This is a genomic window from Corynebacterium argentoratense DSM 44202 (genome assembly GCF_000590555.1).
Lineage (GTDB): Bacteria > Actinomycetota > Actinomycetes > Mycobacteriales > Mycobacteriaceae > Corynebacterium > Corynebacterium argentoratense.
In genome coordinates, this window is record NC_022198.1 from 1,669,291 (window position 1) to 1,726,961 (window position 57,671).

The 57,671-nt window shown below is 58.2% G+C and carries 52 protein-coding genes, 1 tRNA gene, 2 rRNA genes and 2 pseudogenes (2 of these 57 only partly in view); 11 read left to right on the top strand and 46 right to left on the bottom strand.

The annotated features are described in order from the left end of the window. Window positions 1-595, bottom strand: partial view of an ATP-binding protein gene (locus CARG_RS07820; protein ID WP_021012107.1) — the 5' portion only. The gene continues 542 nt to the left of window position 1, outside the view; the window shows 595 of its 1,137 coding nt (coding positions 1-595); its start codon is at window positions 593-595; its stop codon lies off the left edge, out of view. Window positions 596-680: 85 nt separating this feature from the next. Between CARG_RS07820 and CARG_RS07825 the strand changes: the two genes are divergently transcribed. Beyond that, a complete protein-coding gene (locus CARG_RS07825) occupies window positions 681-2,300 on the top strand; it encodes a PspC domain-containing protein (protein WP_021012108.1) in 1,620 nt (539 codons plus the stop codon). A 229-nt stretch (window positions 2,301-2,529) separates the two neighbouring features. On the opposite strand, the gene guaA is transcribed toward CARG_RS07825, so the two are convergent. The 3 genes from guaA to guaB all read right to left on the bottom strand — a co-directional run bounded on the left by guaA (window position 2,530) and on the right by guaB (window position 6,917). Then, on the bottom strand, window positions 2,530-4,107 hold the full coding sequence (gene guaA / locus CARG_RS07830; RefSeq protein ID WP_021012109.1) for a glutamine-hydrolyzing GMP synthase: 1,578 nt from the start codon (window positions 4,105-4,107) through the stop codon (window positions 2,530-2,532). 83 nt (window positions 4,108-4,190) lie between these two features. Next, window positions 4,191-5,342, bottom strand: coding sequence for a GuaB3 family IMP dehydrogenase-related protein (locus CARG_RS07835; protein WP_021012110.1), 1,152 nt, complete (start codon window positions 5,340-5,342; stop codon window positions 4,191-4,193). Between the two features lie 48 nt (window positions 5,343-5,390). Continuing rightward, window positions 5,391-6,917, bottom strand: coding sequence for an IMP dehydrogenase (gene guaB, locus CARG_RS07840; RefSeq protein WP_021012111.1), 1,527 nt, complete (start codon window positions 6,915-6,917; stop codon window positions 5,391-5,393). Between the two features lie 85 nt (window positions 6,918-7,002). Here guaB and CARG_RS10555 point away from each other — a divergent pair. After that, window positions 7,003-7,344, top strand: a pseudogene (locus CARG_RS10555) (DUF5319 family protein); the annotation flags it as partial. Window positions 7,345-7,617: 273 nt separating this feature from the next. On the opposite strand, the gene CARG_RS07850 reads toward CARG_RS10555, so the two are convergent. From CARG_RS07850 to glmS, 12 genes and pseudogenes are all read right to left on the bottom strand, one after another. Continuing rightward, window positions 7,618-8,472 (bottom strand): hypothetical protein, encoded by an 855-nt coding sequence (locus CARG_RS07850; protein ID WP_021012113.1) that lies wholly within the window; start codon window positions 8,470-8,472, stop codon window positions 7,618-7,620. Next, window positions 8,469-9,041: a sigma-70 family RNA polymerase sigma factor gene (locus tag CARG_RS07855; protein ID WP_021012114.1), complete on the bottom strand. Its 573-nt coding sequence runs from the start codon at window positions 9,039-9,041 to the stop codon at window positions 8,469-8,471. The genes CARG_RS07850 and CARG_RS07855 overlap by 4 nt, the downstream gene beginning before the upstream one ends. Before the next feature lie 207 nt (window positions 9,042-9,248). Beyond that, window positions 9,249-10,865 (bottom strand): chaperonin GroEL, encoded by a 1,617-nt coding sequence (gene groL, locus CARG_RS07860; protein WP_021012115.1) that lies wholly within the window; start codon window positions 10,863-10,865, stop codon window positions 9,249-9,251. 12 nt (window positions 10,866-10,877) lie between these two features. Further along, window positions 10,878-11,177, bottom strand: coding sequence for a co-chaperone GroES (groES, locus tag CARG_RS07865; RefSeq protein ID WP_021012116.1), 300 nt, complete (start codon window positions 11,175-11,177; stop codon window positions 10,878-10,880). Window positions 11,178-11,325: 148 nt separating this feature from the next. Further along, window positions 11,326-12,372 carry a tRNA (adenosine(37)-N6)-threonylcarbamoyltransferase complex transferase subunit TsaD gene (gene tsaD, locus CARG_RS07870; protein WP_041747731.1) on the bottom strand — a complete coding sequence of 349 codons (1,047 nt, stop codon included), beginning with the start codon at window positions 12,370-12,372 and terminating at the stop codon, window positions 11,326-11,328. 136 nt (window positions 12,373-12,508) lie between these two features. After that, window positions 12,509-13,006 carry a ribosomal protein S18-alanine N-acetyltransferase gene (rimI, locus tag CARG_RS07875; protein WP_046203783.1) on the bottom strand — a complete coding sequence of 166 codons (498 nt, stop codon included), beginning with the start codon at window positions 13,004-13,006 and terminating at the stop codon, window positions 12,509-12,511. A gap of 2 nt (window positions 13,007-13,008) precedes the next feature. Beyond that, on the bottom strand, window positions 13,009-13,695 hold the full coding sequence (gene tsaB / locus CARG_RS07880) for a tRNA (adenosine(37)-N6)-threonylcarbamoyltransferase complex dimerization subunit type 1 TsaB (protein ID WP_407637017.1): 687 nt from the start codon (window positions 13,693-13,695) through the stop codon (window positions 13,009-13,011). Window position 13,696: 1 nt separating this feature from the next. Continuing rightward, window positions 13,697-14,164, bottom strand: coding sequence for a tRNA (adenosine(37)-N6)-threonylcarbamoyltransferase complex ATPase subunit type 1 TsaE (tsaE, locus tag CARG_RS10655; protein ID WP_315041119.1), 468 nt, complete (start codon window positions 14,162-14,164; stop codon window positions 13,697-13,699). A gap of 30 nt (window positions 14,165-14,194) precedes the next feature. Further along, window positions 14,195-15,310 (bottom strand): annotated as a pseudogene (gene alr / locus CARG_RS07885) (alanine racemase); the annotation flags it as partial. A gap of 11 nt (window positions 15,311-15,321) precedes the next feature. Beyond that, a complete protein-coding gene (locus CARG_RS07890; protein ID WP_144198608.1) occupies window positions 15,322-16,854 on the bottom strand; it encodes an NAD(P)H-hydrate epimerase in 1,533 nt (510 codons plus the stop codon). 9 nt (window positions 16,855-16,863) lie between these two features. Continuing rightward, window positions 16,864-17,421: a trypsin-like serine protease gene (locus CARG_RS07895; RefSeq protein WP_021012122.1), complete on the bottom strand. Its 558-nt coding sequence runs from the start codon at window positions 17,419-17,421 to the stop codon at window positions 16,864-16,866. Between the two features lie 21 nt (window positions 17,422-17,442). Continuing rightward, window positions 17,443-19,308 carry a glutamine--fructose-6-phosphate transaminase (isomerizing) gene (glmS, locus tag CARG_RS07900; protein ID WP_021012123.1) on the bottom strand — a complete coding sequence of 622 codons (1,866 nt, stop codon included), beginning with the start codon at window positions 19,306-19,308 and terminating at the stop codon, window positions 17,443-17,445. Window positions 19,309-19,346: 38 nt separating this feature from the next. Between glmS and CARG_RS07905 the strand changes: the two genes are divergently transcribed. Then, a complete protein-coding gene (locus tag CARG_RS07905; protein ID WP_041747737.1) occupies window positions 19,347-20,171 on the top strand; it encodes a poly(ethylene terephthalate) hydrolase family protein in 825 nt (274 codons plus the stop codon). 5 nt (window positions 20,172-20,176) lie between these two features. Here CARG_RS07905 and CARG_RS07910 read toward each other — a convergent pair whose 3' ends face one another. The 12 genes from CARG_RS07910 to eccCa form a co-directional block, all read right to left on the bottom strand. Further along, window positions 20,177-20,464 (bottom strand): hypothetical protein, encoded by a 288-nt coding sequence (locus CARG_RS07910; RefSeq protein WP_021012125.1) that lies wholly within the window; start codon window positions 20,462-20,464, stop codon window positions 20,177-20,179. Then, window positions 20,461-22,086 carry a hypothetical protein gene (locus tag CARG_RS07915; RefSeq protein WP_021012126.1) on the bottom strand — a complete coding sequence of 542 codons (1,626 nt, stop codon included), beginning with the start codon at window positions 22,084-22,086 and terminating at the stop codon, window positions 20,461-20,463. Before CARG_RS07915 ends, CARG_RS07910 begins: the two co-directional genes overlap by 4 nt. Beyond that, window positions 22,079-22,390, bottom strand: coding sequence for a hypothetical protein (locus tag CARG_RS07920; RefSeq protein ID WP_021012127.1), 312 nt, complete (start codon window positions 22,388-22,390; stop codon window positions 22,079-22,081). The genes CARG_RS07915 and CARG_RS07920 overlap by 8 nt, the downstream gene beginning before the upstream one ends. Before the next feature lie 147 nt (window positions 22,391-22,537). Beyond that, window positions 22,538-23,881, bottom strand: coding sequence for a phosphoglucosamine mutase (gene glmM, locus CARG_RS07925; RefSeq protein WP_021012128.1), 1,344 nt, complete (start codon window positions 23,879-23,881; stop codon window positions 22,538-22,540). A 69-nt stretch (window positions 23,882-23,950) separates the two neighbouring features. Next, complete coding sequence (locus tag CARG_RS07930) at window positions 23,951-25,879, bottom strand: acyltransferase family protein (RefSeq protein ID WP_021012129.1); 1,929 nt, start codon at window positions 25,877-25,879, stop codon at window positions 23,951-23,953. A gap of 195 nt (window positions 25,880-26,074) precedes the next feature. Then, a complete protein-coding gene (locus CARG_RS07935; protein ID WP_144198611.1) occupies window positions 26,075-26,584 on the bottom strand; it encodes a hypothetical protein in 510 nt (169 codons plus the stop codon). A gap of 165 nt (window positions 26,585-26,749) precedes the next feature. Then, complete coding sequence (gene rpsI / locus CARG_RS07940) at window positions 26,750-27,268, bottom strand: 30S ribosomal protein S9 (RefSeq protein ID WP_021012131.1); 519 nt, start codon at window positions 27,266-27,268, stop codon at window positions 26,750-26,752. Continuing rightward, a complete protein-coding gene (gene rplM / locus CARG_RS07945; protein WP_021012132.1) occupies window positions 27,265-27,708 on the bottom strand; it encodes a 50S ribosomal protein L13 in 444 nt (147 codons plus the stop codon). Before rplM ends, rpsI begins: the two co-directional genes overlap by 4 nt. Window positions 27,709-28,094: 386 nt before the next feature. After that, on the bottom strand, window positions 28,095-28,385 hold the full coding sequence (locus CARG_RS07950; RefSeq protein ID WP_021012133.1) for a WXG100 family type VII secretion target: 291 nt from the start codon (window positions 28,383-28,385) through the stop codon (window positions 28,095-28,097). A gap of 49 nt (window positions 28,386-28,434) precedes the next feature. After that, a complete protein-coding gene (locus tag CARG_RS07955; protein WP_021012134.1) occupies window positions 28,435-28,752 on the bottom strand; it encodes a WXG100 family type VII secretion target in 318 nt (105 codons plus the stop codon). 220 nt (window positions 28,753-28,972) lie between these two features. Beyond that, the gene (locus CARG_RS07960; RefSeq protein ID WP_021012135.1) at window positions 28,973-30,151 is read right to left on the bottom strand and encodes a type VII secretion-associated protein; all 1,179 of its coding nucleotides are present in this window, start codon (window positions 30,149-30,151) and stop codon (window positions 28,973-28,975) included. Beyond that, window positions 30,148-33,900, bottom strand: coding sequence for a type VII secretion protein EccCa (gene eccCa / locus CARG_RS07965; protein ID WP_021012136.1), 3,753 nt, complete (start codon window positions 33,898-33,900; stop codon window positions 30,148-30,150). Before eccCa ends, CARG_RS07960 begins: the two co-directional genes overlap by 4 nt. Before the next feature lie 229 nt (window positions 33,901-34,129). Between eccCa and eccD the strand changes: the two genes are divergently transcribed. Both eccD and CARG_RS07975 read left to right on the top strand, forming a co-directional pair. Further along, window positions 34,130-35,776: a type VII secretion integral membrane protein EccD gene (eccD, locus tag CARG_RS07970; RefSeq protein ID WP_081761660.1), complete on the top strand. Its 1,647-nt coding sequence runs from the start codon at window positions 34,130-34,132 to the stop codon at window positions 35,774-35,776. Then, on the top strand, window positions 35,776-37,062 hold the full coding sequence (locus tag CARG_RS07975; RefSeq protein WP_021012138.1) for a S8 family serine peptidase: 1,287 nt from the start codon (window positions 35,776-35,778) through the stop codon (window positions 37,060-37,062). The genes eccD and CARG_RS07975 overlap by 1 nt, the downstream gene beginning before the upstream one ends. On the opposite strand, the gene CARG_RS07980 is transcribed toward CARG_RS07975, so the two are convergent. From CARG_RS07980 to nrdF, 6 genes are all read right to left on the bottom strand, one after another. After that, window positions 37,059-37,283, bottom strand: coding sequence for a hypothetical protein (locus CARG_RS07980; protein ID WP_021012139.1), 225 nt, complete (start codon window positions 37,281-37,283; stop codon window positions 37,059-37,061). The two genes, CARG_RS07975 and CARG_RS07980, sit on opposite strands and share 4 nt — an antisense overlap. Window positions 37,284-37,437: 154 nt before the next feature. Beyond that, window positions 37,438-38,235: a YwiC-like family protein gene (locus tag CARG_RS07985; protein ID WP_021012140.1), complete on the bottom strand. Its 798-nt coding sequence runs from the start codon at window positions 38,233-38,235 to the stop codon at window positions 37,438-37,440. 13 nt (window positions 38,236-38,248) lie between these two features. Continuing rightward, the gene (locus tag CARG_RS07990) at window positions 38,249-39,247 is read right to left on the bottom strand and encodes a YciC family protein (RefSeq protein ID WP_021012141.1); all 999 of its coding nucleotides are present in this window, start codon (window positions 39,245-39,247) and stop codon (window positions 38,249-38,251) included. Between the two features lie 48 nt (window positions 39,248-39,295). Then, complete coding sequence (gene serB, locus CARG_RS07995) at window positions 39,296-40,585, bottom strand: phosphoserine phosphatase SerB (RefSeq protein ID WP_021012142.1); 1,290 nt, start codon at window positions 40,583-40,585, stop codon at window positions 39,296-39,298. Window positions 40,586-40,736: 151 nt separating this feature from the next. Beyond that, the gene (gene ctaD, locus CARG_RS08000) at window positions 40,737-42,497 is read right to left on the bottom strand and encodes an aa3-type cytochrome oxidase subunit I (protein ID WP_021012143.1); all 1,761 of its coding nucleotides are present in this window, start codon (window positions 42,495-42,497) and stop codon (window positions 40,737-40,739) included. Window positions 42,498-42,904: 407 nt separating this feature from the next. Continuing rightward, window positions 42,905-43,897 (bottom strand): class 1b ribonucleoside-diphosphate reductase subunit beta, encoded by a 993-nt coding sequence (gene nrdF / locus CARG_RS08005; RefSeq protein ID WP_041747745.1) that lies wholly within the window; start codon window positions 43,895-43,897, stop codon window positions 42,905-42,907. Window positions 43,898-44,102: 205 nt separating this feature from the next. On the opposite strand from nrdF, the gene CARG_RS08010 reads away from it, so the two are divergent. Further along, window positions 44,103-44,606 carry a ferritin gene (locus CARG_RS08010; RefSeq protein WP_041747747.1) on the top strand — a complete coding sequence of 168 codons (504 nt, stop codon included), beginning with the start codon at window positions 44,103-44,105 and terminating at the stop codon, window positions 44,604-44,606. Window positions 44,607-44,679: 73 nt separating this feature from the next. Here CARG_RS08010 and CARG_RS08015 read toward each other — a convergent pair whose 3' ends face one another. Continuing rightward, window positions 44,680-45,246, bottom strand: a complete 567-nt coding sequence (locus CARG_RS08015) for a gluconokinase (protein ID WP_021012146.1) — start codon at window positions 45,244-45,246, stop codon at window positions 44,680-44,682. A gap of 138 nt (window positions 45,247-45,384) precedes the next feature. Between CARG_RS08015 and CARG_RS10305 the strand changes: the two genes are divergently transcribed. Then, a complete protein-coding gene (locus tag CARG_RS10305) occupies window positions 45,385-45,522 on the top strand; it encodes a hypothetical protein (protein ID WP_160292022.1) in 138 nt (45 codons plus the stop codon). On the opposite strand, the gene nrdE is transcribed toward CARG_RS10305, so the two are convergent. From nrdE to ykgO, 4 genes are all read right to left on the bottom strand, one after another. Next, window positions 45,519-47,675 carry a class 1b ribonucleoside-diphosphate reductase subunit alpha gene (gene nrdE, locus CARG_RS08020; protein WP_021012147.1) on the bottom strand — a complete coding sequence of 719 codons (2,157 nt, stop codon included), beginning with the start codon at window positions 47,673-47,675 and terminating at the stop codon, window positions 45,519-45,521. The two genes, CARG_RS10305 and nrdE, sit on opposite strands and share 4 nt — an antisense overlap. Window positions 47,676-47,728: 53 nt before the next feature. After that, complete coding sequence (nrdI, locus tag CARG_RS08025) at window positions 47,729-48,166, bottom strand: class Ib ribonucleoside-diphosphate reductase assembly flavoprotein NrdI (RefSeq protein WP_021012148.1); 438 nt, start codon at window positions 48,164-48,166, stop codon at window positions 47,729-47,731. Between the two features lie 92 nt (window positions 48,167-48,258). Beyond that, window positions 48,259-48,492 carry a glutaredoxin-like protein NrdH gene (gene nrdH, locus CARG_RS08030; RefSeq protein WP_021012149.1) on the bottom strand — a complete coding sequence of 78 codons (234 nt, stop codon included), beginning with the start codon at window positions 48,490-48,492 and terminating at the stop codon, window positions 48,259-48,261. Between the two features lie 399 nt (window positions 48,493-48,891). Continuing rightward, window positions 48,892-49,014 carry a type B 50S ribosomal protein L36 gene (gene ykgO / locus CARG_RS08035; protein ID WP_005511141.1) on the bottom strand — a complete coding sequence of 41 codons (123 nt, stop codon included), beginning with the start codon at window positions 49,012-49,014 and terminating at the stop codon, window positions 48,892-48,894. 108 nt (window positions 49,015-49,122) lie between these two features. Between ykgO and nadE the strand changes: the two genes are divergently transcribed. Then, window positions 49,123-49,977, top strand: coding sequence for an ammonia-dependent NAD(+) synthetase (gene nadE, locus CARG_RS08040; protein ID WP_407637000.1), 855 nt, complete (start codon window positions 49,123-49,125; stop codon window positions 49,975-49,977). Window positions 49,978-49,980: 3 nt separating this feature from the next. Here nadE and CARG_RS08045 read toward each other — a convergent pair whose 3' ends face one another. The 5 genes from CARG_RS08045 to pgm form a co-directional block, all read right to left on the bottom strand. Further along, window positions 49,981-50,406 carry a pyridoxamine 5'-phosphate oxidase family protein gene (locus tag CARG_RS08045; RefSeq protein ID WP_021012151.1) on the bottom strand — a complete coding sequence of 142 codons (426 nt, stop codon included), beginning with the start codon at window positions 50,404-50,406 and terminating at the stop codon, window positions 49,981-49,983. A 166-nt stretch (window positions 50,407-50,572) separates the two neighbouring features. Further along, window positions 50,573-50,645, bottom strand: a tRNA-Ala gene (locus tag CARG_RS08050). Window positions 50,646-50,818: 173 nt separating this feature from the next. Further along, entirely contained in the window at window positions 50,819-51,541 is a 723-nt protein-coding gene (locus tag CARG_RS08055; RefSeq protein ID WP_021012152.1) for a DsbA family protein, read from the bottom strand. Between the two features lie 43 nt (window positions 51,542-51,584). After that, entirely contained in the window at window positions 51,585-52,049 is a 465-nt protein-coding gene (locus CARG_RS08060) for a MauE/DoxX family redox-associated membrane protein (protein WP_021012153.1), read from the bottom strand. 174 nt (window positions 52,050-52,223) lie between these two features. After that, window positions 52,224-53,882, bottom strand: a complete 1,659-nt coding sequence (gene pgm, locus CARG_RS08065; RefSeq protein ID WP_021012154.1) for a phosphoglucomutase (alpha-D-glucose-1,6-bisphosphate-dependent) — start codon at window positions 53,880-53,882, stop codon at window positions 52,224-52,226. A gap of 237 nt (window positions 53,883-54,119) precedes the next feature. On the opposite strand from pgm, the gene CARG_RS08070 reads away from it, so the two are divergent. The 3 genes from CARG_RS08070 to CARG_RS08080 all read left to right on the top strand — a co-directional run bounded on the left by CARG_RS08070 (window position 54,120) and on the right by CARG_RS08080 (window position 56,449). Then, window positions 54,120-55,532 (top strand): alanine/glycine:cation symporter family protein, encoded by a 1,413-nt coding sequence (locus CARG_RS08070; protein ID WP_021012155.1) that lies wholly within the window; start codon window positions 54,120-54,122, stop codon window positions 55,530-55,532. Window positions 55,533-55,602: 70 nt separating this feature from the next. Further along, window positions 55,603-56,007, top strand: a complete 405-nt coding sequence (locus CARG_RS09720) for a CrcB family protein (RefSeq protein WP_021012156.1) — start codon at window positions 55,603-55,605, stop codon at window positions 56,005-56,007. After that, window positions 55,994-56,449, top strand: coding sequence for a fluoride efflux transporter FluC (locus tag CARG_RS08080; RefSeq protein ID WP_169733216.1), 456 nt, complete (start codon window positions 55,994-55,996; stop codon window positions 56,447-56,449). The genes CARG_RS09720 and CARG_RS08080 overlap by 14 nt, the downstream gene beginning before the upstream one ends. A gap of 218 nt (window positions 56,450-56,667) precedes the next feature. On the opposite strand, the gene rrf is transcribed toward CARG_RS08080, so the two are convergent. Both rrf and CARG_RS08090 read right to left on the bottom strand, forming a co-directional pair. Next, window positions 56,668-56,785: ribosomal RNA gene (gene rrf / locus CARG_RS08085) — 5S ribosomal RNA — on the bottom strand. Window positions 56,786-56,909: 124 nt separating this feature from the next. Beyond that, window positions 56,910-57,671, bottom strand: a 23S ribosomal RNA gene (locus CARG_RS08090) (it continues 2,329 nt past the right edge of the window).

The following is a 57,671-nucleotide window of genomic DNA, read 5'->3' on the forward strand; positions in this document are numbered from 1 at the left end:
GCTCATCCTGCGCCGCACGCGCCGTACGCTCCTGCCACAACCGCACCCCCAACGGCAAACTCAACGCCACCATCCCAGCAAACGTCAACGCAGCAGCAACCATACTGCCCACAAACGCCGCGCGGTTCTCCCAATTCGCCAAAATCAACAACAACCCTGCAAACACCAACGCCATCCCAGCGCCCACAGGCACAACAAAACCGCGCTCCTGAAGCCCCCCAGCAGCATCCAAATTCTTATCCCACGCGCGCCACACCAACACAGCCCCCACCGCAATAGCCCCCAAAGGCAACAACGACACCGCGAAATACGTACTCGGAAACACCACAAACAACAGCACCGCCCACACAGCCACGCCAAACAACAACTGCACAGGTTGGGGAACCTTCGACCTCACACCCTGCACCTTCCCCACCGGACGCAATACCCACAAAGCGGCATACAGCAGCACGAACAGAGGCATCACGCCAGAAATCACCGCCACGCACAGGCGCATCAAAAACGCATTAACGCCAAACTGGGCGGCGATGCCTGCTGCCACGCCCCCAATAATCCGATCATCGGCGCTGCGCACGAACGCGGGATAAGAACTCATGCTCACAATCCAACCACACCCTGATCTTTAAAAAATCGGGGAAAACCCTGATGTTTTCCTGTCAACCCACGCCGATACTTAAAGCATGAACACCAACAACCCCCAACTGCCGCCCCCTCCCCCGCAGGAGCCGGCACAAAGTTCCCTCAGCGCAGCGTGGTCTACACGCCCCTTCCGCGCCAACAAGAAGGTCGTCGGCGGTGTCTGTGAAGGTATCGGCATCCGCTACCAGATCGACCCCATCCTTATCCGCATCATCTTCATACTCACCACGCTGGTGGGCATCGGCCTAGGGCTGTACGTCCTGTGCTGGTTGCTAATGCCGCGGGAGGGACTGACTGTCAGCCCCGCCGGCGCACTGATCAACTGGAACAAAGACCCGCGTGTCTCGCGTGACCGCGACCTTGCGATCGTCTTGATCGTACTGTCGGCACTGTTCGGGTTCTTCCCCTTCCGCTTCTTCGCCGGGGACACGCCACTGTTTTCCATCGGTGCGATGGTTGCCCTCGTCGGAGTGGCCCTGGTCGCATGGCTTTTGTACATGAAGCAGCCCCAGCCCCCTGCAGGTTTTCCCCCCACTACGGGGCCACGGGCAAACCCGAATCCGCAGGCTTACGGACCACAAACGGCGACTGAACAGTCTTTTTATCAACCTAGCTACGAAACGAGCCCCCTCATGAGCACTCCTCCCTCGAACGACCCTGGTCCTCAAGACCCAAACTTAAATGATCCGGACCAGCAGGCACAGATGCCGGAGCAAAGCGACGCACCAGAGTTCGACAGTGCTGCGCAGGATCCCGTCACCGGAGAAACCTCCGACACATCGTCTGAGCCATACGGCGAGATGTCTGAAGGGTTGCCTGGCACAGAGAGCATGCCTACCGCAACGCCTTACGCTCCCATCACCGCGCCTGTGACAGAGACGAATACTACCGCTCCAACCAGTGTGTTTTTGCGGGTCCTCGGATGGTTCTTCTTCGTCTTTGGCGTGGGTATTGCGCTGCTTGTCTTGGCTACCACGATGCTGCTCGGAGGGGGTGCGGCTGAAACGTTTACGGCTGTGATCTTCGCGATCTCCATCGTTGCGTTCTTCGCGATCTTCACTTTCGCGGCATACGCGCGAGGATGGGCTGCTTTGGGGGCGTTTGTTCTGGCAACGCTCACTGGTATCGCTGGCATGGTGATTGGTATTGGTTCCATCGATCGCGACACCACGATTGTCGCCCAGAGCCAAGAGATCTATGTTCCCGATACTGAATCCTTAGCGGACTACTACGACTTGGGCAATGGTGAAGCTGTGTTGGACCTAAGTGATCTGAAGCCTCTCGATGAACCCCGTCGTATCACGGTCGACGGTGGTGTGGGATCGTTTACCGTGATACTGCCCCACCACGTGCCTGTGACTGTTGAATGCTCCGTGAGAGTGGGTACCACCTTCTGCCAGGACAATCGATACTTGAATGACATGCTTTCTGGTGAGCGCTTGACCATCGACTTGCATGCACGTATTGGCGAAGTGAACACCAACAACAGCATCGATGGCCCGCCGCTGCAGCCCGGAGAGACCGGAGAGTTCGATGAGGAAGGCAACCCCATCATGGATTCTGACGATGCAGATGCAGCTACCGGTGGTAGTGCAACGCCTATCCCGACTGTGACTGTTACCAAGACGGTTGCTCCCGAGCCTGCGAGTGCTAACAACTAGCGGTTAGCTCTTTTTAGCGGGTGGGATGCAAAAGGTGCGCTGTGGAAAAATCCACAGCGCACCTTATCTTCTTCTCAGGGAGGCTAAGTAAGTCTTGAGCTTTATCGAAGCGGCGGGTCAGGGTTCTGACACGAACGATTCTGCAGCCTCGACCGCGAAGCAGTCGAGGCGAAGCCAAGTGAGTGGCTGAACCCTGACCCGCCGCTACAGCAACCAAGAATCTACTTGTTTACTCCCATTCGATGGTTCCTGGGGGCTTCGAGGTGCAGTCGAGTACGACGCGGTTGACGTCGGAGACTTCGTTGGTGATGCGGGTGGAGATTTTTTCGAGGACGTCGTAGGGGATGCGGGTCCAGTCGGCGGTCATGGCGTCTTCGGAGGAGACGGGGCGTAGGACGATAGGGTGTCCGTAGGTGCGGCCGTCGCCTTGGACGCCGACGGAGCGAACGTCTGCGAGGAGTACGACGGGGCATTGCCATATTTGGTCGTCGAGGCCTGCGTTGGTCAGTTCCGTGCGGGCGATGAGGTCGGCAGCGCGGAGGGTTTCGAGGCGTTCTTCAGTGACTTCGCCGATGATGCGGATACCGAGGCCCGGCCCGGGGAAGGGTTGGCGGTTGACGATTTCTTCGGGGAGGCCTAGTTCACGGCCGACTGCGCGGACTTCGTCTTTGAAGAGTAGGCGTAGGGGTTCGACGAGTTCGAATTCTACGTCGTCGGGGAGGCCGCCGACGTTGTGGTGGCTTTTGATGTTGGCGGTGCCGGTGCCACCGCCGGATTCGACGACGTCTGGGTAGAGGGTGCCTTGGACGAGGTAGTCGACGGTTGAGCCTTCGGGGGCGTCTTCTAGGACTCCGGCGACTGCGCGTTCGAAGGAGCGGATGAATTCTGCGCCGATGGCTTTGCGTTTGGCTTCTGGTTCGGTGACGCCGGCGAGTTTGTTGAGGAAGTTGGCGCGTTCGTCGACGGTGACGAGTTTTGCGCCGGTTGCTGCGACGAAGTCGTTTTCGACTTGTTCGCGTTCGCCTGCTCGGAGGAGGCCGTGGTCGACGAAGACGCAGGTGAGTCGGTCTCCGATGGCTCGTTGTACGAGGGCTGCTGCGACGGCGGAGTCGACGCCGCCGGAGAGTCCGCAGATGGCGCGGCCGGTGTCGCCTACCTGTGAGCGGACGGCGTCAATAAGTTCTTCGGCGATGTTGGCGGCGGTCCAGTTTTGTTCCAGGCCGGCGATGTCGGTGAGGAAGCGTACGAGAACCTGTTGGCCATGCGGGGAGTGCAGTACTTCTGGGTGGTATTGCACGCCTGCCATGCGGCGCTCTTTGCATTCGAAGGCTGCGACGGGGGCGCCTTCGGAGTGCGCGGTTGCGGTAAAGCCTTCTGGGGCTTGGTGGACGGCGTCGCCGTGGCTCATCCAGACTTTGTGGGTGGTGTCGAGGCCTTCGTGGAGGATTCCGCCGTCGACCATCATGTCTGTGCGGCCGTATTCGCGGATGCCGGTGTTGGCGACAACGCCGCCGAGGGCGTGGGTCATCGCTTGGAAGCCGTAGCAGATACCGAATACGGGAACCCCAAGTTCAAGGATTTCGGGATCGAGTTTGGGTGCGCCGTCTTCGTACACAGAGGAGGGTCCACCTGAGAGAATCAACGCTGCTGGATCTTTAGCGCGAATGTCTTCGGCTGTTGCGGTGTGCGGGACGACCTCGGAGTACATGTTGGCCTCGCGTACGCGGCGTGCGATGAGCTGCGCGTACTGGGCTCCGAAGTCGACAACCAGCACTGGGCGGTGGTTTACGGTCGCATTATCAGTCACGTCCACTACCCTACCGCACCCGTGGTTAGGCTACCTACGTGATACCTGCGAGTTGTGTGTTCGTGCTCGCTGCTTGTTTGCGCCTAGCGCTCTACTGCAAGATCAACCTTCTGGAAACTCTTAAGGTTGGTGTACCCGCACTTCGCGAGGGTACGGCGCAGCGCGCCTACAAAGTTAAGTTCACCGCCAGCCGAAGCCGAAGGGCCATGCAGTACGGTCTCAAGGGTAGGCTGGCCGCCAGCGAAGTTTTCGAGGAAGACCTCGTCAACTGCACCTCGTGGGAAACGCGGGTGTGCTGCGACGGAAGGCCAGTAGGTGTTGGGGGCGGGGGCTTCCTGTGCGATGCACAGCGGCATACCCAGCATCACTGCGTCAGCTCCGCAAGCGAAAGCCTTCACAGCCTGCCCGGAGCGGTACACTTCCCCGTCGGCGATGACGTGGACGTATCGACCTTCGGTTTCGTCCAGGTAGTCACGGCGAGCTGCTGCGACGTCAGCAATGGCGGTTGCCATATACGAGCTCACGCCCAAGGCAAGGTCGTTAGTGGACTGGCCAGAACCAACGATGACACCCGCAACACCGGAGCGCATCAAATGCAGTGCGGTTGTGTAGTCACCAACGCCACCTGCGATCACAGGAACATCGAGGGAACCCACAAACTCTTTGAGGTTGAGAGGCTCCCCACCGGCCTCCACATGTTCAGCGGAGATGATGGTGCCCTGGATGAACAGCAATTCGGCACCTGCCTTGATCACGACGGGCGCGAGTTCTCGAGCATTTTGCGGCGATACTCGCACAGCCACGGTGGCCCCAGAGGCACGAACCTGGGCGATGCGTTCGCTCAGCAATTCGGTGTCCAGGGGTGCTGCGTGAAGCTCCTGCAGTTTTGCGATGCCTTGCGTGTTGCCTTCATTGATGAAGTCGAACTCATCACGGGCGGCCTCCACGACCTGCTGGATGGCACCCTCCAGATCAGCGTGGCGCCCCCAGAGACCCTCAGCGTTAATGACACCGAGGCCGCCCTGGCGGTCCATCTCGATGACGAACTCTGGGGTCGCGAGCGCATCGGTGGGGTGAGAAACAAAGGGAATGTTGAATGTGTAGGCATCGATATGCCAGGTGGTGTCCACGTCCTTGGAGCTGCGGGTGCGGCGGGAGGGGACGATGGCAATGTCGTTCAAGCTGTAGTAGCGACGAGCCTCGCGGCCCATGCCAATTTCTACGTAGTCACGCATAGCGGTGTTGTCTTCTTTTCTTTAATACAGTTCCAGCACTTAAACGAACTAGCGCTGGTAGTAGTTGGGTGCCTCGACGGTCATTTGAATATCGTGGGGGTGGGACTCACGCAGGCCCGCAGCGGTGATCTGGACGAACTTCGCATTGTGGAGGTCCTCGATGGTGGCCGAACCGGTGTAGCCCATTGCTGCGCGCAAACCACCGACCAATTGGTGGGTGATCTGGTCGAGCGGGCCGCGGAAGGGCACGCGCCCCTCGATGCCTTCAGGAACAAGCTTTTCTTCGCTCTTGACGTCGGCTTGGAAGTAGCGGTCCTTGGAGAAAGAACGCTTTTCGCCCGACAGTCCGCGACCCTGCATAGCCCCCAAGGAGCCCATGCCGCGGTACATCTTGTATTGCTTGCCATTGACCAGGACGGTCTCTCCGGGAGCCTCAGCGGTACCTGCGAGAAGCGAACCCAACATCACGGTGGATGCGCCGGCTGCCAAAGCCTTGGCAATGTCGCCGGAGAACTGCATACCGCCATCGGCAATGATCGGGACACCAGCTTTGCGTGCGGGGACGGATGCCTCCATGATCGCGGTGATCTGGGGTGCGCCCACACCCGCAACAACGCGGGTCGTGCAGATAGAACCGGGACCAATACCAACCTTGATGGCGTCCGCACCGGCGTCAATCATCGCTTGCGCAGCAGCACGGGTCGCGAGGTTGCCACCAATGACGTCGACCCGGTCACCGAATTCACGCTTCACCTTCGACACCATTTCCAGCACGCCCAAGTTGTGCGCGTGGGCGGTGTCGACGACGAGCACGTCTACGCCAGCGTCCACGAGCGAACCTGCGCGCTTCCACGAGTCAGCACCCGTGCCAATGCCAGCGCCTACCAGCAGACGACCTGAGGCGTCCTTGGACGCATGGGGGTATTGCTCGGTCTTGACGAAGTCTTTGACCGTAATCAGGCCAACGAGCTTATTATCGGCGTCAACGATCGGGAGCTTTTCTACCTTGTTCTTGCTCAGCAGCTCCAGTGCTTCCTGCTTGGAGACACCTTCGCGTGCCACAACCAGTGGCATCGGGGTCATGACCTCCGAGACGCGGCGATCAAAGTCATGTTCGAAGCGCATGTCGCGGTTGGTGCAAATACCCAGCAAGGTTCCGTCAGCATCGACTACCGGCAGGCCCGAGATACGGTAGCGTGCACACAATGCGTCGACCTCGCCGATGGTCATATCGGGGGTACAGGTCGCAGGGTTTGTCACCATGCCGGACTCGGAGCGCTTAACCATCTCGGCTTGTTCGGCCTGGTCTTCGATGGAAAGGTTACGGTGCAGCACACCCATACCACCCTGGCGAGCCATGGCGATAGCCATGCGCCCCTCGGTGACGGTATCCATAGCAGCAGAAATCAGCGGAATATTCAGGCGAATATTGCGTGTGAGCTGACTAGAGGTGTTTACCTCGGATGGAATGATGTTGGATTCGTCCGGAATCAGAAGAACATCATCGAATGTCAGGCCGACCAAGGCCACCTTGTTTGGGTCATCTCCACCTGTAGGTACGCGTGTGCTCGTCATAAACCATTACCCTACCCCAATTAGCCCCTTTTACCCCCAGTGCGTGGGTTGCTCTAATCTGGTGCTTGTGACGGACGACCACATAATGCCACCAGACCCGTTCGAGGGGGACCCAAACGACCCTGCGTCCTTCATCAGTGATGAAGACGATGCAGCCGAGATGCTGCCGTTGACGCCTGAGGAAGAACAGCAAGTTCGGGAGGATTACGATCTGCTCTGCACGTTCAAAGCCCACTTGGAGCCCGAAGGCTATCTGGGTATTTGCATGACGTGCCCCGACTGTGACGCAATGCATTACTACGATTGGGAAATCATGCGCACCAACATGCTTGCCAGCCTCAGAGGCGAGCTTGCGCCAGTGCACGAGCCTTCCCCCAATCCAGACCCGATGCGCTATGTGACCTGGGACTTCTGCCACGGCTGGTTAGCGTGTGCCGAAACCGCTGAGCGCAAACAACACATGGAAGCATTGAAAGCGGTGAAGGACGTGTTCTTCACCGATCAGGAACTGTACGACGAGGAAACCGACGAATACATTGGCCCGTCCCCAGAGGAGTCCGAAGCTGAAATGTTCGAGAACATGTCAGCAGAGGAATACTCCTACTGGTTTTTGGAAACCGATGTGGATGACGGCCCAGTCACTGACTCTGATGGCCCCACTGACGGCGAGGAGCCAGAGCGCGGAGCATAGCGCACCGCGCTAGGGGGTTTTGGGGTTCACAATGACGCCGGGTTCAGCGTCGGGGTTCAAAGGAACGGGGATGTTGGTGGTCGGCAGGGGGCTGCCGCCCTCGTCTACCTCAATGCCGTTACCGTCTACGGGGAAGGCGGGATTTCCAGGAGCAGGAACAACCGTGACGGTCACAGTCGGTGCCGCTGACGTCGGAGCGGGTGTCGGTGCTTCACTGGACTTGGGCTCTCCCGGGGCTGGCTCCGGAGCAACCGTGGTGGTGATCGTTTCGGTGACAGTTGCTCGAGGTCGGGGCTCTTCTGCAGGCTTCTTCGGCTCAACATTCTTAGTGTTGATATCCGCAACCATGGCCTTAGCCTGCTCTAGCAGCTGCAAAGCCCCTTCAACATCCCCGTTGGCGTTGCGGGTGTTGGCTTCTTCCAGGGTGGTGGCCAATTCGATCACAGCAGCATGATCGCCAAACAGTGCCTGGTTCATACCAAATAGGGCGTCGCCTGGTTCAGAGTTGTACACGGCTGCCCCACCACCTGCGATCAGCAGGGTGGCGGCCGCAGCACCCATGAGGCCGCTCACAAACGGGCCGACGTGACGACCGCGGCGTCGTGAATCATCCACGCTATGCGCCGCCCTGCGGACGCGACGGGACCGCAAGTCGACAACCTGCGCTCCCCCATTGCCGTGATCACGAGCAACGGCTGCAACAGGAGCAGCTGCAACATCGCCATGGACTTCTTGACGCAGGTCTAGCAGCATAGCCGCCAGCGCGTCACTTCCATCGCTGGGATCAATACCACGAGAGAGCGCATCAAGGTATGCGTCGGTAGCGGCAAGGTCGGCTTCAGTAGGCTCAAACTCGCGACTCATTGCAGCTCCTGCTCTTCAAGTGTTTTACGGAGAGACGCCAACGCACGATGCTGCACCACGCGAACCGCCCCAGGCGTGCTACCGACGATCTCCGCAGTTTCTTCTGCACTAAGACCAACGAACACGCGCAAGGTGATAACTTCTCTCGCTTTGTCATTTAATGAATCGAGAAGAAGGCGCACTCTGTTACTACCCTCGCTGACCAGCGCAAACTGCTCTGGTGTGAAGGAGTCATGCTCGGTTTCTGGAACATCCTCGGTCGGGTTAGCAACATCCCTGGCAAAAAAACGGTGCGCATCCGCCACCTTGTTGGCGGCAATGCCATACACAAAAGCCATAAAAGGGCGGCCCCGGTCCACATAATTGGGAATCGACGTCGCGACGGCCAGGCAGATTTCCTGCGTCACATCTTCCGCATTGGGATGCCTGCCACCGGTGATCCTAGCGCGGGTATAACGCAGCAGTGGAGGCTGGATAATAGCCATGATGCGAGCCAGCGCAGCTTGGTCGCCAGCTGCAGCTTGAGGCACTAGCGCATCAAGCTCGCGGTCTGCTTCTGCAGCGGCCACTGACAACTCCTTCACACATCATGATCAACCATCGGCCTTTAACACTATCGCGATCAGTCGTAAAGCACATACACTTGGCTGTTCACAGCCGTCCCCGGGCATGCAAAAAGGGATGCCGTCGACACTGCAGCGTGCACGACAACACCCCTTGTTCTCACACACCAGCCCGCTGCTGGAACACAACCTCCGGCAGCAGACTACAATGCTCTAGTGGTGGTGATGATGAGCTTCCGCGGCGGGGGCTTCCTCCGCAGGCTTTTCAACTACCGAAGCCTCAGTAGTAAGCACCATGCGGGCAACCGAGGTGGCATTAACGACAGCGGAGTGCGTCACCTTCACAGGGTCAATGATTCCCTGCTCGATCAGATTGCCGTATTCCAAAGTGGCAGCGTTAAAGCCTTCACCATTGGGCAGCTGAGCAATCTTCGACACGACCACAGAACCGTCCAAGCCAGCGTTAGAAGCAATCCAGTAGGCGGGCTTACGCAATGCACGAGCCAATGCCTTCACACCAATCTGCGCATCGCCTTCAAACTGGTCTGCGTACTCATCCAGTTCAGCAGCAATCTGAACCAACACAGAACCGCCACCAGCGATGATGCCTTCGTCAGCGGCAGCCTTAGCCGCGTTGATAGCGTCCTCAACGCGCAGCTTGCGCTCACCGACCTCGGTTTCCGTAGCGGCACCCACCTTGATAACCGCAATGCCGCCCGAGAGCTTAGCCAAACGCTCCTGCGCCTTCTCGCGGTCCCAGGTGGAATCAGTGTTGTCGATCTCGCGGCGAATCTGGCTGCGGCGAGCCTCCAAGGCCTCGTGAGTTCCCGCGCCGTCAACAATCACAGTCCGATCCTTGGTGACGGTAATGCGACGGGCCGCACCGAAAGCGTCCATGCCGATCTCGTTCAGGTTGACCCCAACCTCCGGATCGACCACCGTTGCGGCAGTAACCACAGCGAGGTCATCCATGAACGCCTTACGACGATCGCCGAAGTACGGCGATTTCACCGCAACAACCTTCAAGGTCTTACGGATGGAGTTCACCACAAGCATCTGCAGGGGCTCACCCTCGATGTCCTCGGCAATGATCAGCACCTGCTTGCCGGACTCCACGATCTTCTCCAACGCCGGAAGGAAATCCGGAAGGGAGGAGATCTTATTGCGCACTAGCAGCACCAAGGCGTCATCCAGCACAGCCTGCTGGGCGTCAACATCGGTGATGAAGTAGGGCGACAAGAAGCCCTTGTCAAAGGAGACACCCTCGGTGATATCAGCGGTCGTCTCAATGGACTGGGATTCCTCCACAGTCACAACGCCGTCCTTGCCCACCTTGTCCATCGCAGCTGCGACCATCTCGCCGACCTCGGGGTCACGCGAAGACACCGTAGCCACGTTGGCGATCTCCTGCTTATCGGAGACCTCAGTTGCGCGGGCCAGCAGCAACTCGACAGTCTTTTCAGCACCCGCAGCGATACCCCGGTTGAGCTCGATGGGGTTAGCACCCGCAGCAACCACGCGGAGACCCTCATGAATCAAGGCCTGCGCCAACAACGTAGCAGTGGTGGTGCCATCGCCAGCGATGTCGTTGGTCTTCACAGCCACAGACTTCACCAACTGAGCACCGAGGTTTTCGAAAGGATCCTCGACATCGATGTCACGGGCGATCGTCACGCCATCATTAGTGACAGTGGGGCCGCCATACGCCTTGTCCAACACGACGTTGCGACCACGAGGGCCCAAGGTGACCTTGACAGCGTCAGCCAAGGTATCAACGCCCGCCTGAATACCCTTGCGGGCTTCCTGGTCAAAAGCAATGAGTTTAGCCATAAAAGGGCCTTCTTACTTTTCGATTACGGCGAGGATGTCACGCTGGGCGAGGATCAAGTACTCCTGGCCCTGGTACTTAATCTCGGTACCGCCGTACTTAGAGAAGATCACAACATCGCCCTCATTGACGTCAACGGGGATACGGTTGCCGGACTCATCGAAGCGGCCGGTGCCGACAGCGATGACGGTAGCTTCCTGAGGCTTTTCCTTAGCGGAATCCGGGATAACCAGACCAGATGCAGTGGTGGTCTCAGCTTCGTTGATCTGGACAAGAATCTTGTCTTCGAGCGGCTTGATATTGACGTTTGCCACGAGTATTCCTCCGTGTGAAAGTTGACTTCGAAAATCAACCACAGCCGTCGTCGCGGGTGAACAACTGGGTCTACTGGCACTCTACCCACGAGAGTGCCAACTTTCAACGCTCCCGCACCGCAGCCTCCACACAGCCAGCACACACCGGCTACACGCTCGGTATCTCCACCTCCAACGAAGGATCCACCCCGACGCTCAGATCGCTAGGCTGCACCCCAACCGCAATCAACTGGCTCGCCAACGCCGCAATCATCACCCCATTATCCGTACACAACTTCAACCTCGGCACCCTCAACTCAATACCAGCCGAACCACACCGATCCTCCGCCAGTTGACGCAAACGAGAATTAGCCGCCACCCCCCCACTGAGCAACAACACCCTCGCCCCCGTATCCACGCACGCCCGCACAGCTTTCTTCGTCAACACATCGCACACAGCCTCCTGGAATGACGCACACACATCATCAACGTTGATCTCCCGCCCCTCCCGCTGAGCAGACTCAACATAACGAGCAACAGCCGTCTTCAAACCCGAAAAAGAAAAGTCGTAAGCCGGATCCGACTTCTTCGACAACCCCCTAGGAAAATCAATAGCCTTACGGTCACCACGCGCCGCATGCTTATCAATCACCGGACCACCGGGATAGCCCAACCCCAGCAAACGCGCCACCTTGTCGTACGCCTCCCCCGCGGCGTCATCAAGCGTCGAACCAAGCTCACGCATCGGCAAGCCCACCCCCGTCACCTCCAACAACTGCGTATGGCCACCCGAGACCAACAACGCAACCGAATCCGGCAACGGCTCACCATCAAGATCAGCCACAGCCACATGCCCACCCAAATGATTCACACCATAAAAAGGAACACCCCACCCCGCAGCATAGGCCTTCGCAGCACTCGCCCCCACCAACAGCGCCCCAGACAAACCAGGCCCCACCGTCGCAGCAACCACATCCGGTCGCTCAATACCCGCCACCTGCAACGCCTCACGCATCACCGGCACAATCGACTCCAAATGCGCCCGCGACGCAATCTCCGGAACCACACCACCAAAACGAGCATGCTGCTCCATCGAAGAAGCAACCACGTCCGCCAACACCTCAACCTGCGGATCCTCCCCCTGAGCAGACGCCGTCACCCGAACAATGCCCACACCAGTCTCATCACAGGAACTCTCCACCCCAAGAACCACCAACGAACCACCCGGCTGCAACAGCGACTCCCCCACCGAAGACTTGGCAGCAGACACAACAGAAGAAACAGGCATAACTCGGGCTCTCTCAATCACAAACGACGACGCGACAAACACGCCCCAACATCACAACAGCAGCTCACACAGCCGCCGGACGAACCATAGTGTACGCATCCGCCCCAGAAGGCTGGTAATAATTCCGACGCACCCCCATGCGCTCAAACCCATAAGACTCATACATCGCAATCGCAGGCCCATTATCCGTACGGACCTCCAAAAACACCGGCCCACCAGCCTGGTCAGCCACCCCCACCAGACAATCCATCATCGCGCGACCAAAACCACGCCGCTGACATCCAGGATCCACCCCAATCGTATGCACCTCAAACTCCGGATCATCCACAGGACCTAAACGCGCCAAACCCGCATACCCCACCAACACACCATCAGCATCCTCCACCCCCACATACACCGTCGACGGATTCCCAAACTCATACAAAAATGCCTGCTCAGACCACGGATCATCCCCCTCAAACAACATCCGCTCTAACTCCGCACAACGCGCAGCATCCCCCACCGTCAACGCACGCAGCACCGCCCCACCACCCAACTGTGCCAACACAGCATCCACGCCCATCACTAACGCATCGCCTTCGGAACCTGCGCATCCGGACGCCTCAGATACAACGGCACAACATCAACCGTCACCCCACCCACAGCAAGCTCCGCCAACGCCGACGCCGACGGGCGCCCAACAACCACCCGGCCCCGCGCACCAACCTTCTGCTCCCACGCACCATCCGGCACACACAACACATCCACGTCCCCCACAATCTCCGCGGGCGGTGAAACCTCCGGCCCCTCAACCAACCTCGGCACCCCACCGCCACACTCATACCGCGCCCAATAACCCTCACGACGCCGCGCATCCGTCACCACAAGCACACTGCGCGCATCCACCACATCCGGCACACCCCGCAACGCATCCACCGCAATCGCATCCAACGACCGCACACCAACACACTCCACCCCCAACGCATCCGCCAACGCCATCGCAGACGCCATCCCCACACGCAACCCCGTGAACGGCCCAGGCCCACAGCCCACAACAACCCCCGCGACGTCATCAAGCTGAACACCAGCCTCAGCCACCACAGCCAACACCGTCGGCACAAGCAACTCATTATGCTGCCGGCAATCCTCGATCTCGCGAGTCGCCAACACCTCAACAACCGGCCCCCGCCCCCCAGGCATGTCGCTCGCGCGCACAAGGCCCACAACTAACACCGGCGTCGACGTATCAATAGTTAAAAACACGCCTAGCAGTCTAGCCGCGTCCCACACGCCTCCACGTAATTAAGCGAGCCTCCGACTCCGGATCCGCCACAACCGCGCTCTCCCGATCGAAAGAAACCAACACATAACTATCCGACAAAGCCTCCACCAAACCCCCACCCCACTCAGCGACAACCACGGCCTCATCCAATTCGCTATCCAAATCCAACGCATCCAACGCACCCCACGGATCCGCACTGGCATCCGAATGCCCCTCAGGGTCCTCCCCAAACAAACGATAAGCATCCACATGCACCAAACTTGGCCCACCAACCAACGAACGATGCTCCCGAGCAATCACAAACGTCGGCGACGTCACACGACCCTTCACCTGCAACCCCTGTGCCACCCCCTGCGTAAACGTCGTCTTACCCGCCCCCAAAGGACCATCCAAAATAATGACGTCGCCCGCCACCAGCTGCGCACCAATCTCACGGCCCAACGCTTGCGTATCCGCCATAGACTCGCACCTACGCGAACGCAACACATGTCGAACCGTACGCCCCTTCGGGCTACACACAAGCTCATACGCAATCGTGCCAACACCACGCGCCAACTGATCAGCCGTCATCTCGCCCCGATCACCGGAGCCAAACACCACAGCCTCATCACCCGGCGCGACCCCATGCGCATTATCCCCCAACCACACCACAATCTGATCCATACACACCCGGCCCACCTGCGGGTAACGACGCCCCGCGATAGTGACCTCTAATGCACCCTGAGCAGCACGAACCAAACCATCCGCATACCCAATAGGAACCACCGCGGTAAAACCATCAGTCGGCGCCACCCACGTCAGCCCATAACTCGTGCCCTCCCCCCGAGCAATCGGTTTCACCACAGTGACACGGCCCGCCCACGACATCGCCGGACGCAACCGCGCCGACAACTCAGTCGGCTCCTCCAAAGGATCAATCCCATACAACGCCACCCCCGGACGAACCATGTCAAAATACGCATCCGGGCGCGACAACACCGCCGGAGAATTCGCAATATGATTCACCGGCACCTCCAAACCACACTCCCGCGCGCACCCAATCGCACGTTCAAACACCGCAATCTGCGCATCCGTCGCAGCCACCGCGGCGTCATCACCCCCATCCGCACAACTGAAATGACTAAACACACCCGTCACACGAACGCGTGGGGCAGCAGCCAACAGCCCAAAACACTCCACCCACTCTGCTTCGTCCACACCCGAACGGTTCAAACCAGTATCAACCTTGACCGTCACCGGCACTTCCCCACCCACAACATCGGCGGCCTCAACCGCCCTGCGTGCGTGCCTCACACTCGGCACACCCAAGGTAATCCCCCGACTCACCGCAGCCTCAACATCCTGCTCCGGCGACCAAATCCAACACAACACCGGCACATCAATACCCGCATCACGCAGCGCATGCGCCTCCGCCAACGTGGCAACCCCCAACTGATCCGCCCCGTTATCAACCATCACCCGAGCAACATCCACCGCCCCATGGTTGTAACCATCGGCCTTGACCACAGCCATCAACTGCGCCCCCCGCTCCCGCGCAGCATCACACAACACACGGGTGTTAGACGCAATAGCATCCAGATTGATCTCGGTATAGGCCATATCCATAGCTAACCATTCTAGGACCCACCACGACGCCACCTCGCAACGATCTCCGCAACAGCCGGGCTGATCGCATCCGCTAACTGGCGCGCATCACATGGAGCATCAAATGATGACGCCGCGAGCGCATGGGCATAGGCAGCCACAGCCACCGACTCCACGCGCGGCTGCGCAGCAACCACAGCAGCCAACACCCCCGACAACACATCCCCCGAGCCCGGGGTCGCCGCCCACGAGGACTGCGAAGGAATAATCAACGCTGGTTGATGATCACCCGGACTAACCACCACCGTGGTATGGCCCTTGAGCAGCACACACGCACCGAATTCCTGCGCCAACGCACGCGCCGCATCCACCCGCGAAACATAATGGGACGGCGAGCTCCCCATGATGCGTTCAAACTCCCCATCATGCGGCGTCAACACAGTCAACAAACCGGCACGATAGCGCTCGCGAAGAACCTCACGCACCGGATCACCACCCGAAGCAATCGCCGTCAACGCATCAGCATCAACCACCACCGAAACATCGCGCTGCAGTACGTCGAGCAGATCCCCCACAGCAGTCGAATTCCCCGGCCCCACAACAACACAATCACTACGCCCCGCCCCAACAACAACACTCGGAAACGCCGACAGCACCTGCTGAGCACACTGCCCCACATAACGAACCATCGACGACGTCGCCCTCACCGCACCCGCAACCGCCAACACCGCAGCCCCCGGATACGCAGAACTACCCGCATACACCGACACCACACCACCGGTGTACTTATTCGACTCCTCCCCCGGAACCGGCCAACAACCCCCATCCACACTAAGCCCCCATGGGAGCTCGCGGCGCAACTGCTCATCAATCCCCAAACCCCTGCACACAACCCGGCCGCAAACCGACCGCCGCAACACATGCACCGGCTTCACACCACCAAAAGTCACTGTACGCTGCGCCACCAACGTCGCCGGATCCACCGCCCCACCCATGGGATCAGCACCAGAAGGAAGATCAACCGCCAACACCGGTGTACCTGCCGCCGCACACCCCGCGACGTCATCAATCACTTCACGCACAGAACCACGCAGCGGCCCCTCCGCACCAATACCCAACAAACCATCAACGATCAGATCAGGACAAAACGCGCCCACGGCGCCCGGCGAATCAAGCCACCGCACACCGGCCCGACGCGCAGCTTCCGCCCCCTGAACATGCACAGAATCCGAGGAAGCAACAACCCTCACCTGCGCACCCCTACGCGCCAGCTCTGCCGCGGCGAACAGGGCGTCCCCACCGTTGTTCCCAGCCCCCACCAAAACCAGCACCCTCGACCCATAAACCCGCCGCGTGGTACTGCAGGAGCGCAACATGTCCGCGGCTTCGACAGCCACGGCAAACGCAGCGGACTGCATAAGGACCAGACCCTGTGCCGCGAGCAAAGGCTGCTCAGCACGACGCACCTGCTGCGGGGTATACACCGGGGTTCCGCACAATCCCTCAGCTGCGGTCTCAGCGCGACCACCAGAGGTCATCCCGGCGCGTGCATGCTGTGCTGGCATCACAACCACTTAGCCCCTACGTCCCCACGGGGCGATCAATCCTGCGGGATGCCCACCATGGTCAAGCAACCAACCGAAGACAGCGACTAGTGGGGCCAACAACACTAATAGCGGAATCCACCACGCCGAGGAACTACCAGCATCGGGGGCAGGCTTTTTCGGGATCTCCTGCTTCGGAGGATCCTGCTTCGGAGGCACTGGCAGCGGCTGAGTAACCACAGGCTCGGAAACTGCCGGTTCAGAAGGTTCGGCGGAGTCGTCTATCCCAAAGCGAATGAGGCTGTAGGACTCACCATCTTTCCACCACTGTTGTTCGTAGCAGTGCTGTGCGGTAATGACCCACTGGGGTGCTACCAGTGCGCCTGCACACTGCTGCATGTGGCCGGGGTCGCCAAGCTCCAGATATGCGGCTGCTTGAGCAAGCGGATCCTCTGCCTGTGCGCGAGGCGCCGGCGGATTAGGGTAATGCAGGTCTGCAGCATGAGCTATTGGCGACACCTGCCCTAACAATGTTGAAGAAACGAGGGAACTCACGATCACCGCAGCCACTGCTGCACGGGATTTCATGATGGTAACGACGCTGTATATCTACTCGACGGTAACGGATTTTGCCAGGTTGCGGGGCTTATCAATGTCTTCGTTACCGCACTGGCGGGCGATTTCTGCAGCGAGGAACTGCAGGGGAACTGTGGCCAACAGCGGCTGCATAATGGTTGAGGATTTAGGCAACCGCACCAACCAGTTTGCGAACGGTTCCACTGCAGTGTCGCCTTCCTCCGCGATGACAATTGTCTTAGCACCACGGGCGCGGATTTCCTGAATGTTGGACACGATTTTGGAATGCAGGGTCTTGACGCCGCGGGGGGAAGGAACAATCACAACCACCGGCAGATCATCCTCAATCAAGGCAATCGGACCATGCTTGAGCTCGCCGGCGGGGAAGCCTTCCGCGTGAATGTACGCGAGCTCCTTGAGCTTGAGCGCACCTTCCAGGGCGACCGGGAAACCTACCCCGCGGCCTAGGAAGAGCATGGTCGGGATGGGACCGAGGTTCTTACCGATCCGCAGGATTTCTTCCTCACAAGTCAGCACCTGTTCAATCTGCGCGGGAATGGACTCCAGGTCGGACCAAATCCGGGCAATCTCATCCGGGTACTTGGTGCCTCGAGCCTGTGCCAACGCCAAACCAATGATGTAGTTAGCTGCGACCTGGGCCAAGAAAGCCTTGGTAGAAGCCACACCAATTTCAGGTCCCGCGTGGGTGTAGAGCACAGCGTCAGCTTCGCGAGGAATCTGCGCCCCGTTGGTGTTGCAGACCGCCAAAACTTTCGCTCCCTGTGCTTTCGCGTGGCGCACGGCTTCCAGCGTATCTGCGGTTTCACCAGACTGTGAGATGGCAACCACTAGGGTGCGAGAATCCAAAATCGGGTCTCGGTAGCGGAACTCGCTAGCCACCTCGATCTCAACTGGGATACGCACCCAGTGCTCGATGGCGTATTTCGCGAGTAGCCCAGAGTGGTAGGCAGAGCCGCAGGCGACAACATAAACCTTGTCGAGGTTTTTCATGTCGGACTCGCTCAGGTTCTGCTCGTCCAGCACCACGCGACCGTCCCGGAAGTGGCCTGCCAATGTGTCACGCACAGCTGCGGGTTGCTCATGAATTTCCTTCATCATGAAGGAGTCGTAGCCACCCTTTTCTGCAGCTGCCAGGTCCCAGTCGATGCGGAAGGGCTTGCCCTGGGCAGGGCTTCCATCAAAATTGAAAATCGCGTAACCATCAGCGGTGATAATCACCATATTGTCCTGGTTAAGCTCGACGGCATCCTTCGTGTATTCGATGAAAGCAGCAACGTCAGAGCCCAAGAACATCTCGTTATCACCCACGCCAACGATCAATGGAGTGGAGCGGCGACCGGCGATGATCTTGTCTGGATGATCAGCATGCATCATCAGCAGCGTGAAAGCACCCTCCAGGCGGCTCAGCACTAGGCGTGCACTGGCCTCAAAATCTCCAGCGGTGTCGCCCTCGTTGTACGCACGGGCGAGCAAGTGAGCAGCTACCTCAGAGTCCGTGTCGGATTTCAACTCAACACCAGCTGCTTCAAGCTCAGCTCGCAGTGGCGCAAAGTTTTCAATGATTCCGTTATGAACAATCGCAGCTTTGTTGTCGAAGCTGACATGCGGGTGCGCGTTGACATCGGTGGGGCGGCCGTGAGTTGCCCAACGAGTGTGGCCGATAGCCGTTGACCCTTGAAGGGTGTCAGCCCCAACCTCCTCGATCAAATCATCCAGGTTAGCGAGCTTGCCGGCGCGTTTGACGACACCCAACCCGCCTTGGCCATCAGCAACCGCGATGCCTGAGGAATCGTAGCCTCGGTATTCCATTCGACGGAGCGCTTCCAGGGCAACATTCAAACCACTACGGTGACCAACATATCCGACAATTCCACACATGCCGCCTATAGTACCTGCCTTCTACTATTGTTATGGGGGTGGCTGAGAATTTGAAGAAGCTCCTAGCGTATCTATCCAAACGCGGACCTGAACGGGTTCTCGTCGGCGACCTTGACTATGCCGGCATTCCCGGCAAGGTATACGCCCCCGCATCCGGTTCAGGGCGTGCCGCAGTAGCCTTCGGGCACGATTGGATGACTGATATTTCGCGCTACCATGCGACGCTGCGCCACCTAGCTAGTTGGGGCATTGTCGTCGCCGCTCCCAATACCGAAAAAGGTATCGCTCCCAACACCCAAGGGTTTGCCTCCGACTTAGAAACCTGCCTGCAGATCCTCGCAGGGGTCAAACTCGGCACCGGTAAAACGACGGTCTCCCCGAACAAGCTAGGCGTCGTAGGCCACGGGATGGGCGGTGGCGCTGCCATCCTCGCAGCCGCGGATCGTCCCGCATTGAAAGCAGTCGTTGCCGCGTATCCGGCTGTGACCACCCCACCGGCAGAAGACATTGCCCGTCTGCTTAACGTTCCCGGTTTGATCATTGGCTCCGCCGAAAACCAACTGCTCGATGCCGGCAACCCGGCAAAGGTCGCACTCAACTACGGCGGCCCCGTGGTTTACCGTGAAATCAAGAAGGCCACATCTATCGGTTTTGCGGAAAACGCGATGTTCAGCGTGGCCATCGGCATGGGCTTGCCCAAAGCCGGTCCCCGAGAAATTGCGCGCGGACTCATCACCGGTTTCTTGCTTCACCAACTCGCCGGGGAAAAGAAATACGCAGGTTTTTCAGACAACGAGGCAAAGGGGAAGGGTTTCGACACCATTCCCCACTCGGACATTGCTTCGCACGCAAGCCTGATTTAAAAGTCTCAACCAAGCCCATATAGCGACGCCCCGCTGTGCTCCACTGCCGGGCGTCGCTGCTTGCGTGGGCGTAGGCCTGGTACTTGGGGTGTGTAGTCTACGGATTCGTTGGGCTCGTGCTCACTCAGCGAATTACTTGCATCTGCGGTTGATCCGCTGGGCGCATGATCAGCTTTCTCACCCACGGCATTCGCCTGCTCAATCGCCTTTTCCACAGCCGCATCAAATTGACGAAGGCGTTCTTCGGCTTGCTGCCTGTAAGAATCTAAAATGCGGGAAAATTCCGGGTTCATGTCCACTGTCCTCCTGTCCGGACGATACCTTTCACAGCTGGTGCAGCTTGGGCGGCCGCGGTTTTCTCTTTCGGATAGTCATACACAGGCTCTTGGGTGGCCTGAGCAGTCACATTCTGCGCCACAGGCTGCGGTGCAGAATCAGCCGGTGCAGACGGGCAGATATCCACGCCCGAGTGCTCAGCCGCTGGCGCCTGGATGGGCTCGGCCGCGGCAACCGCGGGTGCAGCGTGGGGGCCAATCCCCCATGCCTCGAGGGTTTGATTCACCTGGTTAACCACGTGTCCGATTCCCTGCTGGATGTGGCTCACAAGCTCGCCCCCATGAGCAATTGCGTACTGCACGAGCTGACCGATTCCGGCAATAAGCATTCCAATTCCACCGGTGCCAACCACCTTGTGCAACAGGTCGCCGAGTTTAAAGTCCACCCCGAAGATCCGCGCCAACAGTCCCCCTTGCGCACCGGTGCTATCACCATCGCCAGAGTCGTCCGACTGCCCATCATTGGCTCCTTCATCCGCACCCTCGTCGGTGTCCCTAGCGCTGTCTTGATCCTCGTCATGAGCATCAACAGTGGGGGTGCCAGGCTTGGGATCGCATGTGTCGTCAGTGTCGCAATGCGCAGCAGAAGTCTGCACGGGTGTGCGCAAGCCAGTCCGCTCCGATTGCTTCCTCTGTTCTTCAGCCATGTCGCCGCACGCGCACGGTGGGCTGTGCTGGGCGCCAGCGCATGCACACTGTCCCGATGGAGCACTGTCCATTGTTGCCTGCCCCGCTGACTGAGCGGGTGGAGCCTGCTGTGCACCTGCAGCCGCCGGAGCGACGGGCGCCCCACCAACTGGGGTACTCCCGCCACCACCGGTTCCTCCACCACTGCCACCGGCTACCCCACCACCGGACGCAGAGCCGCCCCCGACGGGCTGGGGTGTGTTACATGCGCCTGCTGGTTGCGTAGTTACCTCCTGTACAGCCGGATCATCTGTCTCCAGGACCGCCGGGCATCGCTGCTCGCAGGAGGCTATCGCTTCAACTTTCGCAGTGAGAGCTTCGAGCAATTCGTGCAGAGCAGTGTCGCGATCGGAGGCGGCCCCCAGAAGGATACTGGCCGCTTGGTCGATAAGCCCGGCACCTATCTCAACGACTTGGGCGACCACTGCTGGATGTTTAACCGGGTCAATTACGCTCAGCTTGGCAACCACCCCATCGATCAGGTTTTTAAGTTGGCGCGCGATAAATGCCGTCTGAGCATCCATATCCGCTTCAATCGCATCAATAGTATTCCCTGCATCATTGCTGTCTTTTTCGACTTCATCCGCATCACTGAGACCCTTGAGCACCATCCCAACAATGCCGCCTACGCCCTGGGCAATGAGCTCTCGGCCCGCGATTTGAACGATCGGCCGAAGCAGCGGCCACAGATACTTCGTCGTGCTCATATCCGCAGAGCCGCGGGTGCTTCGCCCGCTTGCACGCAATGCGTTTGTGTCCAGCCCTGCGGTCGACGCGAAACGTTCGGATATTTCCGCAGCGCCCACCGCAGGCCCTCGGTACAGGCCACGAGAGCCCGCATGGAGTGCGTCGACGGACGCGGCGTAATCACGTACTGCTGGGTAACTAGTCATCGTTGCCCCCTGTGTCGAACCAGCGCTGTGCTGATAAGTCCTGTTCTTTCAACTGTTTGACCAGTGAGATTCCTTTCTCGCTAACCCCTGTCATCCATCGCATTTGTCGGTAGTTATTGCGATGAACGCGCATCATCATCCCGTGCAGGGCGATGGCATGGTCCCGAAAGTCCCTTCCCAAGGCCTGCGCAGGTAGGAAGGGTAAGTCCGCATTGTGCGCGGCGAGCTGGGTGCGTGCTTCACGCACAAGCTCATTGAGCAGATCAATAGCGGCATCAATGTCAACGTCCATGTCGTGACCCATGTGTCCCCCTTGCATTGTTGTGCTTAAAATTTTTTCGGTGGTTTTTTCCCCTCACATACTTGGACGTAGAAAAACCCCCGTGGGTTCCACGAGGGTCTAAAATTTTTTTATTGATGACGTCGCGGGGGTTGCGGCGTCCAGGTGACTTTAGACGTCTGCGACGACTGCGGCGAGGCGTCCAGCCACTTTTCGGGCGGTTTCTGCGTCGGCTGCCTCCACCATGACTCGGAATAGCTCCTCAGTTCCAGAGGGGCGCAGCAGCACGCGGCCAGACGATCCCAGCTCACTTTCTGCGGCGGCGATTGCGGCAACTACGCGTTCGTGTTCAGCGATGATCGACTTGTCCGAGATGGGTACGTTAATCAGCACCTGCGGCAACACCATCATGGCTCCGGCGAGAGCCTTGAGGCTCAGTCCCGTTTCGGCCATCCTAGACATCAAGGCAAGCCCGGTCAGAACACCATCACCGGTGGTGCTGTGGTCAGGTAGCACAATGTGGCCTGATTGCTCGCCACCCAGAGAATAACCCCCATCAGTGAGCTCAGCGAGCACATAGCGGTCACCAACGGCCGTGGTGCGCAAGGTAATGCCGGCTTCATCCATAGCGAGCTTAAGTCCCAGGTTGCTCATCACCGTGGCGACGAGTGTGTTCTTGGTCAGCTGGCCATTGTCTTTCATCGCCAGCGCCAAAATCGCCATAATTTGATCCCCGTCAACAACGTTGCCTTCTGCATCCACAGCAAGACAACGGTCGGCGTCACCGTCATGAGCCAAGCCGATATCAGCCCCGTGTTCAACGACGGCACGCTGAGTTTCTTCAATGTAGGTCGAACCACAGTGATCGTTGATGTTATAGGCATTGGGCTCGTGGTGGATTGCCACAACTTCAGCACCTGCAGCACCATACGCCAACGGTGCGATATCTGAAGCCGCACCATTCGCGGCGTCAACAACTACCTTGATGCCATCCAAGTTCGCCGGCATAGACTCCGACAGGTGCTGCAAGTATCGCTCCTGGGCGTCATGGGCTTCCTCAAGGACACGACCGATGCCATGGCCGGTAGGGCCCGTCTCTGGAAGGGAGTGCAACGCGCGCTCAATCTCGTCTTCGACCTCGTCAGCTAGCTTGTGGCCACCGGCGGCGAAAAACTTAATGCCATTGTCGGGCATGGGGTTATGCGATGCGGAAATCATCACACCCATGTCCGCACCATAATCATCGGTCAGGAAAGCAACAGCAGGTGTCGGCAAAACACCCACGCGCAACACATCGACGCCGCGGCTCGCCATGCCCGCAGACAGCGCCGCCGCCAACATCTCCCCCGACACACGCGGATCGCGGCCAACAATAGCAACAGGTCGACGCTTGGATGTGCGATTCTCGCTGGTCAAAACGTGAGCTGCGGCCGCACCCAGCTTCAACGCAAGCTCCGCAGTCAAAGCCTTATTAGCAAGGCCTCGCACACCATCAGTACCAAAAAGTCGACTCATAGCCACCAAGTATGCCCCCAAAGGGCCCTCAAGTGGTCTTCACAGGCCGCACAGACAGCCGGCAAGGATTTACGAGCACACCTCGGGGATCACCTTGGCGTCCTCGTCCTGCAAGGTCCACTGCTCAAACGCTGCCGTCACCGCATCCACGTACAACACCGCACCCTCCTCAGTCGGGTGGATCAAGTCCTGACGCAACGCCAACGGATCCGACTGCGCGGCGTGGCACCAATCCGCAACATACAGGTTAGGGTGACGTTCCGCGGCGTCAATAATTGTCTGTTGAGAAATCGGAATCCAGTAGCGATCGCCATAAGGCAACGTCACCACCACGATGCGATCCGGGCCTAACTTGTCCATGACCTCGTCGATCACTTCTGGCTCGATCGCGGAATTTGTGCCAAAGCCCAGTACCACAAACGGATCCAGCGAATCAGTTGCCTCCAATTGGTCGATCGTCGGACCAATCGACAACATCGCGCGGGAAACTTCCGCATCAATGTAGATACCTGGGTAGCGTTCTTCAAGCGCTGGTGCACTAGCGAGCATCACCGAATCGCCGATGGCCGTGATCTGGTCCCCCGTAGGCATCGCCGGAACTTCTTTCACCTCTTGAACGGACTGCGCCTTTTCGGGCGCATCGTTACCACTACCGGCACTGATCTCTGCCAAGTCCCGCTCCAAGGTGGTCTGATTCGGGGACAAAGCGAAGGCAGCAATCGAGCCAGTGGCGAAGATAGTGACCACCGCATATCCCACCGCGATACGACGTGACTGGGGCCCCGGCGATACTGCCTCCCGGATCCACCCGCGAATCGCGCCCCGGTACCCTTTACGACGAATCGGGGTCTCCACCCGGGCATACGACCAGTGGCTCAATGGTACAGAAATCGCCAGCGCTAGCACACCCAGCAGCCACGGATTACGCCCCCAGCTATAACCGAACAACAACTCACGCAGTAGCACAATCACCGGCCAATGCCATAGGTAAAGCGAAAAGCTACGCTCCCCCAACCACCGAAGGGGACGCACCCGCATGAGGTAGCTGACCGGACCCGTTTCCATTACGACATTTGCCAGCACGATCGCCGTAAGAATCGAGCCCGCGAGTAGACCTCCCCTATACGTCACGGGGCTAGTATCTGGCAGTGTAAAAAACAGCGCCACTAAGCCTGCTGCCGCAAGGGTTCCCAACAATGCAGCAACCACCGGAATGCGCAACGGGTTTCGTCGCTGTGGCCAGGAATCTGTCGCATCTGAACTGTCGGAAGTCATCACGATCGCCAGAACTACACCGATGAGCAAACCGAAGGAGTGCGTATCGGTCCCATAATACACACGGGTAGGGTCTGCCTCGGGGTTATACAACGCCACCATCAGGGCAAAAGACCCCGCGCCGAGGATCGTCGCTAAGACCGCAGCCGCGGTCAAACGGGTGCGCAGGGCTGCACCGCGCAGGGCACGACCGCCAAAAAGACCCCCGGTGATAGCTGCGAACAACGGCGGCCACAGCAAATAAAACTGCTCCTCGACCGCTAGAGACCAATAGTGAGCGAATACCTGCACGCCGGTGTCTACAAAGTAGCTGTGGGACCCCTCTATCTGGACCCAGTTGTTAGCAAAAACCAGAGTTCCGAGAAATTGTGCTGTGAGGCCGACACCTGCGTCTCCACCGATGATCGCTGACAGAACCGTAACAATAGCAAGCACGGTGAGCGCGGCGGGCAAGATGCGTCGAGCGCGACGAATCCAGAACTGTTTCAGGGATACCGTGCCGTTAGCGACCTTTTCCCGGACGAGCAGAGAGGTAATCAAAAATCCAGACAGCACGAAGAATACGTCAACGCCGAGATACCCACCGGGGAAGACGTCTCCGAAAAAGTGATAAATGACGACAGCAGCAACAGCAACACCACGCAGTCCGTCGATACCACTGACTCGGCGAATCCTCGATCCGATACGAGGCGTCGATTGCTGTACTTGTGCTGGCTGTCCCACGTTAGCTGTTCTCCCTTTATCCGGCAGCGCTATTAGCTCCCGATGGGAGAGTGTATCAGCGACCGATGTGAAAAAGTTTCCGTGCCTTTTAAAAGAGCAAAAGCCTGCCCTTTTGAGCGCTCACACCCCTTTTCGAGAGAGTGCTCGCACCAAAAGAACAGGCGATGCATGAACTAATGAGTGACCGCGTAGGTCTTAGTTCTTGGGCAGACCCTTACCGTGTTCTTCAGCAGGAGCTGCAGCCGGTGCAGGTGCGGGAGCCGGAGCCTTCAGGCCGGGGATCAGGTTAGTGGGCTGAGGGGGCAGCAGGCCAGCGTTGTTCAGCAGAGCGAACAGTCCGCCGAGAACTGCAATAGCGCCACCAATGCCGAGCAGAACCTTCACGAAGGTGTTGTCGCCGAGGTCGCTGGAACCGGGATCAGCCGGAGGCGGGGTGACGTCGTCGCCCTTTTCAACCTTGACGGTGGCCAGGGTGCCTTCAGCGGTGCAGTTGATGTCGGTGACCTTCTGCTTTTCCTTGCCGCCTTCCTTGAGTGCGGCAAGCAACTCGGCGGTTGCGCCGGTGAGGTTGAGCTTCAGCTCGTCTTCGGACTTCGGGGTTACCTCGAAGCTGTAACCGCCTTCCTTACCGAACTTGTAGGGAATGACCTGCTGGTTGGTTTCCGGCTTGGAGTTCTGCTGAAAATCCTCGAGAGGAGGGATCAACTTCAACCCCACCAATCACAGACGCCACAGCCGTTGATCCCCTGTTCATCCCCACCTGGTACCCCGGGGGTAAAAGCGCTTGAGTAAGCGTCTGAAAAACACAAACACCGCGCCCCCACTGACGAGCAGTGAACGGCGCGGTGTCGAGCAGCGTAAAAGTAAGACTTAACGCTTGGAGTACTGCGGTGCGCGACGGGCCTTGTGCAGACCAGCCTTCTTGCGCTCCACGGCACGGGAGTCACGGGTGAGGAAGCCGGCCTTCTTGAGGGCGGCACGCTCAGCCGGGTTGTAAAGGTTCAGCGCACGAGCGATAGCCAGACGGAAAGCGCCTGCCTGACCGCTAGCGCCACCACCGGTGAGGTTAGCGTGGATGTCGAACTGGCCATCGCGGTCCAGAAGGACCAGCGGAGCCTTGATCAGCTGCTGGTGCAGCTTGTTCGGGAAGTACTCTTCCAGGCTACGACCGTTGCAGACGAACTTACCGCTGCCCTCGACCATGCGAACACGGACGATGGCGCGCTTACGGCGACCAACAGTCTGGATGGGGCCATCCATGATAACGGGAGCAGCAACCTCAGCCTCAGCCTCGACTGCAACTGCATCACCAATGGTGTTGGTGAACTCTTCGCTAGCTGCAGCAGCAGCTTCAGCTACCAAGTTGTCGTTGATGTTCTGATCGGTCACTGTGCCACCTGCTTGATCTCGTAGGTTTCAGGCTTCTGAGCAGCGTAGGGGTGCTCAGCGCCAGCGAACACGCGCAGCTTCTTAACGGACTGGCGGGTCAGCTTGTTGTGCGGCATCATGCCCTCGATAGCCTCGAAGACGACGCGCTCGGGGTGCAGCTCCATGGAACGACCCAGGGTCATGGTCGTCAGACCACCCGGGTAACCGGAGTGGCGGTAACGGAACTCACGGTCGCGCTTGTTGGAGGAAATGTGAACCTTGTCAGCGTTGACGATGATGACGTAGTCACCGCAATCAACGTTGGGTGCGAAGTAGGGCTTGCCCTTGCCGCGCAGCAGGTCTGCAACCTGGGAAGCCAGGCGACCCAAAACCACGTCAGTGGCGTCGATGACGTACCACTTACGGGTAATGTCACCGCTCTTAGGGTGGAAAGTAGACAAAATGACTCCTTATAAGTCTGTCTAGGACTGCCAGCCACACAAGATCAGAAAGGCGTTAGGTACGGCGGCCGGTGGAGACCCGCACTAGCCTGCTGCTTTCAGCAGGACTTGACAACTGCTGGAAGCTTCCAAACTCGAACTCAAGAATAATAACGGAAAAGCAGGTCCGAAACAAATGTTAAAGTTCCCCGAATATGCGTCCTCCCGGCTGCGCGTTTGTTTTTCCGGGGGATCGGTCTAGTTCAACAGTACCTGCGCAACCGGGAGGGCGTCCTCATAGTGTTTCCCTAGTGTCGTACCAAGCGGCCTCCTTTCTCTACAGTGGTCAATCGATCTATTTTTTAATGTGCTGCGCACACCGTTTTTGGGCAAACACAGCAGGCTTGTTACATCCAGCTCGAAGCTGCCGCGCGGTTCATTTCCGACATGTGGTCGTTACCCTGGCGCACTGCTTGAGCAATGGTCGCAAGAATCTGGTTGAGCTCTGCGGCTGCTTTATCCCACTTCATCTGGGCTTCTTGGTAGGCGGTTGCAGAGTCACCTTCCCAGGTGGCGACCATCGGCTGGATACCTCTTTTTAGGTCATCCAGCATGGCGTTGATCTGTCCGCTGGAAGCATTGATGTCTGCGGCGGCTGCTTCGATCGCACCGAATTGGTACTTGATTGCACTGTTCATAGTGTGTTGTCTCCTCGTGAGATTGTTTGGACTGTGGATCTGGCAGTTGTTAGAGGGCCAGCCCCTGGCCGCCAACCTGGTTGAATGCCGCAGCGTTGTCGGCTTCCACGTTTTCGAAGTGCTTCGCGTTGGACCGGATGTTGTCCGAAATGCTCGCTAGCGCGTCTTGAAGGTCGCGTGCGCTGGTGTTCCAGCGCTGCATCAAGCTGTCGAAGGACACTTGTGCAGCACCCTCCCAGCTGGAGCGGACCCCGTCGACGACTCCCCGCAGCCGGCCGAGTTCGCCTTGCACTTGATTGTTGACGTCATCGACCCGACCAGCGGTCGCGACCATCACATCAGCTTCAGTCCTAAATAGTGTCGACATTGTGTCGTCCCACCTTTCGTTGTTAAACGATGCTTGCTGTTTTCAGAAGGGTGCTTCACGGTGGTTGTCCCCCCGTTAGAGAATTTTTCCCTTAAATTCCCTTCATACGTATTAGACGTAGTGCCTTTGAGGCAGGTTCCCCAGAATCTAAAAATTTTTAAATTTTTTTTCACAACCCCATCTGAGCTGCAGTTTTTCAACCCCAGTTACATAGTCATTGTTAGCCGCTGAGTTTCACGGTGTGCTCTACTGCGCGGCACAGTGCCCGGTGGCTGATCTCTAGTGAATGCTGCGCGTGACATCCGACGCTGATCAGTTGCCCCTGTTCAATCCATGCCGCCCAATAGGTCGCGCTGCCGTCACCTGGGTCTTCCGTGTAAAACAGTCCGGTGTCTCTTGCTTCAGCACCGAAAGCGCTGTCCGTTGCGAGTTCGGTGCCCGGCGATTGGGCGATTTCCTGCCTCATTTGTTCCAAGATCAGGTCGGCGTCAGTCCCGTGAAGGTCGTCGCGCGCCAAGTAGATCCTCAGCTCTGGATGTTGGCCTGATAGTTGGAGGCGCCCGTCGGGTAGCTCTTGCGCCTCGTAGCCATGTGGTGTGTGAAAGCTCAGTCCGTGCAGTTCTCGGATGGTGGCGGGCTGTTGCGCTTGACTTGATGACGTCGCGGGGGCTGAGGTGAGTGTGGTTGTGCTTGGGGTTCTCTGGGTCGGGGCTGCGGCACGGCTGGTGGGCTGTGTGCGCGACTGCGCGTGCTCTTGGCTACTTCCGTTGGAGGTCAGGATGAAAAACGCAGACAGGGCGACCACTAAAGTTGCTGCTGCCGCGATGGTGGTCGTTTGGATGCGTGTTTTTCCCCGGCCTTGTGGCCGCATGCGGTGTTTCTTTGGGTGGTGACGTCGCGTGGGTCGCTCTATGTGCGAGCGTTGTGGTGTGGATTGTGGTGGGGTGTGCTCCGCCTGCGTGGTGTGCGTCGGCTGCGGTGTGCGGGGTGTGTCTTCTGTGGGGTCCGGCTGGGCCTGGGAGTCTACGTCGTAGCCTCTTTGTTGCAGCGCGGTTATAAGGTGCTGTACTCCCGCTGAGGTTTGTTCGGTTTCTTGGCTGGCCTCGGAGTCGCTGCGGCTTGGTTCTTCGGTGATGTTGATGGCGATGTCTTGCGGGCTTGCGGCTTGTGGGTCGCCTGCATCGCGTTCGGCAGCGTCGATCAGGTCGCTCATTTGTTGGATGATCCCGGCTACTGCCCAGCCATCTTGTAGTCCTTCGTAGGGTAGGTCGAAGCGGTAGGTTTTTGTCCCGTGTTGTTGGCCGGTGTTGCCGTCGATGATGCTGAACACCGTGGCGGCTCGTCCGAGGGCTACGTTGACTGTCCAGCGTGTGGCTTTGTCGGTGTGTGCGGTGTTCATGATTGTTGTTCCGTTTGGTTCGGTGGGGTGTCGGGTTGGGCAATGTGGATGGTTCCTGCGTTATGGCCGTGTGTCACGAGGATGGCTCTGCCGGGTTGTTGGGTGGTGGTTTTCACCCCGAAGATTGGCCCGTCTTCGCGGTCGGCGTCCATCACGATGACGTCCGGTACTTGGTCTTTGAGTTCGCTCATGAGTGGGCCGAAAAGGCTGCGGTTGAAGCCTCCGGCTTTGCGCGCTAGGACTACGTGAAGTCCGATGTCTGCTGATAGGGGTAGGAATTCTTTCAAGGGCAGCAGTAGTTGTTCTTCCAGTAGGTCTGCGTCGTCGATACACAGGTATAGTTCTGGCCCGCTCCACCAGTTGCGTTCGCGTAGTTGTTCTGGGCTGATGTCGGGCCCTGGTAGTCGGCTTTTCAGCGTGACGCAGAGGTTTTTTATTGCTTCTGTGCTTGTTGACGTCGCGGGGCAGTAGGCCGCCAGCATGTCTTGCTCAAGCATGCCGAGGTGGCGTCGTCGGTGGTCGATGACGATCATTCGTGCCTGTTCTCTGCCTATGGCGCTGATGCCTTGCATGATGGTGCGTAGGGTTGTGGATTTTCCGCAGGCACGTGCACCGATGACTAGTAGGTGTGGGCTGGTGTGTGGTGTCCAGCCGACGGGTGCGAGGTCGCTTCCGCCTATTCCTAGGGGGATCCAGTGGGTGCCGTCTTGTGGTGTGGCCCCCTGTCCCCTGGCTGCCATTGCGTCGAGTTCTGCTTGGACTTCTTGCAGCGATAGGTGTGTCGGTAGCACTCTGAGTGCTGGTACTGGTGGCATGCCCTGGGTCATGGAGCTTACGTGGGCGGTGTCTTGGGGTGATGTGTGCGCGATCAACATGTGTTCGCCTGCTGGGGTGAGCCCTCTGCCCGGCGCGCCCACCAGCGCAATTTGTGCTTTCCTGTCGATGAGTGAGTCCATGGGTTCGGCGAGTTTGAGTTCGATTCGGTGGTGGATGAGGTCGCGGATGACGGGGCGTACGGTTGTCCAGCGTTGGGTGCTCATCACTAGGTGGATTCCGTTGCTGGGTCCGTCTGCGGCGATTCGGGCGCATCGGTCGAGTAGGTGTTCGTGGTCGTGGCCGAGGACGTGCCATCCGTCGACGATGAGGATGGTGTGGTGTGGGTCGGTGGTTTTTGTCTGTGTGTTGTCGATCAGTCCGGTTACTTCGTCGATGATCCTTTCGACGCGTTGTTTGTCTTTTTTGCCTGCGATTCCTGCGACGTGGGGCAGGCTGTTGAGGTCGTGGAGCCCGCCACCGAAGTCGATGATGTAGAAGCGGACGTGGGAGGTGTTGTGCGTTGCGGCGATGGATAGCACGAGGGTGCGTAGCGCTGTCGTTTTTCCGGATTGTGGGCCTCCACAGAGCGCCATGTGTCCTCCGGAGCTACCCATGTCCAGCACGAAGGGGTCTTGGCGTTGGTGGTAAGGGCGGTCGATGATGCCTATTGTGCAGGCTAGGGTGTTGGCATCCTCGGCGGTGTCAGTGTGTCCGCCGTGGTTGGGTTGTGCGCTTCCGATGAGCTGCCCTAGGGAAATACGTGGTGGTAGTGGGGGCAGCCACATGCAGTGGGCGCGCAGTCCGCGGCGTCCGGCTTGTTGTTGTGCGCCTTCGGCGATGGCGGCGAGAAGGGTGGTGCGGGTGGCAGGTTGGGCGTTGTGTTGACTGTCGTTGGGTGATGACGCCGCGTCTGCCGATTGTCCCTGCGCTTGTGCTTGTAGGGTGCGCAGGGTGAATGGTTGAACTGCGGAGTTTTCGTTGTGGCCTGGGGTTTGCGTGGTGGTTGGTTGTGCGAGTTCTTTGGCTTCGAGTGTGCCGGATACGTAGCTTGTGTGGAATCCAAGGACCCCCTCGGAGTCTCGTTTGAGGTATCCGGCGCCTGGGCGTGAGGGCAGCGTGTAGGCATCGGTCACTCCGAGGACTTGGCGGGATTCTGCGCTTGAGAAGGTTTTGAGTCCAATACGGTAGGACAGGTGCGATTCCAGTCCTCGGAGTTTTCCCTCTTCGAGTCGTTGGCTGGCGAGCAGGAGGTGGATGTGGAGCGAACGTCCAAGGCGGCCGACTGCGACGAAGAGTTCGGCAAAGTCGGGGTGCTGTGCCAGAAGTTCGGAGAATTCATCGATGACGATGAACAGTGCTGGCATGGGTTCGGTGCCCGCGCGGTGGGCTGCTTCGTTATAGGCGTCGACGTTGGCGAAGTTTCCGGCTTTGCGTAGTTGTTCTTGCCTGCGGTTCATCTCACCACTGATGGCGGCGTGCATGCGTTCCACCAGGACGGATTCTTCTGCTAGGTTGGTGATCACTGCAGCGGTGTGCGGTAGCTGTTCGAGTCCGAGGAAGGTCGCGCCACCTTTGAAGTCGACGAGCACCATGTTCAGTTCGCTTGGGCTGTGTGTTGCTGCCAAGGCAACGACGAGGGTGCGTAGAAGTTCGGATTTTCCTGAGCCGGTCGCACCAATGAGCAAGCCGTGGGGGCCGTCTCCACCTTGCGCGGATTCTTTCAGGTCGATCACTAGGGGACGTCCTTGGCGGTCGAGTCCGATGGGCACCCGTAGCCTGTCGCGTCCTTGGCGTCGTGCGGACCACATGGTGGTTTTCCACTGGTGGAGATTGTCGTATCCAAGCAGTGGCAGAAGGCGTGTGGAGCGTTTTCCGGTTATTTCTACGGGTCGACGGTAGCCGGACATTTTCCGGGCTGTGATGGTCGCTAATTGTTCACTGAGCAGGTCTGCGCGGCAGAGGGTGTCCATTCCGTTGGCCGATGGCACACGGATATCCCCGTCGCGCACATCGAAGTAAATATCCGATTGGCGCATGCGTCCGATGGTGGGCGCATCAGGTGCTGTGACTACGTCGAAGACGATGTTGTAGCCCTGGTGTTGGGGTCCCCCATCGTGGATGAGGTCGTCGATTTCTTCGCTGCTGATCATGCCCGCGTCCAATTCGCTCAGAATCAACACCCTGACTGCTGCGACTCCCCGGTCAGGCTGCCCAACGGTGTGTGGCAGCCACTTCACCCATTCGAATCCTTCGCCAATCACTTCGACGGAGAGCATTTCGGGCCCGTAGGAGAACGCGAGGCTACTGATCAGGGCCCGGATGTGCTGCGCGGCGTGGGGCCCACCGACCCCCACGCGGGTAAAGTGCGCGAACTCCATGGTGATAGGAGCGTCTTCGACAATCCCAACGCTTCGCTGCACGTGTCGCAGGCTGATGGCACACACGGGGTCGGCGTCTTCACTGTAAGTGGGTTCGGCAACCTCAAGCGGGGTGCACAGTGCTACGGAGCCGACCCCCAAACGCACTGCCAGATCGTCGACGTCTGCGGTGTTTGCCTCCCACATTCGGCGGGATCCGACCATAGACCACAGAGCCTGTGGGTCTGGGTGCTTGTGGGCAAGCGCGACGCGTTGAATTCGCCCGTGGTCGATGGCTACGGTGCGCACCGTGCGCAGGTGGCGGACGTAGCCCCGGCGCACGTCGTCGACATCGTCACCGGTTGGTGGGCTGAACATCGCCGCCATGCTCACCAGCATCATGAGGGGAAAAATCATCATCATGGGGTGGATACCCCGTCCCGACATCAGCATCAACCCGATGACAGCACCGATGGCTACCACCATGATTATCGGCACCGCCAGGCGCATGAGCGGCATGGGTTGTTGGCGGGGTGCGGCAGGCACGGCGTCAACACTGATGCTGCCTTCGGGCATAGGTGGAGCGGGTTGCTTTCGTGCCTCGCTCAGCGGATAAACAACGTGACTTTCTGGTGTGTAAATCGACGTCGCGTACATGGACATTGTCCCCCCACTATCACTAAAAAATTGTTCTTCCCCGTGTAAAAGCTGCCCCATTGTGTGCAGTTTCGGCCTATACTAGGCGACAGTGCGCTACTCGCGCAGCTTTTCGGGGAAAGTTTTTTATTCATGTGGGGGTTTTCTAATGCACTCTTCATCCGTGACACCGGATTCGGCCGTGGCCGCCTCAAGCTCCGATGGTCACGCCAGCAGCGAATCTCAAGGGGCCGCCGAAGCGGTGAGGCACGGGGTAATGCATGGGTTGATCCAGCTTGCGGTGCGTATTGATCTACCGCACGCATCCAAACGCACTCGCCTGCCTCAGGTTGCTATTGAAGTCCCGGCGCGTAGTTGTCTCGCGGAAGTTTTGGACGACATTATCGACGCAGTCGGGGCACCGGAATTGAGCATCAGTTGGCAGGCGCGCACTCCCTTAGGTCAGCCGGTGGATGCGGGCATGCCTCTGGGCGAGCTCGGCCTGGTCTCTGGGGACTGCATCGTGCTGATGCCTCATAATGGTGCTCAGGGAACGATACTCAAGGATGCTGCCGAATCACTTGTTGACGTCGCGTCGGTTCCGGCCCCAAGTCCGTTGGGGGTGCCGACTCTGGTGGCTGCGTGTCTGGCGGCGGCTGCTTTGTTGTCGGGTGGGGCGCGTCGAGTGGCGTCGACGGTGGCTGATTCAGACGTGGCGGTCACCTCCACATCCAGTGCGTTGCTGGCAGGCGGTTGCTTGCTCTTTGCTCTGGTGACGTGGCTGTTGTCTGTTCGCGCAACACAGAAGGATCGGCAGCATTATGCCCCGGCGATGGTGTTGGCAGGAGCCACGGTGGCTTATGCCGCGGCTGCTGCTTGGGTGATGGTTGGGGGTTATACGACTTTTTCTGAGGCGGCCAGCTGTAGCTTCGGTGCTGGTGGGTTGGGCCCGTGTAGAGCACCAGAATCTACCGTGGGTTATTCGGTGATTGCTGCGTGCGCAGCCACGTGTGGGGCCTCCATCCTGGTGGTGGTGGCCCATCCACCGGCGCTCAGTGCAGTTCGGCTTGGCCCCTTTGTCTCTGATCACCAACGCCAGGCCGAAAGATCCATCGCGCGCCGCATCGTCATGTGGGTAGCCGCTGCCTCAAGCGCCGCAAGCGTAGGACTGTTGTCTTCTTGGGCGTGGTTTCTTCCCCACACATCGGTGACTTCCGTCGCTGCTGTGTGCGAGGCCGTGAGCTTGGTGGTCCTAGTGGTTCTTGCTCATGTGAGCATCCGATTCGCTGGACTGAAGTTACCCACTTTGCCTGGTCCCGGCACTGATATTGAGCACTGTGAGGATATTCAGCCGGACGCCGATGAGCACGCGGAGCGCGCGGCCGCTATCCATTCTGGAGCTATCGCTGGGGTGTGCGCGGTGGCCATATGGGGGTGCGTCCGCATCGGGTTGGATTCCGCTGGCGGTTTTCCCCAGGCGCTAGTTGTGTGCGTCGGAGCTGCGATTGGGCTGCACAGCGTCCGGCACAGCGACAGGTTGTCCCAGTGGCTGCTGTGGTGTTGGGCCACGTCAACGATCGTTGCTTCGGCGCTGGTCGCAGCGCACAGCCCTCAGTCGTTAAATCTCTGGGCGTGGGTACCGCCGATACTCATGTGTTTCAGCGCGCTCACGCACACCCGCTGGGCCGGGGTGTTGGACAGACTCTCGCCAACCACCATCGCCTGGTTGGAGCGGCTGGAAACGCTAGCTCTCGTCGCCTGCATTCCCCTAGCGCTTCACCTAGCTGGAGTGTTTGAGATGCTCAGGAGCATGTGATGGCCGCACATACCCTGAGAGGACACCTCCACGCGCTAACTGTCCTGGTCGTGGCCGCACTGTGGCCGTTGTATCTCATGACACCAACGCATGCCGAAGAGCCTGAGGAAGACGACGCTACTGCCCTACCCAGGGTCCCTGCCGTTGACCGAATCTGCCCAGACGTCATACCATTCGATCCCGCCCCGGATGCCGCACCAGAACCATGGCTGGCAGCAGTCCACGATTTTGCGACCGGACGCGGAGTAACCGTGGCTGTCATTGACACAGGTGTAGCTCAGCACCCCATGCTCAACGTCGTGGACGGACGCGACGTCATTGGTGAGCGTCTTGGCGAATCAGCAGCAGACATCACCGTCGGACCATTCGATGATTGCGACAGGCATGGCACCATCGTGGCAGGCAGGATCGCAAGCATCGCGCCTGACGTAGAGATCATCAGCATCAAGCAGACCACTGCCATCACCAACAACCAACATCAGGATCCCGGCGGCAACCTCGCGACAATGATCGACGCCATCTCGATCGCCCTCGATATGAAAGCTGATGTGATTAACCTTTCGGTCGTCGCGTGTGCACCTGACGAACATACAGCAGCGGTAGCCCGGCAACAGCTAGCCGCAGTCATCGATCGTGCAGAAGCCCAAGGTACTGTGGTCGTTGCGGCATCCGGTAACAACAGCCCCAATTGCCAGCCCGGTGACACCATTTTCCCCGGGGCCGATCCACGGGTTGTCAGCGTCAGTGCTTTGGACAGCCCACGATTGCCGGCGCAGTACGCTCTGCCTCCGCACAACGTAGAGCAGCTGATCGCCGCGCAGGGGCATGTACCCTACGGGCTCGACCCCCGAGGCGAGGGCTTCATTGAGGCATTTGCCCCTGCCGGCCCCCGCGAGGAAGCCAAGCCGATCATCGGAACGAGTTTCGCAGCGCCCATCATCACCGGCATTGTCGCGGCCCTCAAGCAGCGCCATCCGAACGCTTCAACAGAGGAGTTCAGGCAGCATTTGTTCCACAACAGCGATCCCGCAACCGGCTACATATCCCCCGTGCATGCGGTGACCTCCCCACTAAGCAGCACCGCCAAAGAAGAAAAAACCACCCAGGCTATTGAACTGTCAACCACGCACAGACCGCGCAGTTGGGAGTCCGCATTATCCCCCGGCAGCACGGCACTGGCTGCGCTTATAGCTGGCGGGTGTCTTGGGGTGTCGCTCCTTGCGATGGCCACTGCTAGCCCCCGGCAGAAACTACACAAGGATAATGACGCCGCGGGGAAAACCTAGCGAAGCTTCGGTACAGGTAGCCGGTCGATACGCGCGACAGATTGCCAGAAACATTCCAGCCACACCAACGCCACCACGGGTGTGCCTAGGACAAACATCGGGATGAGCGGCAGCGTGTATTCGTGGTGGCTGCAGATCACAGCTGTGACAAAGAACAGCATGGTTGCGACGATGAGCACGAGTGTTCGCAGCACATTGGTTTTAAAGATGGACCATGCCACCGCGGCCAACTGTGGATGAAGGCCAGCACTCCATTTACCAGAACTGCTCGGAGGGAAAACTTCACGACTCTGTAGAGTCCGCAGTCTTCCGAACCCTGCGCTGAGGACTATGTGTGTCGACACGACTCATGGCTTTAGTCCAAAACTTTGGTGTTTATGCGGAAAACACTGCCACCGCTGATGCCGCAATGATCCAGAAGATCTCTTGGATACCTACCTGTTTTGGGCTCCACGGCTTGGGGCGTTGTTCACCGCTCACGGGCATCCACCACGCGCGCGCTGTTGCAGCGAGGAAGAATACGATGGCCGACCAATGAACGACGTCTGCCAGTGTTAGCACCAGCGCAATTATCGCGCAGCCAAGGTGCACCGCGATGGAATAGTTCAACCACTGGCGCTGTCCGCGGTTCCGAATCAACGTCTTGACGTAGAAGATCGTTGAAGAAAAATACAGGCCGAGGATGATCGTCGGCCCCCACAGCACCGGTTTATCGGCGACCAGCAAGCACACCGGCAACACGCCTGCTGAAGCAATCGTGGTGGCTACGCCGGAAAGTACCGATCGAGGCCGCTTGCGGTAGGCCTCGTACACGGCCACCGCTACCAGCGGGACAAAGCACGCGCCTGCAACTAGTAGCTGGGCGACGCTGCTGTGCGTCATAGCGAGCACACCACAACAGCCGAGAACGGCAACCGCACCATAGATAGTCAGCGGCCGAACATAAGTACCTCGGCGCCGCGGCGGCGCTTTCAGCCACAGTCCGGCAGCAAAAAAGGCGAAGTAGCCGCTCAACCACGCAACCCCCAACGGTAGGTGTGCCCACACGGGGTGGGCTAGGGCAACACCTAGCACGTAGGGGGTGATAACCATGGCCCATGCGCCATGCTGATCTGGAACCCAGCCGGTGTTTTTACGCTTGCGTGGGCGAGCTGGTCGAGTGGCGGTAGACATAATGGACCTAGTTTTAAACAGTCGGAACCGGAATGTTTTGTGCGCGACGAATGGCGTGGCCGTAGGCGAAGGCGAACACCGGGGCCAACAGCACGGAGCCGATGATGATCATGCTTGCGATCCACATGATGACTGCCGACAGCAGAACGAGAATCAGCGTGGGTCCAACGTTTTCTTTCGCCAGGGTCAGTGAACGACTGAAGGCGTCTCCCAGGCTGCGGCCGGGTTCGAGGACCGCAAAGGCAGGTGCAAAGACCAAGAGGAAGGCCAGAACCATACCCGGCAGGATGCACAACATCATACCGACGTTGACGGCGAGTGCCGTCAAGAAGATCACGCCAAAGAGCTTGCCCGTGCCTTTGAGGTTGTAGACATCCTTCCAGGTGAAGGACTGCCCGTTGAAAACCAGTGCGGAGACCCGGTAAACACCCAGGCTATAGATGATCATCAACGCGCTGGCCACGACCATACCCAGCATAAACACGCCGAGACCGACCCCGCCGAAAATAACACCAGCGGAGCTGGGCTCTTCATAGGTGTAGTAGCCACCGGAATAACCCCTAGTTGCACTGTCGCTCATTGCGGTGATGCCGACCATCCCGAAGATAAACGCAACAATCATCACGACGGCGGGAATGGCACCGGCAATGAGCCACTGGACGACGTCGCGACCGAACATGCGCGCACCGAAGCTCAAGGATTCCATTGCGTCGAATGTGCCGAAGGTGCGGGCCGCCGGCGCGCCGTAGCCGGGCTGCTGCGCACCAAACTGGGGCGCTTGGCCGTAGTTCGGCTGCTGACCAAAGCCGGGCTGCTGTGCACCAGGATTGGGCTGCTGGTTATAGCCCGGCTGGGTAGGCTGCTGGGGGTAAACCGGCTGAGCAGGCTGCTGGGGGTAAGCCGGCTGAGCGGGCTGCTGCGGCTGTTGGGGCTGCTGCCCTTGTGGTGGCATGCTTTGAGGCTGCTCCCCTGCTCCTGGATGGTCATTCTGGGGATCAAAAGGGTTAGTCATAAGGTGCTCCTAAAGGCTTGTTTATAGGCAGTAGCTTTTGATGGGAGTTTAGGTGTTGGTCTCGGACGTAGTCAACGGAACCCTGCGGAAGGAACCGTCAGACAGATCTTCGTTGTCGATCTCCGTACGGGAAATACCCAAAATGTAAAGAACCTCGTCGAGGAAGGGGTGATTGACCGAGGCATCGGCCACTTCACGCAACGCGGGCTTCGCGTTAAAGGCGATGCCCAGGCCGGCCGCCGACAACATGTCAATATCGTTAGCGCCGTCGCCGACAGCGACAGTCTGATGCATCTTCAGGCCCGAATCGGCCGCGAACTCAGACAGGAACTCAGCCTTCGCAGCACGGTCGACAACCTTACCCACAACCCGACCGGTCAACTTGCCGTCAACAATCTCGAGCGTGTTAGCCCGAACGTAATCAAGATCCAACTCCTGCGCAAGATCCTCAAGTACCTGGATGAAACCGCCAGAAACCACAGCGGCCTTGTAGCCCATCCGCTTCAACGTCCTGATCGTGGTGCGCGCACCCGGCGTCAATTCAATCTCCGCCGCGACGTCATCAATAACGGAAGCATCCAAACCAGCTAGAGCCTGAACGCGTTCGCGCAAAGACTCCTCAAAGTCCAACTCACCGCGCATCGCACGAGCGGTCACCTCCGCAACCTCAGCCTCACGACCAGCGCGGGCTGCAAGCATTTCGATGACCTCGCCAGTAATCAGCGTAGAGTCGCAGTCGAAGCAAATCAGACGCTTAGAGCGACGCTGCAACCCAGCGCGCTCAATAGCAATGTCCACTCCGATCTGGCGGGTCAATTCCGCCAGTGCCTTACGCATCGCCACGCCACCACCGGGCGTTGGATCAGCGACAGTGACACTCAGCTCCAAACCGGTCAAAGGATAATCAGCAATGCCACGGATCGTATCGATGTTCGCACCATAATCCGCAAGCGTCTGACCGATGCGCGACACATGGGAGGCAGTCACCGGGTCGCCCAACACAACAACAGCGTGGGTGGACAACGGGCGGGTGGAATGCAATGTCTCCTGCACTTCGACGCTGACCGACTGTCCATATCCACGGAGGGTTTCACTAAGTCCCTCTTTGAGGGTTTCAACCCTAGCTGGGTCGACACCAATCAACGACGCTAAGTTGAGGCGCCCCCGGAACTGCGACTGCTCAACGTCCAACAGCTGGACCTGATGCGAGGCCAAAACACGGAAGAACGCGCCCGAAACACCGGGGCGGTCCGCACCCGAGACAATGACCACGGCCGGAACCAAACCGGGCGAGAGGTTTACGGTGATGTCACTGGCAAGACTAGTCGATGAATTCACGTCCTTATTGTTGCACTTAGTAAGCCGAACACTTAAACCGGGTGTGGCTTGCGCACCTGAACCCCACCGAGATATAGAAAAGCCGTGAGCCCCCGACCCTTGCGGGGGAGGCTCACGGCTTTAATGCGTAGGAAAGGAAAGCTCTAAGGCTCTAGGAGTTCTTCAAGGCCTTTTCTTCGCGCTTCATATCATCAGCGTCACGCTTGAGTACTTCCTTCGTGGCGTGACCGACGTGGGCTTCAGCGCGCATGCGCTCGACCATGTGCGGGTAGTGCAGCTCGAACGCAGGGCGCTCGGAGCGGATACGCGGCAGCGAGGTGAAGTTGTGGCGCGGAGGGGGGCAGGAGGTTGCCCACTCGAGGGAGTTACCGTAGCCCCACGGATCGTCCACGGTGACAACCTCGCCGTAACGCCAAGACTTGAATGCGTTCCAGATGAAGGGAATGAAGGAGATACCCAGCACGAAGGAGAACACGGTGGAGATCTGGTTCAGGGTGGTGAAGCCGTCGCTGTCGAGGTAGTCGGCGTAACGACGCGGCATGCCCTCGTTACCGAGCCAGTGCTGGATCAGGAAGGTGCCATGGAAGCCGACGAACATCAGCCAGAAGTGAATCTTGCCGAGGCGCTCGTCCAGCATGCGACCGGTCATCTTCGGGAACCAGAAGTATACGCCTGCGAGGGAGGCGAACACGATGGTGCCGAAGAGGGTGTAGTGGAAGTGAGCAACCACGAAGTAGGTGTCAGACACGTGGAAGTCCAGCGGCGGGGAGGCCAGCATAATACCGGTCATACCACCGAACAGGAAGGTTACGATGAAGCCGAAGGCGAAGATCATCGGAGTTTCCCAGGTGATGTGGCCGCGCCACATGGTGCCCACCCAGTTGAAGAACTTCACGCCCGTAGGAACGGAGATCAGGAAGGTCATGAAGGAGAAGAAGGGCAGGAGGATCGCGCCGGTAACGAACATGTGGTGTGCCCACACAGCCATTGACAGTGTAGCGATCGAAGAGGTAGCGAAGACCAGGCCGGCGTAGCCGAACATGGGCTTGCGGGAGAACACCGGGAAAATCTCGGAGACGATGCCGAAGAACGGCAGAGCCAAGACGTACACCTCGGGGTGACCGAAGAACCAGAACAGGTGCTGCCACAGGATGGAACCACCGTTAGCCGGGTCGTAAATGTGGCCGCCGAGCTTGCGGTCGTAGAGGACGCCCAGAGCGGCTGCGGTCAGCATCGGGAAGATCATCAGCACCAGCAGAGAGGTGATGAGGATGTTCCAGGTGAAGATCGGCAGACGGAACATGGTCATGCCGGGTGCGCGGAGGCACAGGATCGTGGTGATCATGTTGACCGCAGAGGCAATGGTGCCGATACCACCGACACCAACACCGAGGATCCACATGTCGGAGCCAACACCCGGGGAGTGGATGGCGTCAGACAGCGGGGAGTACATCGTCCAACCGAAGTCAGCTGCACCGCCGGGGGTCAGGAAGCCAGACAGCATCATGACACCACCGATCGTGGTGAACCAGAAGCCGAGGGCATTCAGACGGGGGAAGGCTACGTCAGGCGCACCAATCTGGAGCGGCATGATGTAGTTCGCGAAACCCCACACAACCGGGGTGCCGTACAGAAGCAGCATCACCGTGCCGTGCATGGTGAACAGCTGGTTGAACTGCTCGTTCGTCAAGAACTGCAGGCCGGGGTGGTACAGCTCTGCACGAATAAGCAGAGCCATGAAACCACCGAGGAAGAAGAACATGAAGGACATGATGATGTACATGATGCCCAGAGTCTTGTGGTCGGTGGTGGTTAGCATCTTCCAGGCAAAGCCACCCTTACGGGTATTGCCTGTTGGCGCAGGCCGAGCGGGGAAGACCTCGTGGTCTCCCTTTGGCGCTACAGCGGTCATAGGTTCCTCCTGACTACGCATTAAACAACGCACAAATCATAACCTGTAGACCCCCATTGCGTTAAGTCCGATTTTTAAAAAATCAGCAGCTTAGGGGTGCCTGCGTGGCTATTGTGACGATTGCTGCTTGACCCAAGCACCCCTTCTAGACTGTGTCCCTTTCGGGTTGTTTACCCATGTATGGCGCCTGTTTCGACAGGGAAGCCGGCAAAATAACGAGCGCAAGCCCTAGGGGACAATGCTTAAAAACTGGCCCCAGACGCGCCATATTGTGAGCTAAAACACTGCAGTTTTGGCGAATTGCCCCCTCTCCCCCACCTCGAACGCCCACCCTATGGAAGTCATACTAAAGGTGGAGCCCCGGGGGAGTGCCCCGGGGCTGAGGAAAACAACGCTCCAATGACGTCCTAGAAATCCCAGTCGTCGTCAGTAGTGTTCTCTGCTTTGCCGATCACGTAAGACGAACCCGAACCAGAGAAGAAGTCATGGTTCTCGTCCGCGTTCGGCGACAGGGCCGACAAGATAGCCGGCGAGACCTTTGTCTCGTCAGCAGGAAACAGTCCTTCATAGCCCAGATTATTAAGCGCCTTATTGGCGTTGTAGCGCAGGAAGCGCTTCACGTCCTCAGTCCAGCCGAGCTCGTCATAGAGATCCTCGGTGTACTGGATTTCGTTTTCGTAGAGATCATAGAGCAGATCGAAGGTCCATTCCTTCTGCTCATCCCGCTCCGCTTGGCTCAGCTTCTCAAGGCCACGCTGATACTTGTAGCCAATGTAGTAACCGTGCACGGCCTCGTCACGAATGATCAAACGAATCACATCGGCTGTGTTCGTGAGCTTCGCATGCGAAGACCAATACATCGGCAGATAAAAGCCCGAGTAGAACAGGAAGGACTCCAGCAGTGTCGACGCCACCTTGCGCTTCAGCGGATCATCACCCTCGTAGTAGTCGAGGATGATGTGCCCCTTGCGTTGGAGGTTTTCATTTTCCTCCGACCAACGGAACGCATCATTGATTTCTGGGGTTGACGCCAAGGTCATAAAGATAGAGGAATAACTTTTTGCATGGACCGATTCCATAAACGCGATGTTGGTCAGCACTGCCTCCTCATGGGGCGTCACGGCATCCGGCAACAAAGAAACAGCTCCGACCGTGCCCTGGATAGTATCCAGCATGGTCAGGCCAGTGAACACACGCATGGTGGTCTGCTGCTCAAGCTCATTGAGGGTGTTCCAGCTCTTAATGTCGTTAGACAGCGGGACTTTTTCCGGTAGCCAGAAGTTACCCGTCAAACGATCCCAAACCTCAAGGTCTTTATCATCGGGAATGGTGTTCCAGTTGATGGCAAGAATCGGTGCCTTGCGATCTTCGGGGTGCGCTTCATGCTGCGCCGGGGAAATAGGGGTGTGGTTGGGCGCCACCACGTGCTCCTCAGAGTGCTAGGGGATACGGTTTCAGTCCCTTCAACAGTACCCGCCCTCGGCGCTCAACGCTCCCCCGGGGACTTATGCGCCCCTAAGCTGCACTTTTTGGGTAAGGATAAAGGCAATAAGGGCAGCACACTCTAGGATGCGAGCCGCACAAACACTCGCTACACTGGTGCTCATGCAACTCAATGACACTCTCGCAAAAGCAATGAACAACCAGGTCACGGCCGAATACGAGGCCTCCATGATCTACCGCCAACTGTCCTTCATCCTCGACGATCTCGGACTTGTCGGTATGCGTGACTGGATGGCACTTCAGGCCGAAGAAGAGCTCGGACACGCCCAGATGTTCGCTGACCACATGCTGGCACGCGACGTCGTCCCCCAGATCGGCAGCATCTCCGTTCCCGAACTGTCCGTAACCAGCGCCGTCGAAGCTTTCGAAGCGTCGCTGGCTCACGAAGTCAAGATCTCCGGAATGATCCGCGACCTCGCAAAGCTCGCACAAGACGGAGGCGACTTCGACTCCCGCCCGCTGCTCGACGGCTTCCTCGCCGAGCAAATCGAAGAAGAGTCCACCGTCAAGGAAATCCTTGACCGCCTGCGCCTCATCGGCGAGGACGGCTCCGGTTTGCTGCGCATCGACGCAGAGCTCGGTTCCCGCGACGGCGACGACAACTAATCCCGCCAACACTGAAGCAAAATCCCGGCCCGATCACACAGATCGGGCCGGGATTTCCTATCTCCTGAGGTTACTAATTCAGCCAGATCGTCGCCAAGGCCCCCATATCTTCCAGCTTTTCCTGAATCACATCCAAAACCTCATCCAGGGGGCGAGTGTTGTCGACAATGAAACCTAGTTCATCATCGCCCAAGGGTTCGAGCGTCTCCAGCTGAGAATCCAACAACGAAGGCGGCATAAAATGCCCCTTACGGTTGGTCATGCGCTCCAGAGTCGTGTCGCGGTCAACGTCGAGTTGAATATGAACGACGTTTCCAAGGGCGTCACGCAAAATATCGCGGTAGCTACGCTTCAGCGCCGAGCAACTCATCACAGAATGATTACCCGCGACGTCTTCACGCCCCATCCAATCCCGCAGCTGCTTCAACCACGGCAAGCGGTCATGGTCATTCAGGGCGATACCCGCAGCCATCTTGTCCTTATTGGACTTAAGGTGAAAGCTGTCCGCATCGGCGACACCGACACCCATGCGGGCGGCGAGAGCCTCCGCCACGGTGGTCTTACCGCAACCGGAAACCCCCATGATGATGATGTGGAACAGCTCCTGCTGCGCCGAGTTCAATCCATTATGTGTGCCCACGTCACGCCTCCAAAAAACTATGTTCGCCGTCTAAGGCTACCGCGCTGACCTCTACAGGGCAGCGCCAGCAGCAAACACTGCGACAGCCAAGGCAGAACGGAACTTGGACTACAGCCCGCCCACCCCGAAGCCGAAGCAATGCACACGCACATGGCGCTCGCGACGTCAATAGGCGATCAAGACCCCCACGCAGCTGCCGCGCACGCACGACAGCTGCTCCACGAAGTCCGAGAAGCCCTCGGACTCACCGCAATACCCCCAACCCACACGGGCTAGAGCATGCAGCTCACGCAGCCCTGAACCTCAGTTCCTTCGAGGGCTGTCTGGCGCAAACGGATGTAGTAAATCGTCTTGATGCCCTTACGCCACGCGTAAATCTGCGCGCGGTTAATGTCGCGGGTAGTGGCTGTGTCCTTGAAGAACAACGTCAACGACAGCCCCTGATCCACGTACTTCGTCGCCACAGCGTAGGTGTCGATGATCTTTTCAAACCCGATCTCGTACGCATCCTGGTAGTACTCCAGGTTGTCGTTGGTCATGTACGGCGCCGGGTAGTACACGCGACCGATCTTGCCTTCCTTACGGATCTCAATCCGAGAAGCAATCGGGTGAATAGACGACGTGGAGTTGTTGATGTAAGAAATCGAACCTGTTGGCGGAACTGCCTGCAAGTTTCGGTTGAACATGCCGTGCTCCGCGACGTCCTGCTTCAGCGCAGCCCATTCCTCAGCACTGGGCGTGTGAATACTGGAATTAGCGAACAGCTGCTTGACCTTATCCGTCTTCGGGGCGAAATCTTCCGGATCGAAGCTGTCGAAGAACTCACCCGACGCATACGCGGAATCCTCAAAACCTTCAAAGCGGACGCCGCGTTCCTTGGCGATCTGGCAGGAAGCCTTGATGCATTCAAACATCACGGCCGCGAAATAAGCGTTGGTGAAGTCCAGCCCTTCCTCGCTGCCATAGAAGATGCCTTCCCGGCCGAAGAAGCCGTGCAAGTTCATCTGGCCGAGGCCGATGGCGTGCGCTGCGTCGTTGCCCTTTTTAATCGAGGGAACAGAATCGATGCTGGTCTGCTCGGACACGGCGGTCAATCCACGAATAGCGGTTTCAATGGTCTTGGAGAAATCCGGGGAATCCATCGCTTTAGCGATGTTCAGCGAACCAAGGTTGCAGGAAATGTCCTCGCCGATGTGGCTGTAGCTGAGGTCCGGGTTGAATTCGGACGCGGTAGAAACCTGCAGAATTTCGGAGCACAAGTTCGAGTGGGTGATGCGGCCAGCAATGGGGTTTGCCTTGTTCACTGTGTCTTCGAACATGATGTAGGGGTAGCCAGATTCGAACTGGATCTCCGCGAGGGTTTGGAAGAACTGTCGTGCGTTGATCTTCGACTTACGGATACGGGGATCCTCGACCATTTCTTCATAGTGTTCAGAAATCGGCACGTCGGCGAAGGGCTTGCCGTAGACACGTTCCACGTCGTAGGGGGAGAACAGGTACATGTCGTCGTTGCGCTTGGCCAGTTCGAAGGTGATATCCGGGATGACCACGCCCAGCGACAGCGTCTTGATGCGGATTTTCTCGTCCGCGTTTTCGCGCTTGGTGTCCAGGAACTTCATGATGTCCGGGTGGTGGGCGTGCAGGTATACCGCTCCGGCGCCTTGGCGTGCACCCAGCTGGTTGGCGTAGGAGAAGGAATCTTCCAGCAGCTTCATCACGGGGATGACACCGGAGGACTGGTTTTCGATCTTCTTAATGGGCGCGCCTGACTCACGCAGGTTGCTCAGCAGCAGGGCAACGCCGCCGCCTCGCTTGGACAGCTGGAGTGCGGAGTTGATGGCTCGCCCGATGGACTCCATGTTGTCTTCGATGCGAAGCAGGAAGCAGGAAACTGGTTCGCCGCGTTGTTTTTTGCCGGAGTTGAGGAAGGTTGGGGTGGCGGGCTGGAAGCGACCGGCCATGATCTCGTCAACCAGGTGTTCAGCGAGTGCTGTGTCACCGTCGGCGAGGGTCAGTGCCACCATGCAGACGCGGTCTTCGTAGCGTTCGAGGTAGCGTCGGCCGTCGAAGGTCTGGAGCGTGTAGGACGTGTAGTACTTGTAGGCGCCGAGGAAGGTTGGGAAGCGGAATTTGACTGCGTAGGCCCGCTTGAAGAGGGCTTTAATGAAGGCGAAGTCGTATTTGTCGACTACTTCTTGTTCGTAGTAGTGGTTGTTGACGAGGTAGTCGAATTTTTCTTCCAGGTCGTGGAAGAACACGGTGTTTTGGTTGACGTGTTGGAGGAAGAACTGGTTGGCCGCTTCCCGGTCTTTGTCGAATTGGATAAGGCCGTCTTCGTTGTACAGGTTAAGCAGGGCGTTGAGTGCGTGGTAGTCCATGCTCTCTGAGGCGGCGTTTCCAGTTACGCTGGCACCGAGGTGTGCGTCCATAGGTTTTCTCCTGTGTGCGTGGGGTTTGTTGTCTATGTATGACGTCGCGGGGGTTAGGCGACGCGTGGGGGTTGCAGGCCCAGTGTGGCTGCGTTGGCGATCAATCCATTGCGTAGGGTTGCGACGTCTTCGTCGTTGCCCATGAGTTCGAAGCGGTAGACGTAGGGGACGTTACATTTGGCGGCGATGACGTCGCCTGCTTTGCCAAAGTCACTTCCGAAGTTGGAGTTACCACCGGCGACGACCGCTCTGATGAGGCTACGGTTGTGCGGATTGTTGAGGAATTTTACGACCTGTATGGGGACGGGTTTTCCTTGTTTACCACTGATGGATACTCCCCCGCCGTAGGTGGGGCATACGAGGACGTATGGCTCATCTACGACGAGTTCGGGCTCGTTGGCTCGGAGCGGGATGCGCACGTTGGGCAGCTGGAGTTTGTCTACAAAACGGCGGGTGTTTTCGGTCGCTGATGAGAAGTAGACGACGAGCACGGTGGGCTCCTGGTTGCTGGACTGCGGTGCGCGGGGTGGATAGAAGTAACGCCCGATTCTCCGTGGGGGAATTCGGGCGTGCGGTGCGCCTGTTAGGCGACCTGTGCGGCGAGGCTGCGGATGCGCTCTGGGCGGAATCCGGACCAGTGCTCGCCGCCAGCTTCTACGACGGGCGCCTGGAGGTACCCGAGTGCCATCACGTAGTCGCGTGCTTCGTCATCGAGGCTGATGTCTACGACCGTGTATTCAAGGCCGGCACGGTCAAGTGCTTTCTTGGTAGCGGTGCACTGGACGCAAGCGGGCTTGCTGTAAACGGTGATAGCCATAAGTCTTCCTTGGGTTCAAGCTCTACGAGTGACGGTTTCTTGGGGGTTTGTGAAGGCTTCCCCTCATCACCAAGAAACACTATACGTTGTGGTAATTTTCCGCAAGTAGCACTATATATAGTAGTTACATCAAGGGAATTCCCAGGATACGAACTAAGCGAGCACAACATCTTGTCCCCCGCGCACGGGTTGAAATTACAACGTTGTCGCACACCTGAAGTCCGCCCACCCCCACACCTCTGAATAAAAAGAAAAATCCCAGCACAGGGCACCCGAAAAAAGATCCAAGTGTTACTTATTTCACCCTTACCGGAAAATGTATTCTTTGCCCTCTAAGCATAGAAAAAGCGGGCTGGGTAAGAATTACTTACCCAGCCCGCTTCGGGGGCGCATAAAAATTTAGCCCTGGCGAGCCTTGAAACGCGGCTCTTTCTTGTTGATCACGTAGACCTTGCCACGACGGCGCACAACCTGGGCGCCCGGCTTGTTCTTCAGCGACCGAAGGGACTTGCGGACCTTCATCGGGCGCTCCTTTCTGCTCTGAGGGCCAATACCAATCGCAGGCACAACAGCGCTACGACACGAAGAGCAATATTAACCAATCAGCGCCAAAAAACCAAACCCTCTAGCATGGGGATCATGATAAACGAGACACGCGCGGCCATTGTCGCTGCCCTGCACACCAAAAAAACGATCGACCCGGCCGCCGAAGTCCGCTCTAGGATCAATCTCTTGAAGGACTACATCACCAATTCTGGCACCGCCGGATACGTGCTCGGAATTTCCGGCGGCCAGGATTCAACGCTAGCCGGCCACTTGGCGCAGATCGCCTGCGAAGAACTCCGCAGCGAGGGGACACCAGCGCACTTCACCGCTGTCCGTTTGCCTTATGGCGTGCAGGTGGACGAGGACGATGCCCAGATGGCTTTGGAGTTCATCAATCCGGACGACACTGTCACCGTCAACATTAAAGCCAGCGTCGATGCCATGGTTGCCGCCCTGGATGATGACGCCGCGTCGGGGATCTCCGACTTCAATAAAGGCAACGTGAAGGCTCGCATGCGGATGCTTGCCCAGTACGCGGTGGCGGCTGAGCGCAAGGCTTTGGTCATCGGCACTGACCACGCAGCGGAAAATGTCACGGGGTTCTTCACGAAGTTTGGTGACGGGGCGGCGGACATCATGCCACTGTTCGGGTTGTCGAAGCGCCAGGGGGCACAGCTACTTGAGCACCTGGGCGCCCCAGAGCGGGCATGGCAAAAAGTTCCAACAGCCGACCTTGAGGATGACCGTCCTGCACTGCCAGACGAGGTCGCGTTGGGCGTGAGCTACCGCGAGATCGACGACTACATCGAGGGGGCGGTACCCGACGATGTAATCCCCGCGCGAGCACACGAGCGTTTGGAGCATCTGTGGCGCATCGGAGAGCACAAACGCCACCTACCGGTCACTCCATATGACCAGTGGTGGCGTGCACAGCTCTAATTCTTAGTAGCGTTGTGGCTCTTCGCCGAGGTGAAACTTGCGGCCGCTGACGCTATTCGGGGTGACTTTTACGTAGTTGTATTTCAGCGTCGGCAGCCAAGGGGTGAGGTCCAAGCTATCTGCGTGGTGGATGGCTGCGGCGTCTTGGAGAACCTCCGCAGTGCCTTTGACGATCACTGACCATGCATCGTGGTTGTCTAGGTCAACGTGATCGGCTTCGAACAGCACATCGTTGTTCAAAGAGAGACTGAACAGCTTGTTACCTTCGGATGTGCGAAAGTAGATCGCGCCGCCATCTACGACGAAATTCACTGGGAAGATATCCATATCGTCGCTTCGGCGGACGACGACGCGGCCTAGTTGTTCGGTTCCCATCAGCTCGAGGGCGGCTTCGGTGGACAGTTGTGTGAAGACTTCGTTGTCAGACATGGCCCCATACTACTCCGACCCGCCCCCATAGTGCGATACTTCCATCACACTAAACAAAAATTGAACTGCCGATTACATGATTGGGAAAATATAACCTAGCCCTCTGACCTGCTGCTCCCCCGAAAACAGCAAGACCCCTCACCTAAAAAGATGAAGGGTCTTCTTGTGGAGCTAACGGGACTCGAACCCGTGACCCCCACACTGCCAGTGTGGTGCGCTACCAGCTGCGCCATAGCCCCTTGATAAACAAGGTGAAAGCCTCTCGAACGAGGAACTCCCTGCGGCCTCAACCGTGATCGGTCGTTGCCAGCCCTTGATAATCTACATCACCAGCCAAACGACTGGCAAACACCAAGCATAAGGCACAAATTGTGGGGGCTACAACGCCCCCACACTCAAAGAGCCTCAAGGCTTAGTTCGTTACTTCCTTAATCCAGCTGGTCCCGTCACGAAGATCAAGATCCTTGCCGTCGTAGAGGATGTGTGGCGAGCTCACCTTGCCAATGGCAGCCTTCAAAGAATCAGCACTAGCGTTAGCAAAGTCCTTCATCGCGTCCACATCAGCGCCATCCTTAATATCCTTAACGACATCATCAGGCACGTTGTAATCCACCGCAGCGTCACCATACTTGGCATTATCCCAGTTGGAAGTACGCAGCATGGTCTGGTCACGCATCAGCATCGCGCGGTAATTCCAGTACCCCTGAGCGTCACCACTTTTCGCAATAGCCAAGGCCGCGGCACCCGCACGTGTGGAATTGGCTTCCGTGCCCTGATCTATAAAGTTCAGACTGCGAACGTTGACAATGAGCTTGCCTTCTTCGATTGCCTTGAGCATGTCGGCGTCCGCTGCCTCCGCCAATTCTGCGCAGTGGGGGCACGAGTAGTCCTCGTACAGGTCAACCTGCGGAGTATCGGCAGTCGCAGCGGGAGACTTCAGCGTAATAGCGTTGTCCTTGTAGGACACCTCGAGGTTATCGACCGCAACCATGGACGCTTCGCGCTGTTCAGTCTGCGCTTTGTTACCACTGATCACGATGTAGCTAATCACACCGAGCCCGAGGACGATGATAACTAGCAGCGCGATAATGAAGCCGTAGCTTTTCTCATTGGGGTTTTTTACTTTGGTACTCATTATTTCCTATAAGTGTTGTGTTGATTGCCGCCATCCAGCCCGTTTAAGGCCACACAGCCAGCTTGTTTAGTGGTTTCCACGCAACGATCGCAGCCAGAGCGATAAATGCGGTGTCCCGGAGGATCTCCTTGACGTAGGCCCATGGGCTTACGGAAGAATTGTAGCCCCCGCCGCCGAAGCATCCGCAGTCGATGGTCAAACCACGCGCCCACGCAGATGCGATACCTGCGATAAAAGCGAGGAAGATCAAGGCAGAAAGTAGCGATGTCGCGCGCAAAAATATGCCAAGCACAAGCAAGACACCCAAAGCCACCTCAAGCGGCGGCAAAGCCAGGGCGATGAACCTTTCCGCGGCGTCAGGAAAAAGTTCATAAGCACGCACAGACAGCAACGTGTCGCCGGGGTTTTGCATCTTTAAAACGCCGCTAGCAATCCACACAGCGGCTAAAGCAAAACGCGCCAGCAATGCCACGGCGTCCATAGCCGACCAGCCAGTCCGAACGGTCATAGAACCGGAGTCCACTCCAACAGGCCTGCCCCTGAGCTCAGCCCCACAATCATCAGTAGCCACGACAACACACGCTACACGACACCAAGAAGAAAACCACCGGCCCCTGTGAGTGCGATAGCAACATCACAGCAAACACTCTGCTGCTTCACAGCAAGGGCCGGTGCAACACCACTACGAACCTAGCACCGCCGACACCAACGCCTGAGCCTCCTGCTGAACCACAGCAAGATGCTCCTCCCCGTTGAAGGATTCAGCATAAATCTTGTACTTATCCTCAGTACCCGAGGGGCGAGCAGCAAACCACGCGTTGTCCGTCACCACCTTTAGGCCACCAATAGGAGCACCATTACCAGGCGCACTGGTGAGCTTCGCAATGATCGGCTCGCCCGCCAGCTCAGTGGCAGTGACCTGCTCCGGCGACAGCTTCTTCAGCACCGCCTTCTGTTCGCGATTAGCGGGAGCATCAGTGCGGGCATACACGGGCGCACCAAACTGGGCCTCCAACTGCGCATAACGCTGCGAGGGCGTCAAACCAGTACGCGCGGTGATCTCCGCAGCCAACAGATCAAGGATAATTCCATCCTTATCCGTCGACCACACAGTGCCACCCTTACGCAGGAAGGACGCACCAGCAGACTCCTCACCACCAAAACCAACACTGCCGTCAATCAGCCCCGGCACAAACCACTTAAATCCGACCGGAACCTCAACCAACGTCCGCCCCAGATTCGCGACCACGCGGTCAATCATAGAAGAACTCACAAGAGTCTTACCGACAGCCGTGTTCTCCCCCCAACCAGGACGATGCGCAAACAAGTAATCAATCGCCACAGCAAGGTAATGGTTGGGATTCATCAACCCCGCGTCAGGGGTGACAATCCCATGGCGGTCAGCATCAGCATCATTGCCAGTCGCCAAGTCAAAAGTCCCACGATTAGCAACCAGCGACGCCATAGAATCAGGGCTCGAACAGTCCATACGGATCTGACCATCGGTATCCAAAGTCATAAAACGCCACGTCGGATCAACCAGCGGATTAACCACCGTCAGGTTCAACCCATGAGCCTCCGCAATAGCACCCCAGTAATCGACCGAAGCACCACCCATCGGGTCAGCACCAATCGACAATCCTGACGCCGCGATTGCCTCCACGTCCACAACATCCGGCAAGTCCGCAACATAATGCGAACGGAAATCAAACAACTGGCACCGAGGATCGCGCACTCCTGCGACACTCGTGCGCTTCACCCCATCCAAACCAGCGCGCACATACTCATTCGCACGGGCTGCGATCCAGTCCGTAGCATCAGTATCAGCCGGACCACCATTAGGCGGATTGTATTTAAAGCCACCATCACGGGGCGGATTATGCGAAGGCGTAATCACAATCCCATCAGCACGCTTCGGGCTCACCCCCAGCACCCCACCCTCCAGCGCAGCATTATGCGCCAAAATAGCGTGCGACACGGCAGGCGTAGGCGTGTAACGCCCCGCGGCGTCAACAATCACCTCAACATCATTGGCCAACAGCACCTCAAGGGCGCTAACCATCGCCGGCTCAGACAACGCGTGGGTATCCCGCCCAATGAACACAGGCCCCCCAATCCTCTGCCCCCGACGATAATCCACAATCGCCTGCGTCGTAGCCAGAATATGAGCCTCATTAAAAGCCCCATCCAACGCCGACCCCCGGTGGCCCGACGTACCAAAAACAACCTGCTGATCAGGGTTTTCAGGATCCGGCGACAAAGTGAAATACGCCGTCACAAGTTGAGCAACATCAATCAAATCCTCCGGTCGAGCAGGTTGACCAGCGCGGGGATCAGGCATCGGAGACTCCTCCAAAAAGGGTGTAATTTTTCTCTTCCTCCACCAATGCTAGTCCCCCACACAACACTTTGTGCGATAGTATCCAAGAGCCAACCCGTTGTGACCTATACCTCTAAAGCGCGTAGTCTTGCGCAACCAGAGAGGCACACAAGGCAACCAGCACAACCAACCACTATCACCAAAAAACAAAAAACAACGACGTCGCGAACCACACGTGGCGTAAGAAAGGCAACCACCGTGGATTCACTCATCAGCGCCCTAGACACGTTCGACTCATTCGTATGGGGACCATTCCTACTCATCCCCCTACTACTAGGCTGTGGTGCCTTTCTCACCATCCGACTCAAAGGCCTACAATTCCGAGCACTCGGCCGCGCCTTCCGACACGGACTCATCGACGGATCCGACGAAGGCAGCGGCGACATCACCAACTACCAAGCACTCACCATGGCCCTCGCCGCCACAGTCGGCGTCGGCAACATCGTCGGCGTCGCAACAGCCATCTCCATCGGCGGCCCCGGCGCCCTCTTCTGGATGTGGATCACCGGCCTACTAGGCATGGCCAGCAAATACGCCGAAGCATTCCTCGGCGTCCGCTTCCGCACAACCGACAGCCGTGGCGAACAAATCGGCGGCCCCCAGGTATACCTCTCACGAGCAATCAAAGGGCCCCTCGGCAAAACCCTAGCCACCACCTTCGCCCTCTTCGCCGTATTCGCATCCTTCGGTATCGGCAACATGACCCAATCCAACGCCATCGCCGCAGGACTCCAAGACACCTTCGGCATCGACCCCTGGATCACCGGCGTCATCGCCTTCATCCTCGTCGGCACCGTCCTCCTCGGAGGCGTCCAATCAATCGCCCGCGTCACCTCCGCCTTCGTCCCCATGATGATCATCATCTACATCGTCGGGGCCATCATCGTACTCATCGCCCACGCCCACGCAATCCCCAGCGCCCTCCACTTGATCTTCACCGACGCATTCACCGGAACCGCAGCCACCGGTGGCTTCGTCGGCTCCGGTATCCTCCTCGTCATCCAAATGGGCGTCGCCCGCGGCCTCTTCTCCAACGAATCCGGCCTAGGTTCCGCACCCATCGCCGCCGCAGCAGCCCAAACCACACACCCAGTCCGCCAAGGCCTCGTCTCCATGACCCAAACCTTCATCGACACCATCATCGTCGTCTCCTTCACCGGACTCGTCATCATCTGCACCGGCACCTGGAACGCCGACGTCAGCGCCGGAAACATGACCGCAGCAGCCTTCTCCGCAGGCCTCCCCGGACAATGGGGCGGCACGATCGTCTCTATCTCCGTCGTATTCTTCGCATTCTCCACAATTCTCGGATGGTCCTACTACGGCGAACGCTGCCTCACCCGCCTCATCGGCCCCCGAACATCCATCATCTACCGCATGATCTTCACCATGGTCGTCTTCGTCGGAGCCACCACCTCCCTCACAGTCGTATGGACCATCGCCGACATCCTCAACGGGCTCATGGCACTCCCCAACCTCATCGGCCTCCTCGTCCTCTCCGGACTCATCGCCCGAGAAACCGCCGCCTACCTCAAATTCGACCCCAAGCTCAAAGCAACCCCCGAAGAAGTACGCAATTACGTCAAGGCCGAAGGCACCGGCTGGACATAAAACAGCCACACACCACAACGATCAACGCAGCCCCTTCTCAACGAGAAGCAGGCTGCGTTATTGTTTTCCCATGACCCCCACCAAAAACACCTGGAGCTTCCCCAAAGCCCCCAACACAACAAAATACACACACCATGACGCCGCGATGGTCGCCCTCGGCGCACCCCTCGGCGTCCTCGCCTACCTAATCATCAGCAGCCTCATCCCCACCACCGCCGCACTCTTCCTATGCAACACCGCAGGAAGCTTCCTCATGGGCTGGCTCCAACCCAAAAACCCACTAATCAGCATGGGCATGCTCGGGGGATTCACCACCTACAGCGGATACGCACAAGCCATACACGCCCCACTCCCAAGCCACCCAACAACAGCCACACTCATCCTCATACTCATCCCCACCCTCGCCATCACCGGCTACCTCACAGGCACCAAACTCCACCACGCAACAAGGAGCAACGGTGGTGCACGAAACTAACCTCCAACACCTCATCGAAGCACCCCACCTCGCCCCCACTCTCCTACTCGGCGCAGCACTGGGCGGACTCATCCGCTACCTACTCCACACCTGGCTAGGCCCCTACAAAGGAACCCTTACCGCAAACATCACCGCCTCCCTCATCCTCGGAACCCAAACCACCCCGCCCGAGACCTACACAACATTCCTCACCAACGAACAGTTCTACCAACAACTAACAACACATTTCTTCATCGCCACCGGGCTCTGCGTCGCCCTATCGACATGGTCCACCCTGGCCCGCGAAACCGGCGACCTCATCCGAAACCACCAAGCCAAACAAGCCACCACATACCTCGCAACCACCATCACCCTCAGCCTCCTGGCCTACCATCTCGCAACCACCATCACCCTCAGCCTCCTGGCCTACCATCTCGGAAGCATCCTCAGCCTCAACTCATAGAGCCTTGTGGGTGTGTGGGGTTGTGTCTTCACTACACACACCCCCCTACCGGTCGGGTTCATAATCATTCAGCCCCACACCCACACACCCCACACACCCCAATACCCGAACAATACCCCATGTTATAAACACACAAAAAGAAGGGAAGACGCCACCGAACAAACGAGTGACGCCTTCCCAACAATCAAGACTGTATATAATTATTGTTTTTTGTTTTAGGCCGGCGGCGACCTACTCTCCCACACACTCCCGTGTGCAGTACCATCGGCGCAGGTGAGCTTAGCTTCCGGGTTCGGAAAGGGACCGGGCGTATCCTCACCGCCATCAACCACCGACACAACCAACACCCCACAAGGCGATGCTAGGTGTGCTGTTTCAGACACTGCATAGTGGACGCAAACATTCAATACATTCGAGCTAAACACCGTTGTAAGCAACCCCCCATCATCAACGGATGGGTGTTTTGGGTGTGTTCGGCGCATTAGTACCAGTCACCTCAACACGCATTACTACGCTTCCAGCTCTGGCCTATCAACCCCCTAGTCTAGAGGGCACCTGATTCATGAAACCTTATCTCGAAACAGGCTTCCCGCTTAGATGCTTTCAGCGGTTATCCCTTCCGTACGTAGCCAACCAGCCATGCCACGGGCGTGACAACTGGCACACTAGAGGTACGTCCGTCCCGGTCCTCTCGTACTAGGGACAGCCTTTCTCAAGTTTCTACGCGCGCGGCGGATAGAGACCGAACTGTCTCACGACGTTCTAAACCCAGCTCGCGTGCCGCTTTAATGGGCGAACAGCCCAACCCTTGGGACCTACTCCAGCCCCAGGATGCGACGAGCCGACATCGAGGTGCCAAACCATCCCGTCGATATGGACTCTTGGGGAAGATCAGCCTGTTATCCCCGGGGTACCTTTTATCCGTTGAGCGACACCGCTTCCACAAGCCAGTGCCGGATCACTAGTCCCTACTTTCGTACCTGCTCGACCTGTCAGTCTCACAGTCAAGCTCCCTTGTGCACTTACACTCACCACCTGATTGCCAACCAGGCTGAGGAAACCTTTGGGCGCCTCCGTTACTCTTTAGGAGGCAACCGCCCCAGTTAAACTACCCACCAGGCACTGTCCCTAACCCAGATCATGGGCCGAGGTTMAGATATCCAATACGACCAGAGTGGTATTTCAACAACGACTCCCACASAACTGGCGTCATGTGATCACA

Bases quoted from the DNA above. Each gene is read 5' to 3' on its own strand.
- CARG_RS08010 (WP_041747747.1), top strand. From the start codon at position 44,103: ATGCAACTCAATGACACTCTCGCAAAAGCAATGAACAACCAGGTCACG.
- eccCa (WP_021012136.1), bottom strand. From the start codon at position 33,900: ATGCCCGAAGGCAGCATCAGTGTTGACGCCGTGCCTGCCGCACCCCGC.
- CARG_RS07955 (WP_021012134.1), bottom strand. From the start codon at position 28,752: ATGTCGACACTATTTAGGACTGAAGCTGATGTGATGGTCGCGACCGCT.
- CARG_RS07960 (WP_021012135.1), bottom strand. From the start codon at position 30,151: ATGAACACCGCACACACCGACAAAGCCACACGCTGGACAGTCAACGTA.
- CARG_RS07990 (WP_021012141.1), bottom strand. From the start codon at position 39,247: ATGACTAACCCTTTTGATCCCCAGAATGACCATCCAGGAGCAGGGGAG.
- eccD (WP_081761660.1), top strand. From the start codon at position 34,130: ATGCACTCTTCATCCGTGACACCGGATTCGGCCGTGGCCGCCTCAAGC.
- CARG_RS07920 (WP_021012127.1), bottom strand. From the start codon at position 22,390: ATGGGTCACGACATGGACGTTGACATTGATGCCGCTATTGATCTGCTC.
- ykgO (WP_005511141.1), bottom strand. From the start codon at position 49,014: ATGAAGGTCCGCAAGTCCCTTCGGTCGCTGAAGAACAAGCCGGGCGCC.
- CARG_RS10305 (WP_160292022.1), top strand. From the start codon at position 45,385: ATGCACACGCACATGGCGCTCGCGACGTCAATAGGCGATCAAGACCCC.
- CARG_RS07910 (WP_021012125.1), bottom strand. From the start codon at position 20,464: ATGAACCCGGAATTTTCCCGCATTTTAGATTCTTACAGGCAGCAAGCC.
- groL (WP_021012115.1), bottom strand. From the start codon at position 10,865: ATGGCTAAACTCATTGCTTTTGACCAGGAAGCCCGCAAGGGTATTCAG.
- CARG_RS08055 (WP_021012152.1), bottom strand. From the start codon at position 51,541: ATGAGTACCAAAGTAAAAAACCCCAATGAGAAAAGCTACGGCTTCATT.
- CARG_RS07890 (WP_144198608.1), bottom strand. From the start codon at position 16,854: ATGCCAGCACAGCATGCACGCGCCGGGATGACCTCTGGTGGTCGCGCT.
- CARG_RS07975 (WP_021012138.1), top strand. From the start codon at position 35,776: ATGGCCGCACATACCCTGAGAGGACACCTCCACGCGCTAACTGTCCTG.
- CARG_RS08045 (WP_021012151.1), bottom strand. From the start codon at position 50,406: ATGTCTGACAACGAAGTCTTCACACAACTGTCCACCGAAGCCGCCCTC.
- CARG_RS07825 (WP_021012108.1), top strand. From the start codon at position 681: ATGAACACCAACAACCCCCAACTGCCGCCCCCTCCCCCGCAGGAGCCG.
- CARG_RS07850 (WP_021012113.1), bottom strand. From the start codon at position 8,472: ATGAGTCGCGAGTTTGAGCCTACTGAAGCCGACCTTGCCGCTACCGAC.
- guaB (WP_021012111.1), bottom strand. From the start codon at position 6,917: ATGACGAGCACACGCGTACCTACAGGTGGAGATGACCCAAACAAGGTG.
- pgm (WP_021012154.1), bottom strand. From the start codon at position 53,882: ATGCCTGATCCCCGCGCTGGTCAACCTGCTCGACCGGAGGATTTGATT.
- ctaD (WP_021012143.1), bottom strand. From the start codon at position 42,497: ATGACCGCTGTAGCGCCAAAGGGAGACCACGAGGTCTTCCCCGCTCGG.
- CARG_RS07950 (WP_021012133.1), bottom strand. From the start codon at position 28,385: ATGAACAGTGCAATCAAGTACCAATTCGGTGCGATCGAAGCAGCCGCC.
- CARG_RS07895 (WP_021012122.1), bottom strand. From the start codon at position 17,421: ATGAAATCCCGTGCAGCAGTGGCTGCGGTGATCGTGAGTTCCCTCGTT.
- glmS (WP_021012123.1), bottom strand. From the start codon at position 19,308: ATGTGTGGAATTGTCGGATATGTTGGTCACCGTAGTGGTTTGAATGTT.
- CARG_RS07835 (WP_021012110.1), bottom strand. From the start codon at position 5,342: ATGCGTGACTACGTAGAAATTGGCATGGGCCGCGAGGCTCGTCGCTAC.
- CARG_RS09720 (WP_021012156.1), top strand. From the start codon at position 55,603: ATGACCCCCACCAAAAACACCTGGAGCTTCCCCAAAGCCCCCAACACA.
- nrdE (WP_021012147.1), bottom strand. From the start codon at position 47,675: ATGGACGCACACCTCGGTGCCAGCGTAACTGGAAACGCCGCCTCAGAG.
- tsaE (WP_315041119.1), bottom strand. From the start codon at position 14,164: ATGGCGGATACGCAAGCGTTGGGCCGTGAGATTGGTGCGCAGCTGGTG.
- glmM (WP_021012128.1), bottom strand. From the start codon at position 23,881: ATGAGTCGACTTTTTGGTACTGATGGTGTGCGAGGCCTTGCTAATAAG.
- CARG_RS07985 (WP_021012140.1), bottom strand. From the start codon at position 38,235: ATGTCTACCGCCACTCGACCAGCTCGCCCACGCAAGCGTAAAAACACC.
- CARG_RS08060 (WP_021012153.1), bottom strand. From the start codon at position 52,049: ATGACCGTTCGGACTGGCTGGTCGGCTATGGACGCCGTGGCATTGCTG.
- rimI (WP_046203783.1), bottom strand. From the start codon at position 13,006: ATGGGCGTGGATGCTGTGTTGGCACAGTTGGGTGGTGGGGCGGTGCTG.
- nrdH (WP_021012149.1), bottom strand. From the start codon at position 48,492: ATGGCTATCACCGTTTACAGCAAGCCCGCTTGCGTCCAGTGCACCGCT.
- CARG_RS07915 (WP_021012126.1), bottom strand. From the start codon at position 22,086: ATGACTAGTTACCCAGCAGTACGTGATTACGCCGCGTCCGTCGACGCA.
- nadE (WP_407637000.1), top strand. From the start codon at position 49,123: ATGGGGATCATGATAAACGAGACACGCGCGGCCATTGTCGCTGCCCTG.